The 55323-nt window shown below is 68.1% G+C and carries 53 protein-coding genes (2 of these 53 only partly in view); 18 read left to right on the top strand and 35 right to left on the bottom strand.

The window, feature by feature from the left end; all coding sequences use genetic code 11:
* The 6 genes in view from F624_RS0101310 to F624_RS0101285 are tightly spaced (at most 37 nt apart) and all read right to left on the bottom strand, a layout consistent with a single transcriptional unit that may run on beyond the window.
* Positions 1-930 carry the 5' portion of an ABC transporter permease gene (locus F624_RS0101310; RefSeq protein ID WP_019572446.1) on the bottom strand. Its footprint begins 300 nt before the window's first position, so the window shows 930 of its 1230 coding nt (coding positions 1-930); it begins with the start codon at positions 928-930; its stop codon lies off the left edge, out of view.
* Positions 931-1683: an ABC transporter ATP-binding protein gene (locus F624_RS0101305; RefSeq protein ID WP_019572445.1), complete on the bottom strand. Its 753-nt coding sequence runs from the start codon at positions 1681-1683 to the stop codon at positions 931-933.
* Entirely contained in the window at positions 1680-3044 is a 1365-nt protein-coding gene (locus F624_RS0101300; protein WP_019572444.1) for an efflux RND transporter periplasmic adaptor subunit, read from the bottom strand. The genes F624_RS0101305 and F624_RS0101300 overlap by 4 nt, the downstream gene beginning before the upstream one ends.
* Positions 3041-4540: an efflux transporter outer membrane subunit gene (locus tag F624_RS0101295; protein ID WP_051107266.1), complete on the bottom strand. Its 1500-nt coding sequence runs from the start codon at positions 4538-4540 to the stop codon at positions 3041-3043. The genes F624_RS0101300 and F624_RS0101295 overlap by 4 nt, the downstream gene beginning before the upstream one ends.
* A gap of 30 nt (positions 4541-4570) precedes the next feature.
* A complete protein-coding gene (locus F624_RS33145; RefSeq protein ID WP_019572442.1) occupies positions 4571-5371 on the bottom strand; it encodes a DUF1269 domain-containing protein in 801 nt (266 codons plus the stop codon).
* Positions 5372-5408: 37 nt separating this feature from the next.
* Entirely contained in the window at positions 5409-6104 is a 696-nt protein-coding gene (locus F624_RS0101285) for a sll1863 family stress response protein (protein ID WP_031253799.1), read from the bottom strand.
* A 217-nt stretch (positions 6105-6321) separates the two neighbouring features.
* Here F624_RS0101285 and F624_RS0101280 point away from each other — a divergent pair, with 217 nt between their 5' ends.
* Entirely contained in the window at positions 6322-7887 is a 1566-nt protein-coding gene (locus F624_RS0101280; protein ID WP_031253798.1) for an FAD-binding domain-containing protein, read from the top strand.
* 25 nt (positions 7888-7912) lie between these two features.
* Positions 7913-8077 (top strand): DUF2256 domain-containing protein, encoded by a 165-nt coding sequence (locus F624_RS33865; protein WP_019572439.1) that lies wholly within the window; start codon positions 7913-7915, stop codon positions 8075-8077.
* 59 nt (positions 8078-8136) lie between these two features.
* Here F624_RS33865 and F624_RS33140 read toward each other — a convergent pair whose 3' ends face one another.
* From F624_RS33140 to F624_RS0101245, 6 genes are all read right to left on the bottom strand, one after another.
* On the bottom strand, positions 8137-9636 hold the full coding sequence (locus F624_RS33140) for a fibronectin type III domain-containing protein (RefSeq protein ID WP_157443266.1): 1500 nt from the start codon (positions 9634-9636) through the stop codon (positions 8137-8139).
* A 12-nt stretch (positions 9637-9648) separates the two neighbouring features.
* Entirely contained in the window at positions 9649-11952 is a 2304-nt protein-coding gene (locus tag F624_RS0101265; RefSeq protein ID WP_157443265.1) for a TonB-dependent receptor, read from the bottom strand.
* Positions 11949-13220 carry a methanobactin export MATE transporter MbnM gene (locus tag F624_RS0101260; protein WP_019572436.1) on the bottom strand — a complete coding sequence of 424 codons (1272 nt, stop codon included), beginning with the start codon at positions 13218-13220 and terminating at the stop codon, positions 11949-11951. Before F624_RS0101260 ends, F624_RS0101265 begins: the two co-directional genes overlap by 4 nt.
* A 3-nt stretch (positions 13221-13223) precedes the next feature.
* Positions 13224-14174 carry an MbnP family copper-binding protein gene (locus F624_RS0101255; RefSeq protein ID WP_019572435.1) on the bottom strand — a complete coding sequence of 317 codons (951 nt, stop codon included), beginning with the start codon at positions 14172-14174 and terminating at the stop codon, positions 13224-13226.
* A 297-nt stretch (positions 14175-14471) separates the two neighbouring features.
* Positions 14472-14876, bottom strand: a complete 405-nt coding sequence (locus F624_RS0101250; protein ID WP_019572434.1) for a DUF2946 domain-containing protein — start codon at positions 14874-14876, stop codon at positions 14472-14474.
* A gap of 125 nt (positions 14877-15001) precedes the next feature.
* Positions 15002-15898, bottom strand: coding sequence for a LysR substrate-binding domain-containing protein (locus tag F624_RS0101245; protein WP_019572433.1), 897 nt, complete (start codon positions 15896-15898; stop codon positions 15002-15004).
* Between the two features lie 107 nt (positions 15899-16005).
* On the opposite strand from F624_RS0101245, the gene mdlC reads away from it, so the two are divergent.
* The 4 genes from mdlC to F624_RS0101225 all read left to right on the top strand — a co-directional run bounded on the left by mdlC (position 16006) and on the right by F624_RS0101225 (position 21184).
* Positions 16006-17610, top strand: a complete 1605-nt coding sequence (gene mdlC / locus F624_RS0101240; RefSeq protein ID WP_019572432.1) for a benzoylformate decarboxylase — start codon at positions 16006-16008, stop codon at positions 17608-17610.
* Between the two features lie 42 nt (positions 17611-17652).
* Positions 17653-19104, top strand: a complete 1452-nt coding sequence (locus tag F624_RS0101235) for an aldehyde dehydrogenase (protein ID WP_019572431.1) — start codon at positions 17653-17655, stop codon at positions 19102-19104.
* A 129-nt stretch (positions 19105-19233) separates the two neighbouring features.
* Positions 19234-20169, top strand: coding sequence for a ketopantoate reductase family protein (locus F624_RS0101230; RefSeq protein ID WP_019572430.1), 936 nt, complete (start codon positions 19234-19236; stop codon positions 20167-20169).
* A 40-nt stretch (positions 20170-20209) separates the two neighbouring features.
* Positions 20210-21184 (top strand): Bug family tripartite tricarboxylate transporter substrate binding protein, encoded by a 975-nt coding sequence (locus F624_RS0101225; RefSeq protein WP_019572429.1) that lies wholly within the window; start codon positions 20210-20212, stop codon positions 21182-21184.
* 36 nt (positions 21185-21220) lie between these two features.
* On the opposite strand, the gene F624_RS0101220 is transcribed toward F624_RS0101225, so the two are convergent.
* From F624_RS0101220 to F624_RS0101185, 8 genes are read right to left on the bottom strand one after another with little or no spacing between them, the layout of a single operon-like run.
* A complete protein-coding gene (locus F624_RS0101220) occupies positions 21221-22273 on the bottom strand; it encodes a phenylacetaldoxime dehydratase family protein (RefSeq protein WP_019572428.1) in 1053 nt (350 codons plus the stop codon).
* A gap of 26 nt (positions 22274-22299) precedes the next feature.
* Positions 22300-22461 carry a hypothetical protein gene (locus tag F624_RS35310; RefSeq protein WP_019572427.1) on the bottom strand — a complete coding sequence of 54 codons (162 nt, stop codon included), beginning with the start codon at positions 22459-22461 and terminating at the stop codon, positions 22300-22302.
* A gap of 43 nt (positions 22462-22504) precedes the next feature.
* Positions 22505-23518: a carbon-nitrogen hydrolase family protein gene (locus tag F624_RS0101210; protein ID WP_019572426.1), complete on the bottom strand. Its 1014-nt coding sequence runs from the start codon at positions 23516-23518 to the stop codon at positions 22505-22507.
* 57 nt (positions 23519-23575) lie between these two features.
* Entirely contained in the window at positions 23576-24562 is a 987-nt protein-coding gene (locus F624_RS0101205) for a branched-chain amino acid ABC transporter permease (protein ID WP_019572425.1), read from the bottom strand.
* A gap of 17 nt (positions 24563-24579) precedes the next feature.
* Entirely contained in the window at positions 24580-25452 is an 873-nt protein-coding gene (locus F624_RS0101200) for a branched-chain amino acid ABC transporter permease (RefSeq protein ID WP_031253792.1), read from the bottom strand.
* 5 nt (positions 25453-25457) lie between these two features.
* Positions 25458-26150: an ABC transporter ATP-binding protein gene (locus F624_RS0101195; protein ID WP_031253791.1), complete on the bottom strand. Its 693-nt coding sequence runs from the start codon at positions 26148-26150 to the stop codon at positions 25458-25460.
* On the bottom strand, positions 26137-26886 hold the full coding sequence (locus F624_RS0101190; RefSeq protein WP_245573531.1) for an ABC transporter ATP-binding protein: 750 nt from the start codon (positions 26884-26886) through the stop codon (positions 26137-26139). Before F624_RS0101190 ends, F624_RS0101195 begins: the two co-directional genes overlap by 14 nt.
* 14 nt (positions 26887-26900) lie before the next feature.
* On the bottom strand, positions 26901-28187 hold the full coding sequence (locus tag F624_RS0101185; protein WP_019572421.1) for an ABC transporter substrate-binding protein: 1287 nt from the start codon (positions 28185-28187) through the stop codon (positions 26901-26903).
* A 354-nt stretch (positions 28188-28541) separates the two neighbouring features.
* On the opposite strand from F624_RS0101185, the gene F624_RS0101180 reads away from it, so the two are divergent.
* Both F624_RS0101180 and F624_RS0101175 read left to right on the top strand, forming a co-directional pair.
* Positions 28542-29591: an AraC-like ligand-binding domain-containing protein gene (locus F624_RS0101180; RefSeq protein ID WP_084679365.1), complete on the top strand. Its 1050-nt coding sequence runs from the start codon at positions 28542-28544 to the stop codon at positions 29589-29591.
* A gap of 587 nt (positions 29592-30178) precedes the next feature.
* Complete coding sequence (locus tag F624_RS0101175; RefSeq protein ID WP_245573530.1) at positions 30179-31069, top strand: SphA family protein; 891 nt, start codon at positions 30179-30181, stop codon at positions 31067-31069.
* A 276-nt stretch (positions 31070-31345) separates the two neighbouring features.
* On the opposite strand, the gene F624_RS0101170 is transcribed toward F624_RS0101175, so the two are convergent.
* Both F624_RS0101170 and F624_RS0101165 read right to left on the bottom strand, forming a co-directional pair.
* Positions 31346-32638 carry an NAD(P)/FAD-dependent oxidoreductase gene (locus F624_RS0101170; RefSeq protein ID WP_031253785.1) on the bottom strand — a complete coding sequence of 431 codons (1293 nt, stop codon included), beginning with the start codon at positions 32636-32638 and terminating at the stop codon, positions 31346-31348.
* A gap of 255 nt (positions 32639-32893) precedes the next feature.
* Positions 32894-33964 (bottom strand): asparaginase, encoded by a 1071-nt coding sequence (locus tag F624_RS0101165; protein ID WP_420536223.1) that lies wholly within the window; start codon positions 33962-33964, stop codon positions 32894-32896.
* Positions 33965-34161: 197 nt separating this feature from the next.
* Here F624_RS0101165 and F624_RS0101160 point away from each other — a divergent pair, with 197 nt between their 5' ends.
* Together F624_RS0101160 and F624_RS0101155 are read left to right on the top strand one after the other, a co-directional pair.
* Complete coding sequence (locus F624_RS0101160; RefSeq protein ID WP_019572416.1) at positions 34162-35100, top strand: LysR family transcriptional regulator; 939 nt, start codon at positions 34162-34164, stop codon at positions 35098-35100.
* 69 nt (positions 35101-35169) lie between these two features.
* On the top strand, positions 35170-35631 hold the full coding sequence (locus tag F624_RS0101155; protein WP_019572415.1) for a cupin domain-containing protein: 462 nt from the start codon (positions 35170-35172) through the stop codon (positions 35629-35631).
* 18 nt (positions 35632-35649) lie between these two features.
* Here F624_RS0101155 and F624_RS0101150 read toward each other — a convergent pair whose 3' ends face one another.
* From F624_RS0101150 to F624_RS0101135, 4 genes are read right to left on the bottom strand one after another with little or no spacing between them, the layout of a single operon-like run.
* Positions 35650-36978 (bottom strand): NAD(P)/FAD-dependent oxidoreductase, encoded by a 1329-nt coding sequence (locus F624_RS0101150; protein ID WP_031253783.1) that lies wholly within the window; start codon positions 36976-36978, stop codon positions 35650-35652.
* On the bottom strand, positions 36975-37733 hold the full coding sequence (locus F624_RS0101145) for an amino acid ABC transporter ATP-binding protein (RefSeq protein WP_019572413.1): 759 nt from the start codon (positions 37731-37733) through the stop codon (positions 36975-36977). The genes F624_RS0101150 and F624_RS0101145 overlap by 4 nt, the downstream gene beginning before the upstream one ends.
* Complete coding sequence (ehuD, locus tag F624_RS0101140) at positions 37730-38401, bottom strand: ectoine/hydroxyectoine ABC transporter permease subunit EhuD (protein WP_019572412.1); 672 nt, start codon at positions 38399-38401, stop codon at positions 37730-37732. Before ehuD ends, F624_RS0101145 begins: the two co-directional genes overlap by 4 nt.
* 30 nt (positions 38402-38431) lie before the next feature.
* Positions 38432-39196 carry an ABC transporter substrate-binding protein gene (locus F624_RS0101135; protein WP_031253782.1) on the bottom strand — a complete coding sequence of 255 codons (765 nt, stop codon included), beginning with the start codon at positions 39194-39196 and terminating at the stop codon, positions 38432-38434.
* Positions 39197-39356: 160 nt separating this feature from the next.
* Between F624_RS0101135 and F624_RS0101130 the strand changes: the two genes are divergently transcribed.
* The 3 genes from F624_RS0101130 to F624_RS0101120 are packed head-to-tail and all read left to right on the top strand — an operon-like array spanning position 39357 to position 42156.
* Positions 39357-40181 (top strand): IclR family transcriptional regulator, encoded by an 825-nt coding sequence (locus tag F624_RS0101130; RefSeq protein ID WP_019572410.1) that lies wholly within the window; start codon positions 39357-39359, stop codon positions 40179-40181.
* 50 nt (positions 40182-40231) lie between these two features.
* The gene (locus F624_RS0101125; RefSeq protein ID WP_019572409.1) at positions 40232-41014 is read left to right on the top strand and encodes a hypothetical protein; all 783 of its coding nucleotides are present in this window, start codon (positions 40232-40234) and stop codon (positions 41012-41014) included.
* Between the two features lie 5 nt (positions 41015-41019).
* Complete coding sequence (locus F624_RS0101120; protein WP_019572408.1) at positions 41020-42156, top strand: acyltransferase family protein; 1137 nt, start codon at positions 41020-41022, stop codon at positions 42154-42156.
* 28 nt (positions 42157-42184) lie between these two features.
* On the opposite strand, the gene F624_RS36430 is transcribed toward F624_RS0101120, so the two are convergent.
* Positions 42185-42370, bottom strand: coding sequence for a type II toxin-antitoxin system RelE/ParE family toxin (locus tag F624_RS36430; protein WP_281170922.1), 186 nt, complete (start codon positions 42368-42370; stop codon positions 42185-42187).
* A gap of 97 nt (positions 42371-42467) precedes the next feature.
* Positions 42468-42737 (bottom strand): plasmid stabilization protein, encoded by a 270-nt coding sequence (locus F624_RS33855; protein WP_084679364.1) that lies wholly within the window; start codon positions 42735-42737, stop codon positions 42468-42470.
* A 353-nt stretch (positions 42738-43090) separates the two neighbouring features.
* Here F624_RS33855 and F624_RS0101110 point away from each other — a divergent pair, with 353 nt between their 5' ends.
* The 4 genes from F624_RS0101110 to F624_RS0101095 all read left to right on the top strand — a co-directional run bounded on the left by F624_RS0101110 (position 43091) and on the right by F624_RS0101095 (position 47107).
* On the top strand, positions 43091-44692 hold the full coding sequence (locus tag F624_RS0101110) for a tannase/feruloyl esterase family alpha/beta hydrolase (RefSeq protein WP_019572406.1): 1602 nt from the start codon (positions 43091-43093) through the stop codon (positions 44690-44692).
* A 40-nt stretch (positions 44693-44732) separates the two neighbouring features.
* Positions 44733-45332 carry a DUF3237 domain-containing protein gene (locus F624_RS0101105; RefSeq protein WP_019572405.1) on the top strand — a complete coding sequence of 200 codons (600 nt, stop codon included), beginning with the start codon at positions 44733-44735 and terminating at the stop codon, positions 45330-45332.
* Positions 45333-45467: 135 nt separating this feature from the next.
* Complete coding sequence (locus tag F624_RS0101100) at positions 45468-46241, top strand: TRAP transporter TatT component family protein (protein ID WP_019572404.1); 774 nt, start codon at positions 45468-45470, stop codon at positions 46239-46241.
* 101 nt (positions 46242-46342) lie between these two features.
* Positions 46343-47107 carry a siderophore-interacting protein gene (locus tag F624_RS0101095; protein ID WP_169426515.1) on the top strand — a complete coding sequence of 255 codons (765 nt, stop codon included), beginning with the start codon at positions 46343-46345 and terminating at the stop codon, positions 47105-47107.
* A 28-nt stretch (positions 47108-47135) separates the two neighbouring features.
* Here the strand turns inward: F624_RS0101095 and F624_RS0101090 are convergent, their stop codons facing one another.
* The 5 genes from F624_RS0101090 to F624_RS0101070 all read right to left on the bottom strand — a co-directional run bounded on the left by F624_RS0101090 (position 47136) and on the right by F624_RS0101070 (position 51847).
* Positions 47136-47570: a DUF4405 domain-containing protein gene (locus F624_RS0101090; RefSeq protein ID WP_019572402.1), complete on the bottom strand. Its 435-nt coding sequence runs from the start codon at positions 47568-47570 to the stop codon at positions 47136-47138.
* On the bottom strand, positions 47567-48913 hold the full coding sequence (locus tag F624_RS32015; RefSeq protein ID WP_019572401.1) for a sensor histidine kinase: 1347 nt from the start codon (positions 48911-48913) through the stop codon (positions 47567-47569). The genes F624_RS0101090 and F624_RS32015 overlap by 4 nt, the downstream gene beginning before the upstream one ends.
* A gap of 31 nt (positions 48914-48944) precedes the next feature.
* Positions 48945-49619: a response regulator transcription factor gene (locus F624_RS0101080; protein ID WP_019572400.1), complete on the bottom strand. Its 675-nt coding sequence runs from the start codon at positions 49617-49619 to the stop codon at positions 48945-48947.
* A gap of 14 nt (positions 49620-49633) precedes the next feature.
* Entirely contained in the window at positions 49634-50422 is a 789-nt protein-coding gene (locus tag F624_RS0101075) for a MipA/OmpV family protein (RefSeq protein ID WP_019572399.1), read from the bottom strand.
* 333 nt (positions 50423-50755) lie between these two features.
* A complete protein-coding gene (locus F624_RS0101070; RefSeq protein WP_157443262.1) occupies positions 50756-51847 on the bottom strand; it encodes a porin in 1092 nt (363 codons plus the stop codon).
* Positions 51848-52018: 171 nt separating this feature from the next.
* On the opposite strand from F624_RS0101070, the gene F624_RS0101065 reads away from it, so the two are divergent.
* Positions 52019-52918 (top strand): LysR family transcriptional regulator, encoded by a 900-nt coding sequence (locus F624_RS0101065; RefSeq protein WP_019572396.1) that lies wholly within the window; start codon positions 52019-52021, stop codon positions 52916-52918.
* A gap of 47 nt (positions 52919-52965) precedes the next feature.
* On the opposite strand, the gene F624_RS0101060 is transcribed toward F624_RS0101065, so the two are convergent.
* On the bottom strand, positions 52966-54702 hold the full coding sequence (locus tag F624_RS0101060; RefSeq protein ID WP_051107262.1) for a tannase/feruloyl esterase family alpha/beta hydrolase: 1737 nt from the start codon (positions 54700-54702) through the stop codon (positions 52966-52968).
* Between the two features lie 259 nt (positions 54703-54961).
* Positions 54962-55323 carry the 3' portion of a c-type cytochrome gene (locus F624_RS0101055; RefSeq protein WP_245573529.1) on the bottom strand. 16 nt of this gene lie beyond the right edge of the window, so only the last 362 of its 378 coding nucleotides appear in the window; its start codon lies off the right edge, out of view — the gene reads right to left on this strand; it ends in the stop codon at positions 54962-54964.

Genomic DNA, 55323 nt, shown 5'->3' with positions numbered 1-55323 from the left:
CACGCTCACCAGCATGATGTTCATGATGCCGATGCCGCCCACCAACAGGCTGACCGCGGCCACCGCGCCCAGCAGCTGGGTCAGCACGCCCATGGTGCTGGCCAGGGTCTGGGCCAGTTGCTGGGTATCGAAGATGTTGAAGTTGTCGTCCAGCCCGCCGGCACCGCTTTCGCCCAGGCGGCGGCGCTCGCGCATCAGCTGGCGCAGGCTGGCCTTGAGCCGGGTGGCATCGCTGCCGTCTTCCATCGACACCAGCAGGGTACTGACCTTGCGGCTGCCCGTGACGCGGCGCTGCAGCGTGTGCAGGGGCAGCAGCACGGTGTCGTCCTGATCGCCCATGCCGCCCTGCCCCTTGGCCGCCAGAATGCCCACCACCGTGCACGAGAACTGCTTCACCCGCAAGGCCTCGCCCAGGCCGGTGAGGCCGGGGCTGCCGCCATACAGCTCGCGGCGCACGGTCTCACCGATCACGCACACGGCGGCGCCGGCGCGCTGTTCGTCGTCCTCGAACACCCGCCCGCTGGCCAGTTGCCAGTTGCCGGTGCTGAACCACTCGTTGCTGCTGCCGCTGACGGTGGTGGCCCAGTTGCGGCCATTGGCCACCACGGTGACCGCCAACCGCCCCTGCGGCGCCACGGCCGCCACCCCACCGATCTGCGACTGGATGGACAGCGCATCTTCTTCGGTGAACTGGGGCACGCCGCCCGCCCCACCGCCGCCACCGGGCACGCGCTGGCCCGGGCTGACGATCAGCAGATTGGCCCCCAGGCTGGTGATCTGGGCGGCAATGGCCACGGTGGCGCCCCGGCCCAGGGTCACCATGGTGATCACCGCGCTCACGCCGATCACGATGCCCAGGATGGTCAGGCCCGAGCGCAGCATGTTGCGCATCACCGAGCGCAGGGCCAGCAGAAGCACGCTGAGCAGCATTCAGGTCACCTCGCTGCCCGGGGCCGTGGCCAGGCCGGCGGGCGCGGCCAGCGTGGGGTGCGGGTTGGGCGCATCCAGCGCCACCAGGCCGTCCACAAAATGCACCATGCGCCGCGCATAGGCCGCCATGTCGGGCTCGTGGGTGACCATCAGCACGGTGATGCCGTGGTCGCGGTTCAGCGCCAGCAGCAGGCCCATGATCTCGTGGCTGCGCTGGGTGTCGAGGTTGCCCGTGGGCTCGTCGGCCAGCACCACCGCAGGCTGGGTGGCGATGGCGCGGGCGATCGCCACGCGTTGCTGCTGCCCGCCCGACAGCTCGGAAGGCATGTGCTGCTCCCACCCGGCCAGGCCCACGGCCTGCAGGGCCTGGGCCGCGGCCTCGCGCCGGCGGGCCGGGCTGTCGCCCCGGTACAGCAGGGGCAGCTCCACGTTCTCTTGCGCCGAGGTGCGTGCCAACAGGTTGAAGCCCTGGAACACAAAGCCCAGGTAGCGCCGGCGCAGCCGCGCGCGCTGGTCGCGGGTGAGCGACTCGACATGCGCCCCGCGGAACAGGTATTGGCCTGCGCTGGGGGTGTCCAGGCAGCCCAGGATGTTCATGGCGGTGGATTTGCCCGAGCCGCTGGGCCCCATGATGGCCACGAACTCGCCGGCCTCGATGCTCAGCGAGATGCCCTTGAGGGCCATCAGCTCGGTGGCCCCCTGACCGTAGCGCTTGGTGACGCCCTGCAACCGGATCAGTGCGGGCTCGCTCATGGCTCGGCGGCCTTTTTCTGGTCGGTCACCACGCGCATGCCCTCGCGCAGCTCGCCCTGGGTGATCTCGGTGAAGTGGCCGTCGCTGATGCCGGGCGTCACCGCCACGGCCACCGGCGTGTCGGGGTGCTCCGGGCTCAGCACCCACACCTGGCGCGCCAGCGCGGTGCTGGCGCCCGAGGCTGCCGACTGCCGGGTGCGGCTGCTGGGCATGTGCGGGATCAGGCTGACGGCCGTGGCCGGCTTGGCGGGGCCACTGCCCGCGGACGCGTCAGGGGCGGCAGGCTCGAAACGCAGCGCGGTGTTGGGCACCAGCAGCACCTGGCTCAGGCGCCGGGCGACGATGCTGGCCGTGGCCGTCATGCCCGGGCGCAGGCTGAGGTCGGTGTTGTCCACATCGAGGTAGGTCAGGTAGGTGACCACGTTGTCGGTCAGCGTGGGCCCCTGCCCCACCCGGGTGATGCGGGCCGGGTAGTTGCGGCTGAGGTAGGCGCTGACGGTGAAGGTGGCGTTCTGCCCCAGCTTGACCGCGCCCACATCGGCCTCGTCCACATACACCCACAGGCGCAGGTGGGCCAGGTTCTCGCCCAGGGTGAGCAGGGTCACGGCCTGCAAGGACGCGGCCACGGCGTTGCCGGGCTCCACGGTGCGGCTCAGCACCACGCCATCGGTGGGCGCGGTGATCGAGGCCTTGGACAGGTTGATGCGGTCGGTGGACAGCGCGGCCTGCGCGTCCTGCACGCCGGCCTGGGCGCTGCCGTCATCGGCCACGGCCCGGGCCAGGGTGGCACGGCCCGCGTCCAGCTCGGCCTTGGAGGGCACCTCGCCGCCCGACGCGGCGGCCACCTGATCGAGGCGGGCCATGGCGGCACGCGCCTCCTGCACGGTGGCCGCCGTCTGCGCCACCTTGCCCAGCGCCGCCGTCAGGGTAGCCTGCGAGCGCAACACCTGGTCGCGCAGCTTGGCCGTGTCCAGCTCGATCAGCACCTGGCCTTTGCGCACAGTGTCGTTCACGTCCACGTTCACCTTGAGCACTGAGCCCGACAGCTCGCTGCCCACGTTGAACGAGCGCGTGGGCTGCAAGGTGCCGTTGGCCACCACGGTGAGCGTGAGCTCGCCGCGTCGGACCAGGGTGGTGCTGTACACCGGTGCGGCCGCCCGCAAGCTGCGCAGGTGCCAGGCGTAGCCGGCCCCCACGGCCGCCAGCAGGGCCAGCGCGGCCAAGCCCAGGCGCCAACGGTGCCACCAGCGCTCGGACTCGGCCGGGCCCAGCAGCGCGTCGATGTCGGCGGTGGGTGGCGTGGTGGGGGGTGTGGTGGCCGGAATGGAGGGGGCCACGGGTGGGCTGACTGGCGTGGTCATCCCCGGGCCCCCGTGCGGGTGGTGGGTGGGCTCAGATCGAGCATGGCGGGCTCCCAGCCGCCGCCCAGGGCCTTGTAGAGGCGCACGTGGTCGGTTTGCAGATCCACCAGGGCGCTGGCCTGGGCGTCTTGCGTGAGCAAGGCGCTGCGCTGGGTCTCCAGCACCACCTGAAAGTCGACCAGGCCGCTGGCAAAGCGCTGGCGGGCCAGCCGGGCCGCGTGGCTGGCGGCCTGCTCGGCCTCCTGCAGCGCCCGCAGCCGCTCGCGGTTGCTGCGCAGCGACACCAGACCGCCCTCCACTTCGGCCAGGGCCGCCAGCACCACGGCGTCGTACTGCACGGCGGCCTGTTGCAGGGCGGCCTGTTGGGCGCGCAACTGCGCGCGCGCGGCGCCGCCATCGAGCACCGGCACGCTCACGCTGGCCAGCAGGCCGAACACCCCGGCCGAGCTGCGGCCCAGCGCCGCCCAGCCCAGGGCGCTCAGGCCCAGGTTGCCGCTGAGCTGCAGATCGGGGTAGCGCGCCGCATCGGCCTGCACCGTGCGCTGGTAGGCCGCGCCCACGCGCAGCTCGGCGGCGCGCACGTCGGCGCGCTGGCGCAGGGTCTCGGCCGGGAAGGCCAGCACCAGCGCCTCGGGCGCGGCCAGCGTGGCGCCGGGCGGGCTCAGGCGCAGGTGCAAGGCCGCGGGAGCGCGGTGCGTGAGCACCGCCAGGCTGTGCTCCATCTGGGTGGCTGCGCTGGCCAGTGGCGGCAGCAAGGCCTGGGTCTGCAAGGCCGCCGTCTGGGCCTGTGCCAGCTCCAGGGCCGTGAGCAGGCCGGCCTGCTGCCGCCAGCGGGTGATCTGCAAGGTGTTCTGCTGGCTTTGCCCATTGGCCTGGGCGATGGCCCAGCGCGCCTGCAGGCTGCGCAGCTGCATGTAGTCGACCGCCACCTCGGCCGCCAGGGCCACCTGCAAGGCACCCAGATCGGCCTGGCTGGCCTGGGCGTCCAATACAGCGGCCGCAGCGGCGGCGTGCAGGCGCTGAAACAGGTCGGTCTCCCAGCTCGCGTCGAAGCCGGCACCGAGGGTGTTGAAGGTTCTGGCCCCAGCGCCAGCAGCACTGCCCGCCGTCCGGTTGCGCTGGGCCGAGGCCACCGCCTGCACACTGGGGCGCAGGCCCGCCGCGGCCACCTCGGCCAAGGCCCGGGCCTGGGCCCAGGCCTGGCGGCCCGACTCCACACTGGTGTTGGCCTGCAGGGCCTCTTCCACCAGGCTGGCCAGCAGCGGGTCGTGAAAGCGCTCCCACCAGGCGGCCAGCGCGCTGGCACCGACTCGCGGTGCTGCGGTATCGGCTCGCGGCGCCGTGGCATCGGCCCAGTCCTGCGGCACTTGCAGACCGGTGGGCGCCGGCCCCGGCGGTTGGGGCGCCGCACAGCCGGCCAGCAGACTGATGCTGAGCAGCAGCCTGGGGCTCAGCCTCCTAGAACGAGGCAGCGGCAAAGGGGGTGCTCGGGTCATGAGGGGCCAAAGAGGGCTGCGCTGCACGCCTCAGGGCGTGAGCGCTTCCTTGGCCAGGTTCCAGGCCTGCGCCAGTTGCAGGCCGCGGCTGTGGTAACCGCCCTTGACGCGGTGCATGCGCTCTTCGATGGTGCGCTGCACCTCGGCACTGGACTCGGTCCATTGCTGTTGCAGCGATTCGGCCTTGGCGTCGGCCTCTTCCTTGAGGTGGTCCACCTGCAGGCCGGCGGCGTGCACCAGGGTGTCAAGCTGCAGATTGAGCTGGGCCAGGTGGGCCTGCAGCCGGGTCTTGAGGTCGCCGCGGGCGGCGCCGGCCTCGGCCTTGAGCTCGCGGATCTCGGACTTCAGGCTGGCCATGTCGTGCTCGAACTGGGCCTGGGCCACCCCGCTGCGGCTGCGCCGGCTCACCCGGCCGCCCAGGCCTTCCAGGGCGGCATCGATGGGGGCCACGCGCTCTTCCTCCAGCTCAGCCACCAGGGCCACTTTGCCGGGCTGCAGGTTGTGCTCAGCGTCTTCGATGAAATCCAGCCCCACGCCCGAGGCCCAGAAGTCACGCACCGCCCCCAGCACGGTGCCGGTGACAGCGCCCAGGGCCACGCCCACCGGCCCGCCCAGCAGGCCGATCAGGCTGCCCACCGCCAGACCGGTGGCCGTGCCGACCAGCTCCGACTCATGCGGCGCGCGCACGCTGACCCGGCCGGTGGCGTCCTTGACCACCACCCCCGTGCCGTACAGCGTGATGTCGCCTGCGGCATGCAGGTGGCGCAGGGCCTGCAGCCCCGCATCGGCGGCCGCCTCGTTGTCAAAGATCGCGACCAGCAGTTTGTTCATGAGAACCTCGGTTCGGCTTGGGGTGGGCGGGCAGGTTTCAGCTCAGGGCCTTGTCGACCGACTTGCGCAGGCGCTGGGTGGCAGCGGTGACATTGGTCTCAAAATCGCGCCAATGCACGGCCGAGGCCTGCTTGAGCTCGGCCAGCTTGGCCTCAGCCGACTGGATGTCTTCCTTCAGGGCGGCGACCTGCAGATCCATCTTGGCCTTGGCTTCGGCGCTGGCATTGCTAGCCTTCTTTTCGAGATCGCTCAGCGTGACCTTGGCCTTGGCGATGTCACGGTCGGCTGCCGCCACAAACTGGTCGCGCTTGCTGGTGTCGGTGGCGTAAGTGAACTCGGGCAGGGCCTTGATGCTGTCCTTGGTGGCGCCGGGCAGCACCAGCTTGCCGGCCTTGTCCTGCACCTGCGAGACGGCAATCGCCACGTCATGGCGGCCAATGCCCACAAAGCCACCGGCACCGACGATGAGGTAGGACACATTGCGGTCCGGCGCGATGATCAGGTCTTCGACCTTGCCGACCTTGACGCCCGCATCGTTGTAGATCGTCTTGCCCATGAGGGTCTTCTTGACGCTCCAGCCCATGGCCACCTGGGTTGTCTCAGAGACATGGGTGTCCATCGTGGTCGTGCTGCCGGCCACCTGGGCCAGCGCCAGGCCAGGCTGCGAGAGGGTGAAGGCGCCCACGCAAAGCAAGGCGGCGACGGAAATTTTCGAAAGCGAGGTAGGGAACATGATGAGGTCCTGAGGTTGGAAGCAGGGCCCACCGCGCAGGCTTGCGAGGTGGGGACTGAGGCCATTTGGCGGGCCAGGGGCCTGCGGCGTCTGTACGACGGCGCACGTGGCTTGCTGCAGTGACAAGCAGGCCCGCTGGCGGTCATGCACGAGCCCGCCCTGGGGGCATTGCGCGGTGCGCCACAAGCACGCGCCTGGAGCCGCTAGAGTGCGGCCCATGCCTGCGCCGCCCCCGCCTTCATCCCGTGCCCTGGTGTGGTTCAAACGCGACCTGCGCCTGGCCGACCACGCGCCCTTGGTGGCAGCCCTGGCCCATGGCGATGCGGTGGGGCTGTTCATCATCGAGCCCGAGTGGCTGCACAGCCCGGAGTGCTCGCCCAGCCATGTGGCCTTCACGCTGGGCTGCCTGGCCGAGCTGCGCGCTGGCCTGGCCCGGCATGGGCTACCCCTGCTGGTGCGGGTGGGCTCGGCCACCGAGGTGCTGGCCACCCTGCACCAGGCGCTGCGCTTCAGCCACCTGCTGAGCCACGAGGAAACCGGCCCCGGCTGGTCGTACACCCGCGATCTGGCCGTGGCGCGCTGGTGCCGGGGCCAGGGCGTGAGCTGGCAGGAGCACCCCCAGACCGGCGTGGTGCGCGGGCTGCGCCAGCGCGCCGGCTGGGCCCAGCGCTGGCAGGCGCGCATGGACGCGCCCCGGCTCAGGCTGACAGGCCGATTTCACGCCGCCACCCCACTCGACCAACCCGATTTGCCCACGCTGGCCGAGCTCGGCCTGCCAGCCCCGGCGCAAACCCTGCAGCCCGCCGGCGAGCAGGCGGCCCTGCTCACGCTGCGCAGCTTTCTGGCCGAGCGTGGTCACGACTACCGGCGCACCATCTCCAGCCCGCTGAGCGCTGAGCACGGCTGCAGCCGGCTGAGCCCGCACCTGGCCTTTGGCACGGTGTCGATGCGCACCGTGCACCAGGCCACCGAGCAGGCCATTCTGAGCGCCCCCGACGCACGGGCCGCGGCGGCCCTGCGGGCCTTTGGCGGGCGCCTGCGCTGGCACTGCCACTTCATGCAGAAGCTGGAGAGCGAGCCCGAGATCGAGTGGCGCAACATGGCCCGGGTGTGCGACGGCCTGCGCGAAAGTGACTGGAACCCGACGCTTTTCGAGGCCTGGTGCGAAGGCCTCACCGGCTACCCCATGGTGGATGCCTGCATGCGCTCGCTCAAAGCCACGGGCTGGCTCAACTTTCGCATGCGCGCCATGCTGGTGAGCTTTGCCAGCTACCACCTGTGGCTGCACTGGCGCGAGACCGGGCTGTTCCTGGCACGCCAGTTCCTCGACTTTGAACCTGGCATCCACTGGTGCCAGCTGCAGATGCAAAGCGGCACCACCGGCATCAACACCTTGCGCATCTACTCGCCCATCAAGCAGGCGCAAGACCAGGACCCCGAAGGCCTGTTCATCCGCCGCTGGGTGCCCGAGCTGGCCCGGGTACCCCTGCCCTACCTGGCCCAGCCCTGGGCCATGCCGCCCAGCGTGCAGCAGCTGGCCCACTGCCACATCGGCCACGACTACCCAGCGCCGGTGGTGGACGACAAGGCGGCCGTGAAAGCCGCCAAAGACCGCCTCTACGCCCTGCGCCAGACCGAGGCCGCCCGGGCCGAGGCCGACGCCGTGCAGGCGCGCCACGGCTCACGCCGCAGCGGCCTGCCCCCCACGGGCAAGCAGCCCACCCGCCAGCGCCGCGCCCCACCCCGCCCCTCAGCCAACCCGGCCCAGGGCAGCCTGTTTTGAAAAGAAACAAAGGGAGACAACGCCCATGAGCCGCCAGGACTTCAAAGGCAACAAAAGCCACCTGCCCAGCAAACCCTGCACGGTGTGCGGCCGCCCGATGAGCTGGCGCAAGGCCTGGGCCAAGAACTGGGAGCAGGTGCTGTATTGCAGCGAGGCCTGTCGGCGCAACAAGAAGCAGCCCGGCCAGTGAATGCACTTCAGGGGCCTGACCACCGGCCGGGCGTCTCGATGCCCCTGCGGCCCCAAGCCTCAGGGCTTGCGCACCACCACCTGCGACAGAGGGTAAGCCCCCATGGTGCCCACGGTGCCGTACACCGCGGCGGCCGTGCCCGTCATGCAGCTGGCGCCCATCATGCCCAGGGCCGTGCAGTCGGCATAAGCCGTCTGCTGCAGCTGGGCGCTGCTCAGGGCGACGCTGGGGTCGTCGGTGTTGACAAAGACCAGGGCATAGGCGTTGCCCACCCCACCGGCTGACGGGTTGGCGGCGGCCGGGTAGCCGTGGTAGCGGGCATCGCTGGCCACGCCGGGGCGCCAGCCTTCGTTGCCATGGGCCACCACAAAGGTGTTGTTGGTGGCCAGGTAGAAGGCCCCCACCAGCACGCCGGTGCCGGTGCTGTCGGCATAGTGCACGCCCTGGCGGCTCAAGGGCACGGTGGTCATGGGGGTGTCGGTCATGGACTCTGTCAGCAGCCCGCTCAGGCCCGAGACGCTGCGCGTGGTGGAGTTGAAGCTGAAGCTGCCCGTGAAGATGCTGTTGTTGGGCTGGGTCTGCGGCTCGTAGAACGTGGCGGTGACCTGGTAGTCGGTGATCACCTGGACCGGCTCCGAGGCCGGGCCGGTGCCCTGCGCATTGACCGCATTCACCACCCAGGCATAGCCAGCGCAAGACGTGCCGCAGGCCACCTGGATCGGCGACGCGCTGGCACTGACGCTGGCGCTCAGCCCCGCCGGCACCGAGCTGACCTGGTAGCCCGTGATCGGCGAGCCCCCGCTGGCGGTAGCACCGATGCTGATCACGACCGTGCTCGCATCCGCGCCCAGCCGGGCCTTGAGCCCCGTGGGGGCTTCGGGCAGCCCCACCGAGGTGGCAGAGCTCACGCTCAGGGTCTGGGCCACCTGGGCGGCGGCGGCGTACAGGTTGTTGCCTGCCTGGTCGGCCGTGACGGTGCAGGTGCCCAGGGCCAGGCCTTGCACCAGCCCACTGGTGGCGTCGACGCGGCAGACCTGGGGCGTGAGGCTGCCGTAGCGCACGGCCAGGCCCGAACTGGCCTGCGCCGTGACCGTGGCGCTGCCCCCCAGCGTGAGTGCAGGGGCGCTGCCGAAGCGGATGCTTTGCGCGGCCAGACCCTGGGTCTGCACCACCAGGGTTTGGGTGAGCTGCGGTGCCGGCTGGTAGTCGGCGTTGCCAGCCTGGTTGGCCGCCACCACGCAGCTGCCCGTGCTCAGGGCGGTGACCCGCCCGGTGTCCAGCACCTGGCAGACGGCCAGGGTCAGGCTGCTGAAGCTGACACTCAGGCCCGAGCTGGCGGTGGCGCTCACCTGGGCGCTTTGCCCCAGGATGAGGGTGGGCGCCGGGCCGAACTGCAGGGTCTGGCTCTTGGCCAGGGTGGCGGGGGCGAGGCCGCCGCCGCAGGCGCTCAACAGGCCGGCCAGCCCAGTGCCTAAAACAAGGGCCAGCGCCCGGTGCGTGGCCTGCGGCCAAGACCGGGGCCTTGCCGGCCCCAGGATGCGGGAGATGAATGTGTGCATGAAAGAGGTTCCTCAGAAGTCAAGACGCAGCGCCAACTGGATCGAACGGCCCTTGCCGGGCACGGGCACGCCCCAGGCGATGCCATTGATGGCCATGGACGAGCCCTGGCCCAGATAGGCCCCGCCCAGGGGCGCGCTGTAGAAGCGGTTGAAGAGGTTGTCGATGCCGAAGTCGAAGCGGGCCTTCTGGAACTGGTAACTGGCGCGCCAGTTCAGCAAGGCATAGCCGGCGGTGGGCATCTCGTTGCGCACCTGCGAGACCCGGGTCTTGGCGCTGACGGCCAGCCACTCCAGGCTCTGGCTCCAGGCCCCCTGCTGCTGCTCGACCGACCAGCGCAGGTTCAGCGGCATCAGGTTGTACAGGCCATCGCCGGTGACACGGTTCGTGCCCTGCACCCAGTTGAGCACGGCTCGGGTCTGCAGCGTGCCCAGGCTGGCGTGGCGGCCCAACAGCGCCCGCCCGGACAGGTCCAGCCCCTGCATGCGGGCCTGCTGATTCAGGTATTGCAAGAGTACGAAGCTTTGCGTGTCGGTCTGGTTGGCGGCAGCGCACTGGCCGATGGCGCAGCGCTGGGCGTCGATGTAGTTCTCGATCTGCGTCAGATAGACCGTGCCGCGGACCTGCCAGCCGGGCTCGGTGCCTGGACTTGCATCGGGGGCCGGCACGGCCTGCCAGTCGGCCGTGGCGCTCAGGGTGTGGGCCACCTCGGGGCGCAGGTTCTGGTTGCCGATGTAGCCATTGCCGTCACCGGCAAAGTTGTTCATCAAGGCGGCCATGGCCTGGGTGGACCAGGGGTAGCGCTGGTACAGGCTGGGCGCGCGCGACTTGCGCGCATAGCCCAGCTCGTAGGACTGGCCGGCGGCGGGGGTGTGGCGCACCAGGGCCGTCAAATCCCAGTTCAGGTCGGAGCGGCGATGCCCCTGGGCATTGAAGCTGGCGGCATCGTTGCCCCACAGGGTGGCCAGGTTGTTGTTGTAGCCCTGGGCCGGCGCCGCGTCCGTGGTGACCGAGCTCAGGCGCAGGCCGATCAGGCTGCTCCACTGCGGCTGCCATTGGGCCTCCCACTCGGCAAAGGCGTCGTGGCGTTGGCGCCGCCCGTAGTTCAGGTTCCAGAACGCATTCGGGCCCATGGTGCCACCCACCGGAGGCCACCAGTCGTTCAGGCTGTGGTGCTGGGCCTCCAGGCCCAGGCGCAGCAGGTCGCGCTGGGTCCAGTTGATGTGGGCCTTGAGCGAGGCGCCCAGGGTGCGGGCCTGGGTGTTCATGGGCATGCCGGTGCCGTAGCTGTCGCGGTCGACCCCCATGTCCATGCGGTGGCTGGTGCGCTGGCTGTAGGCCTGGGCCAGCAGCTCGCCCCACTCATACTGCCCTTGGTAACGGGCATTGAGCTGGGTGTTGCGGTTGCCCGTCATGTCCATGCGCTGGTTGGGGTAGCCCTCGAAAGGGATGTCCTGCTGACTGGCACTGAGCTGCAGCCAATGCGTGTCGTGCCGCAGGGCCAGGCCCAGGCTCTGGTTGCGGGCCCGGTAGGCGGAAGAGCCCACCTCGTCGCCCGCCAGCGCGCCGCCCGAGGTGGCCGCAGCCGCCTTGAATGGCGCCGCAGCGTGGTAGTTGTCCGACTGGGCGCTGGAGCCGGTATAGCTCAGGCTCAGGCCCTCATTGGCCACCACCAGGGCGGCATCGGCGCCACGGCCGCGGCCATTGCTTCGGTAGAAGCTGCCCAGGTGGCCCTGGGTCAGCAAACCCTCGCCGGCGGCGGCGAACTGGGGCGCCGCCGACTCGACCTGCACGGTGCCGCCCAGGCTGTCGCCCCCCACGCTCACCGGCGTGATGCCGGCAAACACCCGCACCCGGGCCACGTTCGAAGCATCGATGTAGGACAGCGGTGAGTTCATGTGGTTGGGGCAGGCCGCCATCAGGTCCATGCCGTCGACCTGCACGCGCAGGCGCTCGTCGGCCAGCCCGTGGATGACCGGCAGCGACGACACGCCGCCCGCGCCGTACAGGCTGAGCCCGGGCAGCCCGTCCAGCAGCTCGGCGGCATCGCTGCTGCCCAGGCGCCGCGGGGTGAGGGCCGCGCCTTCGAGGCGCAGGCGCCCCGGCAGGCTGCGGCTCTCGTTGCCGGGTGCGATGTCGGTGACCGTGACAGTGGAGAGCGTCGCCGTGGGGTGCGTCGCCATGGAGTGCGTTGCAGCCGCTGCGGGCGTGTCCTTCGCGGCGCCCTCGGGCGCAGCGGTCTGGGCCAGCAGCAGGCCGCTGGCCGAACCGGCCAACAAGGCCATCAGACCGCGGGTGCGGGCTGGGTGTCGTTTCATGGGGTTCTCCTTGTGCCAGGGGGCGGGCTCTGGAACGGATCGGCGTGGCGCGGGTCGCGCAGGAAGGTGGGGTCCGTCAGGGTCTTGAGGAAGGCAAGCAGGTCGGCCTGGTCCTGGCGGCTCAGGGCCCGTGGGTGCACCAGCGCGCTCTTGAGCGGGCCGGCACGCCCATCCCCCGCGTCGGGCCCCTGGGTGATGCGGCGCCCGCCGTCGGCGTACAGGGCAATGGCTTCTTGCAGCGTGGCCACCGAGCCGTCGTGCATGTAGGGCGCGGTGACCTCGATGTTGCGCAGGGTGGGTGCGCGGAAATGGCCCATGTCGGCCGCCTTGCCGGTGATCTCGATCAGGCCGGGGCTGGCCGCCGGGTAGGCCCCGCGCCCATCCAGGTTGTACAGGCCCTTGTTGTAGAAGCTCACGTCGACATCGCGCGTGGCCATGGTCAGGAACTGGTTGCTGAAATTGGGCTCCTGATGGCACTTGACGCACTCGGCCTGGCGGAACAGCTTCAGGCCGCGGGCTTCAGGTGCGCTGAAGCGGGCCTTGCCTTGCTTCACCCGGTCGTACTTGCTGTTGAAGCTGAGCAGCGAGCGCTCAAAGGCCGAGACCGCCTTGATCACGTGGTCCCAGCTGATGGCGCCCTGCGGGTCTTCGGGGAAGGCCGCGGCAAAGCGCCGGGGGTAGCCGGGCTCGGCCTGCAGGCGCTGCAGCACCTGCTGCACGTTGGCGTCGTTCACGCCCATTTCGACCGGGGTCTCGCCAAAGACCGGGTTGGTCATCTGGCGCTCCAAGGTGATCAGCGCGGGGTTGGCCCAGGTGTAGGTGGCATTGAACGCCACATTGGCCAGCGACATCGGGCTGCGCGGATGCGCCTCGCCGGTCGAGCCCAGGCCGTGGGCACGGCCATCGGTGAAGGCCAGGCGCTGAAAGTGGCACGAGCCGCAAGACTGGGTGCCATTGCCCGACAGGCGCTTGTCGTAGAACAGAAAGCGGCCCAGCTCGACCTTGGCCGATGACATCGGGTTGTCGGCCGGCACGCGCGGTGGCGCCACATCGGCAGGCAGTTGCCAGACCCAGTCTGCGGGCCCTGCACCGGCCCTCTTGAGCGAGGCCGCAGAGACGGCCGGCGTGGTAGTGGGCGCGATGTGCCCGGGGCGCTCACTGGAGGCGAAAGCCGACTGACCAGGGCACAGAGCCCCCGCCATCAGGCTCACACCCAGCCAGGCCCCTGGCCACCGGGCACCCCAGGCATCAAGCATGGTGGTGCCCATGGATCACAATCCCACCGCCTTGAAGGCGCTCTGGGTCTGGCCCGACATCGGCTGCCCCGTGCCCGTGCCGTCGCTGTTGAAGGTCAAGGCCAACACACCGAAAGGCCCGACGCATTTGGCATCGGTGGGGCTGGACATGCAGCTGTTGGCCACGCTGAAATCGGCGCTGACAAACAGGGCTTTCACGTCCAGCGCAATCGCCTGGGTGTTGGGGTTGAAGCTCGAGAAGGTCAAAGGCACGCGGTTCGGCGCGGTGCAGCTGCTGATCGCCACCCCGTTGGCCGGATCGCCCACGCAGCCGGTGGAGCCGAGATGCAGCAGGGTCATGGGGCTGCCCGTGTCGGTGCTTTGCAACTCCACCTTGGTGAACTTGCGGCCACCGCGCCAGTTCCAGGACATGCCGGGGTTCACATCAGAGCGCAATACCGCCGGGGTGGCCGGGTCGGTCGAGTTGAGGTGGTTGAGCGAGAACGGCACGCCCAGCGTCATGGTGACGCCCACGTACTGCCCGGCCGGCACGGTGCCCTGGATCAGCTTGTTCAGCGAGGCGGCCGCCGTGCAACTGCCCACGCCCGTCTGCGACAGGGTGATCAGGCTCACGCTGTCCGCGCCCTGGTAGTTGTTGTTGTCGGTGCCCGACAGGGTCAGCGCCACCGAGCTGCCATCGGCTTTCAGCAGCTTCACATTCGAGATGTAGAAGCGCAGGTCCTGGATCTGGGCGCCGCTGCTTTTGCTGCCCAGCCCCGCCACGGCCGTGCCGCACTGGATCGGGGTGCTGCCGGCATAGGCGGCAAACTGCAGCTTGACGGCGCCGCTCGCATCAACCGACCAGCCGTTGCCGCTACCGCCGTCGCCACCGCCGCCACAGGCACTCAACAGGGCCGACAGCGCCAGGGCGGCGCTGGCCGCGCCAAGAAGGGATTTGGAATACCGGGACGTAGAAAAGCAAGCCATGAATAGCTCCTGCATCAAATCGCTGAAATAAGAAGGGTGCGATCGAGCACCAGCACCCCACGCCGAGAAGGTGGGTCTGGTGTTCCGATCAGAAAGTGAAGTGAAGCGGCACGGCGCAGCCAGCCCTCAGGGGGTGGCGACGGGCGTGCGCACTCCGGGTGCGCGGTGCCCGCAGGGCAGCCGCCACCAGATGGCGCAAGAAGGGGTTGAAGGGGGTCGGGCCAGGGCTGTGCCGCTGCACGCCAGCTCAATCACTCAAGCAAGCACGAAGCGCCAACAACAGGTCTGGCGAGGCCCTCAGGCCAGAGGCGGGGCGCGTGGATGCGCCAGACGCAGGTCCGGGCGCAGATCGGGAACGGTGGGGGCCGGCAGCAGCCAGCGGGGCCGCTCAGGCGCCAGCACCGGCAGCACCAGGCTGGGCGCCGGGCCCAGGCGATCGAGCATGAGCACGCAGTAGGCGCAGTCATCGATGCTGACGGCCGGGGTGTCCGAAAGATCGGCCAAGGCCATGCCGGCCAAAGCCTTGCCCGAGGGTTGGGTCGCCGAGCACACATCGGCCCAGATCAGGGCCGAGGGTTGCTGCGCCGCCAGGGCCCGCGAAACCGTGGGCATGAGCGAGGCCAGCACCATGGCCGCGACCATCCACCAGCTGGCAAGCCGGCGGCCGGGGGCACTGCGGAAGGGGTGGCTCAGGTGGCGCATGGACAGCCAACCATTATGCAGCCATGGGTTCACAAAAGGCTTACATCACGTCAATGAATCTTCACGGCACCACGGGCCTCTGAGAGCAGGCGCACGGGGTCGTGGGTGCGCCTTGTCCTCAAGCCTCAGGCCTTGCGAAATAGGCGCACCACGAGCCCACGCGCCCATCGAACCAGGGGCGAGTGCTCGTGGCGTCGGCTCCAGTGCACAGCGACATTGAAGGCATTGGACGGTAGCTCGGTGTCGAGCAGCAAGAAAGGCCCGTCCTGCACGAATTCGCGCGCAATCGCCAACGGCATGAGGACCGCCAGGTCAGAGTGGCGCACGATGCCCGGCAGCGCCAGAAAGGTCGACGTCGTGAGCTTGATCTGCCGGTCCAGACTGGCGGCGCGCAGCATCTGGAGCGTTTGCGCATGCGAGCGCACGGCCACCAACTCCAGGGAGTGCATCTTTCGCAGGCTCAGGACGGGCCGCTTGAGCGACTCCGTGATCGGATGTCCTTTGCGCAGCAGCACCACATAGCGGTCCGACAGCAACTGTTCGCTGGCCGAGCCGGTCAGCTCGGGCAGAAACCCGATGGCGAGATGGATGTCCCCGTTGTCCAGCGCCAGCCCGATCTCAGACTGGGGCAACGCCCTCGCCTGCACCTGGATACCTGGGGCCAGCCGCCTCAACTCGGACATCAGTTCCGGCAGAAACCGCGCCTCGCCGATGTCGGTGAGGTGAATGCGCAACTCGGTGCTGGAGCTGCGCGGGTCGAAGGTGTTGTCGGAGGCCAGGCCGGCCTCCAGATGGGCCAGGCCGGTCTGCACCGAGCGCGCCAGGTCGTCGGCCCGGGGCGTGGGTCGGACGCCGCCGCGCGTCCGCTCGAACAGGGGGTCGCCGAGCGCCAGCCTCAGCCGTGTCAGGGCCTGGCTGGTGGAAGGCTGGGACAGGCCCAGCTGTTCGGCGGCACGGCTCACGTTGCGGGTTCGATAGATCACATCGAAGACCCTCAGCAGGTTCAGATCGAGCTGTTCCATTTATTGGATTTTCCAATGGCACTTAGTAGGCTCATATTGTTGCCCGACTTAGTGCTTGTGCCCAAACTCGCGTCATCAAACAAGTTGTTGAACCAGACGGAGACGCCATGCCCATCGAATCGCCCCCCCGACCCACCGTGCGCGAAGCCTTTGTGCGCTTGATGCGAGACCTGGGCATCGACACGGTTTTCGGCAACCCAGGCTCGACCGAATTGCCCATGTTCCGCAACTACCCGAAGGATTTCCAGTACATCCTGGGCTTGCAGGAGTCGGTGGTCGTCGGCATGGCCGACGGGTATGCGCAGGCCACGCGCAACGCGGCCATGGTCAACCTGCACTCGGCAGCAGGCGTGGGCCACGCCATGGGCAACATCTTCACGGCGTTCCGCAACCAGACGCCCCTGATCATCACGGCCGGCCAACAGGCCCGTTCCATCCTTCCGTTCGACCCGTTTTTGTCGGCAACCCAGGCCACCGAACTGCCGCGGCCCTATGTGAAATGGGCCATCGAGCCCGCCCGCGCCGAGGACGTGCCGCTGGCCCTGTTGCGGGCCTACCAGGTGGCCATGCAGGCGCCCCAAGGCCCCGTCTTCATCTCGATCCCGGCGGACGACTGGGAGAAGACCTGCGATTGGGTAACGCCACGGCAGGTCAGCCATGCGAGCGCCCCTGATCCCGCCCTGTTGGCGCAGGTGGCCAAGGCCCTGGCGGGCAGCCGCTCCCCCGTCATCGTCGTCGGTGCAGGGGTGGACCGTGATGCGGCCGTGGAGGCCGTGGTCAAGCTGGCCGAGCGCCACCAGGCGCCGGTCTACACCGCCCCCATGAGCGCGCGCTGCGGCTTTCCCGAGCAGCACCCACTGTTCTCGGGCTTTCTGCCGCCGATGCGCGAACGCATCGTCGCCACCCTGGCAGGCCACGACCTGATCCTGGTGCTGGGCGCACCGGCCTTCAGCTACCACATCGAGGGCCAGGGCCCCCATATCCCCGAGGGCAGCACGCTGTGGCAGATCGTCGATGATGCGCACACTGCGGCCTGGACACCTGCGGGCCACAGCGTGGTCTGCAGCGTCCGGCTGGCGGTGCAAAGCCTGCTGGCAGCGCCCTCGGGCGAGGCCCTGCGCAGCGGACCAGCGGCTCGGCCCGCCGCCGAGCGGGCTGAGCCGACCGGCCCGATGTCGGTGACCTTCGCGCTGCAGACGCTCGACGAGCTGCGCCAGCCCCATGACGTGGTGGTGGAAGAGGCGCCCGGATCCCGCGGCGTGATGCAGCGCCACCTGCCCATGCCTGGGGCGGACTCGTTCTACACCATGGCCAGTGGCGGCCTCGGACACGGCATGCCGGCGGCGGTCGGCGTTGCGCTGGGGCGTCGCCAACTCGGCCTGCCGGGTCGCGTGATTGCATTGATCGGCGACGGCTCCAGCATGTACTCGATCCAAGCCCTGTTCAGTGCGGCCCGCCTCAAGCTGCCCCTGACCTTCGTCATCCTGAACAACCGGCGCTACGCCGCGCTTCAAGACTTTGCGCCGGTCTTCGGCTATGCCCCTGGTGAGACACCCGAGGGGACTGACCTGGATGGACTCGACTTCCCTGCACTGGCCGCAGGCCACGGCCTGCCCGGCCGTCGCGTTGAAGAACCCGACGCCTTGCGAGAGGCCCTGGCCGAGGCCCTGACCCACGACGGCCCCTGCCTGATCGAACTCGTCGTGGCCTGAGCCCGGCATCCGATACCCCAAGCAAACCACCAGGAGACAACCATGCAACAGATCCAGCTTCTCATTCACGGCGAGCCCTGCGACGCCGCCTCCGGGCGCACCTTTGAACGCCGCAACCCGCTCGATGGCAAGGTGGCGACACGCGCCCCTGCCGCAACCCCGGCCGACGCCGTGCGCGCCGTGGAGGCGGCGCAAAAGGCCTTCCCGGCCTGGGCCGCCCTGGGCCCGGGGGCTCGCCGCGCCTTGTTGCTGAAGGCTGCGACCGCGCTGGAAGCAAAGTCCGCCGCCTTCGCGGCCACGATGGCAGCGGAGACCGGCAGCTCGGCCATCTGGGCCGGCTTCAACGTGCACGTCGCCGCGGGCATGCTGCAAGAGGCCGCGTCCCTGACCACCCAGGTGGGTGGGGAGCTGATTCCCTCCGATGTGCCAGGCAGCCTGGCCATGGCCGTGCGCCAGCCGGCGGGTGTGGTGCTCGGCATGGCCCCCTGGAACGCCCCGGTCATCCTGGGCGTGCGCGCCGTGGCAACCCCCCTGGCCTGTGGCAACACGGTGGTCCTCAAGGGGTCCGAGCTGTCGCCCGCCACGCACGGGCTGATCATCGAGGCCTTGCAGGAGGCGGGTTTGCCCGCCGGGGTCGTGAACTTCATCACCAACGCACCGGAGGACGCCGGCGCCGTGGTGGAAGCCATGGTGGCCCACCCTGCCGTGCGCCGGGTCAACTTCACCGGGTCCACCCGGGTGGGCCGGATCATCGCGAACCTGTGTGCCCGACACCTGAAGCCCGCCGTCCTTGAGCTGGGTGGCAAGGCGCCTTTGCTGGTTTTGGAGGACGCAGACCTGGATGCCGCGGTACAAGGTGCCGCCTTCGGCGCCTTCGCCAATTCAGGACAGATCTGCATGTCGACCGAACGCATCATCGTGGACCAGGCGATTGCCGACGACTTCGTCGCCCGGCTGACGGCCAAGGCCAAGTCCCTGCCTTTGGGCGATCCACGCCAGGGCCCGGTGGTTCTGGGCTCGGTGGTGGACATGAGCACGGTGAAGCGTTGCAACGCCTTGATCGATGACGCCCTGGCCAAGGGGGCGACCCTGCTGTGCGGCGGCAAGGCCGACTCCACCCTGATGCCTGCCACCTTGCTGGACCACGTGACACCCGACATGCTGATCTACCAGGAGGAGAGCTTCGGCCCGGTCAAGCCCATCGTGCGGGTGGAGGGTGTGGATGCCGCCGTGGCCTGCGCCAACGACAACGCCTTCGGCCTGTCGGCTGCCGTCTTCAGCCGCGACATCGCCAAGGCCTGGAACGTGGCGCGCCGCATCGAGTCCGGCATCTGCCACATCAACGCCCCCACGGTGCATGACGAGCCCCAGATGCCCTTCGGCGGCGTGAAGGATTCGGGCTATGGTCACTTCGGTGGGCGTGCCGGCATCGAATCCTTCACGGATCTGCGCTGGGTGACCCTGCAGACGACCGAACGCCACTACCCCTTCTGAGGCCTGCGCCGCACGCCCCTAACACCCCAGCCCCCTGAGCTCACAGAACCCATTGAAGGCCCCCATGCCCCTGCCTCTTTGCACCCGAAATCCCCTTGCCCTGCCCTGCGCCGGCGCTGGAGCCGCACCATGAAAATCGCTGTTGTCGGTGCCGGCGCCATGGGCTCCCTTTTCGGTGGTCTGCTGGCCGAGCGGGGGCATGAGGTCGCGCTGATCGATGTCCATGCCGCGCACCTGGAGGCCATCCAGTCCAAGGGGTTGCGGCTGCACACCGACCAGGGTGATCGCCACATCCACAACCTGACGGCCTGTCTGCCCGCCCAGGCGCAAGAGCAGCCGGATCTGGTGCTGGTGTTCACCAAGACTTTGCACACCGGTGCTGCGCTGACTGGCGTGGCCCACCTGTTCGGCCCCGAGACCCATGTGCTGTCGCTTCAGAACGGCCTGGGCAACGTGGAGGTCATCCAGACCCATGTGGCCGCTGAACGCATCCTGATCGGCGTCACCACCTGGCCAGCCGATCTGGTGGGCCCCGGCCATGTGCACTCGCACGGCCAAGGGATGATCCGCTTGATGTCGGCCGACGGCCAGACCAGCCCCATGGTGGCCCGGACGGTGCAGGCCCTGGACGATGCCGGCCTGGCCTGCGCAGCGGATGCCGAAGTGTGGGCCGCCATCTGGGAGAAGGTCGCGTTCAACGCGGCGCTGAACAGCATCTGTGCGGTCAGCCAGTGCACGGTCGATCAGTTGGGCCAGGGCGACGGCCAGGCGCTGGCCTTTGCCGTGGTCGACGAAGCCCTGGCGGTGGCCCAGGCCGAGGGCATCCATGCGGATGTCGAGGCCTGCAAAGCCAAGGTGGCCTCGGCCATCGCTCACCACCGGGGCCACAAGCCCTCGATGCTGCAGGACGTGCTGGCCGGCCGGCCCACCGAGATCGAGGCCATCAACGGCGCCATCGTTGCCCACGCACAAGACCACAGCATCCCGGTGCCGTGCACCCGCACCCTGCTGCAGCTCGTTCGGCTGGTGCAGGCCCGTGGCGCAGCCAGCCCCCCGGCTGCTTGAACCGGGCCCCGACCTCTAAAACCATTCCAAGGAGACAAGCATGCACACCCGACGTTCCATTCTGCTGAGCACCGCCCTGATGGCCTGTGGCAGCCACGGCACCGCTTCGGCGGACACCTATCCCTCCAAACCCATCCGCTGGGTGGTTGCCTATGCCGCCGGCGGAGGCTCGGACGCCTTGGCCCGCACCGTGGGCACACAGCTGGCGGCCCAGTTGGGCCAATCGGTGCTGATCGACAACAAGCCGGGGGGCGCGACCGTGATCGGCGCCGAGAACGTGGCCAAGTCGCCGGGCGACGGCTACACGATCTTCACCGCCGACAACGGCACCCTGGTCTTCAACACCGCCCTGTTCAAGAAGCTCTCCTACGACCCGCAGAAGGACTTCGCCCCGGTGGGGATGATGGCGCGCTTTCCGCTGCTGCTGGCCGTGAACCCGAACGCGGGCTACGCCGACGTGAAGGCCCTGCTGGAGGCTGCACGGGCCAACCCCGGCAAGATCAACTTCGCCACCCCGGGCGTTGGCAGCCCGCACCACCTGGCCATGGAGATGCTGAAGGCCCGCAACAAACTCGATCTGGCCCACATCGCCTACCGCGGAGCCGCCCCGGCCATCCAGGACGTGGTGAGTGGCCAACTGCCCCTGATGGTGGTCGACTCGGCCGCCGGGATGCAGATGATCAAGGCCGGCAAGCTCAAGCCGCTGGCCACGTTCTCCAGGTCGCGCCTGGCCGCCCTGCCCGATGTGCCGTCGCTGATGGATCTGGGGTACACCGACATCGAGGCCGTCGCCTGGCAAGGCCTGGTGGTGCCGATGGCCACACCCAAGGAGACGGTGGCCCGCCTCAGCGCGGAGCTGCAGAGGGCACTGCAGACAGAGGCGGTTCGCAGCCAGTTCGCGGTCATGGGCATCGAACCCACCCCCACCGATGCAGCCAGCATGCAGAAGCACTGGGCGCAGGAAAGCCAGTACTGGCCCCGGCTGATCCGCGAACGCAACATCTCGCTGGACTGACAGGGCGCCGCGCGCCCTGCGGGCCTGCTGCGCCGATCACGAGCGCAGCAGGCCGGTGCGTTCGTGGCAATTGATGTACTCGAAGCGCTGCTCGCTGGAGCGCAACACCGAGACTTCGTGCGACAGCCGCAGGGCCAGTTCCAGGTTCATCTCCTGCACCAGGCGCATGAAGCTTCCGAAGATGGCGCTGTGGGTGGCATGGTCACGGGCCCAGCGCTCCATGTCGGCGAGGCTGGCCCACCAGCTGAGTCCATAGCTTTTCTCGGCCGGGCGCAGATCCTTGTCCACAATGCGCAGGTAGCGGTTGGACAGACAGCCGATGGCCAGGCCAGCCTCGCTGTCGAGAAAGTCCATGCCTGCCCGCAGCACAGGCTCCACATCACGCACATAGCGCTCCCGCTCCAGGCCTGCAGTTCGAGACCAGTCCTGCCCCGAGCGGATCAGGGCAAGGTGATCAGCCGCAGAAAACGCCACGCGGGCACGCCGGTTGGGCCTGGGCACCCGGCTGGCAGGCGTGGCGGTAAGTACCTCGGTCAGTGCCTCGGTCTGTGAGGCGGGCAGGCGATCCCGCATGCTGCCCCAGTAGCCATGCTCGCGGATCTCTGCGCTCATGTGGCTGGCGAGTCGGCCGAAGCCCTCAAAACCATCCGGGCTGGAGTACAGCGTTTCAAGCCGTTGCGGGGCGGGGCTGGCCACTTCCATGAACCAGCCACAAGCTTCGTCCAATCGATGCTCGCTGTTCCACCAAGCCCCAAAGGCAAGCCCTTGGCGCCATTGTTCGAACCGGGCGGCATCGCGCCAATAGCCCGTCCAGACCAGCGTGCTGAAGCCCGCCTCATCGGTCCCCTGGGCGATGTCGTGGTGATCGGGGGCGTGCTCTGCCAGATCGCACCAAAGGCCGACGGCCGCCCGGGCCAGTGCCTCGCCCTCGGGGCTGCGAAACTGGGCCCCTAGAAAAACAACGGTCAGCGGCTGCAGCGCGTCGCCGAAGCGGGCCGTGAAGCCCGGGTTGGGAGGGCTGTAGTCATCCCCGCGGGTGGGTGGCCGGGAGCGCGGGCAACGCAGCGGCAAGGGAATGGCAGATTCCATGGAGAGCTCCTGTCAACAAGGGTGAGTCAGGGGTGCCCGAGCCGAAGTCCATCCGGCTCCTGCACCTCGAAGTTCAGCATCAGGGTCACGCCACCGAGGGTCTGATCCGCGTTGGCGGCCAGCTGCGTGAGGTCGCGGGCGGCCCGCGCCGACTGCTGTGACAGCCGGCGCACCTCACTGGCCACCACGGCGAAGCCACATCCAGGCTCGGCACGGCCCGTTGCTCCGCATTCAATCAGCCGGGGTGGCTTCGGGCTGCAGGTCTGCAGCGGCCAGGGGCAGCGCGAGATGCTCGACACGTGCAGCCTTCTTGCGGTTGAGCAGCAGGCGGTGCACATCGGGCCGCGAATAATGGCCGACCGGGTCCATGGCATTCTTCGCGACCCCGATCTGGCCGAGATCGATCTCGGCAATCAACAGACCTTCGGCGTCCTCCGGCAACTTGTCCACCAAGGGCGCACCGTCGGGCCCGTAGATCACCGTGTGCCCGCCACCGACATGGGTCAGGGCATGCTTGTCCGGGGTGTCGCACAACTCATCGACCATGGCCTGGGAAATGATGGCGCAGGGCGAGATCACAAAGCAGCCGCCCTCCACCGCGTAGACCTTGCCGACCGCGTTGTTGACCTCCCAGCCCAGGGCGTGGGCAAACGGCTCATAGGTGGAAAAGCTGGGCCAGGCCGCGATGTGGACCTGCTCATGCTGGGAGAACATGGCGTAGCGATTGAGCGACAGGAGGTTTTCCCAGCAGGACAGTTCGCCCAGCCGGCCCAGCGGGGTGTCGTGCACCTTCAGGTCGCTGCCATCGCCCTCGCCGAACACGGTGCGCTCGGAATGGGTCGGCCTGAGCTTGCGCCGCTGCGAGATGGTTTCGCCATCGGGGCCGATCAGCCACTGGGCAATGTAGAGGCTGCCCCCACTGCGCTCGGACAGCCCCAGCGAGGCGGTGATGCCGGCGGCCTTCACCGCCTGGCGCAAGCGCTCGGCCTGCGGGCTGTCATAGGACAGCGAATTGTCGAAATAGCGCTGTACGAAGCCCCGGCCGATGGCCCAGGCCGGCGCACCCAGCCAGATGTGCCATGGGTAACCCGGGACGAAGGTCTCCGGAAATGCAATCAGGCTGCAGCCCTTGTCGGCGGCCTCCTGGATCAGACGGATGCACTTGTCCACCGTGGCATCCAGGTCCAGCCAGACCGGTGCAGCCTGGACTGCGGCAACTTTGTACTTGGGATGGGAAATGCCCATGGTGTTTACTCCTGAGTGAATTGAAAAGGCAGGGGGGTTGGAAAGAAGTGGCAGACCTCAGGGCATCCAGCGCCGGGTCCGCAAGGGGTCGAAATCGGGCCAGCGGCGGCGCACCAGGCCGCAGCCACCTTGTGGCGACAGCACCATCGTGACGATGGCGATCAGGCCCAACGCCACGAAATACCAGACGCCGTAATCGGCGCTGGACTCGCGCAGCGCAAAGAAGATGACCGTGCCGATGACCGTCCCTTCGATGTGGCCGATGCCGCCCAGCACGGAGATGAAGATGGCCATCGCCGTCCAGGACAGACCGAAGCTCGCATCGGGACTGACCTGCAAGGTGTTCATGTAGGCGATGGCACCGGCCAGGCCCGACAGGCAGGCGCACATCAGCCACAGCAGCAGCCTGGCACGCGTCACCGCAACGCCGCTGGCGCGTGCCGCTGGCTCGCTGTCGCGGATGCCGGCCAGGGCCAGGCCGAGCGAGCTCTTCAGCAACCCCCGGGCCCAGAACAGGGCCAGAACAGCCACCGCCAGTGCGGCCCAATAGGTGCCCAGGTTGCGATCGGACCGGCTGAACCCGGCCAGCGTGATCAGGGGCATGCCACCGCCGGCGCCGAGCGCATCGCTGTTGAGCACCAGAATGCGCATCAGCTCGGCCAGCACCCAGGTCCCCACCGCGAAATGGGCACCGTTGAGTCGAAACATCGGCAGCGCCGTCAAGGCGGCGAACAGACCGGTGACCCCCATGGCCAGCGGCAAGGTGGCCCAGGGGTTCCAGCCCAGCTGGTTGGACAGGAAGAACAGGGCGTAGGCCCCCACACCGACGAACACATGCAGCCCCACCACCACCAGGCCGCCGAAGCCCGCCAACAGGTTCCAGGCCATCGCGATCGCGAACACCGTGAAAACCTCCACCAGCAGACGCTGGGTGGCGAAGCCCGAAAACCAAGGCAACGCAGCCAGGGCGCCAACCAGTGCAAGGCTGGCCAGAAGGCCGCGCCAGGACCGGAGCGCGGATCGAAACACAGAGGGCATGGCCATGTTTTCTTTTCTTTCTATCAATGCTTGTGCGTGAAGGGACGGAACAGCCCTTGCGGGCGGACCAGCAACACCACGAGGAAGGTGAGGTGCCCGAAAAACGCCCCCAAGCCAGGGTTGACCTGGGCCCCCAGGACATGGGCCAGCCCGATCAGCAAGCCGCCGAAGAAGCTGCCCCACAGGTGGCCCAGACCGCCCATCACAACGGCCTCGAAGGCGAACAGCAGTCGCTCCGGGCCAGCCATGGGGGCAAACGGCGTGCGCATGCCGTAAAGCACGGCGGCCAGTGCGGTGACCACCATGACCAGCCCGGCCATCAGTGCAAAGAAGCGCTTGTCATCCACCCCCACCAGCCGCGCCGTCGGCGCATCGTCGGAGACGGCGCGGGCCTGCCGCCCGCCATGGGTGTGGGCCACCAGCAAATGCATGACGGCATACATCAGCACGCTGACCGCGCCGATGAGCAGTGGAAACACGCCGACCGAAACGCCGCCAAGGTCCAGCCCCCGCAGCGTCAGATCACCCGAGGGCAGGTTGCGCGTGTCAGCACTGAACACCTCCAGCAGCAGGTTCTGGATGACCACCGACAGGCCGAATGTCACCAGCAGGGGGGAGAGTTCATGTGCCCCGACCACCCGGTTGAGCAGCACCGCCTGCAGCAGCCACCCGATGCAGAACATGAGGGGCAGCACCACGGCCAGGCAGACCAGGGCTGGCCACCCGGTCGCCTCCATGACCGTCCACGCCACATACGCCCCCAGCACGATCAAATCGCCGTGGGCCAGGTTGATCATCTTCATGACCCCCAGGCTCAGACTCAGACCCAGCGCAAACAGGGCATAGAGCGACCCCAGCAACAGCCCGTTGATCAACAGTTCGATCCAATTGTTCATGCCCATCACACTCCGAAGTAAGCCGTGGCCACGTCGTGGCGGTCTGCCTGCGCGGACAGGCCTTGCAGCACCACACGCCCCTTTTGCAGGCAGACAAAATGATCCGACTCGCGCAAGGCGCGCTGCACGTTCTGCTCCACCAGCAGCAAGGCCATGCCCGAGGCCCGCGCCTGTCGCAACAGTCGGTAGACCTCGTCCACCGCCAGGGGTGAGAGCCCGAGCGACACCTCGTCACACAGCAGATAGCGCGGGTTGCACAAGAGCGCACGGGCGATGGCCACCAATTGCTGCTGCCCCCCGGACATGGCCGTGGCGGGCCGGCTCAGCAAGCCCCGCAGGACCGGCATCTCATCGAGCACGCGCTCGCTCGTCCACGGCCCCGGGCGGCCGTTGCGCTCGGCCAGTTGCAAGTGCTCGCGCACCGTGAGGCTGGGAAACAGGCGCCGACCTTCCGGCACCAGTGCAATGCCTTGGTGCAGGCGCTGCAGCTCATGCCCCTTGCTGATGCACACCCCATCCAGACGAATGCTGTCGGGCCGTGCGCGCAGCGCACCCGCCAGCGTGCGCAGCAGCGTGGTCTTGCCGGCGCCGTTGGAGCCGATCAGGGCCAGCGTCTGCGCGGGTGCCAGTTGCAGACTGACATCGAACAAGGCCTGGAACAGCCCATAGTAGGCATCCATGCGATCAATCTGCAGCATGCTCGACCTCCGCTTGCATCTCCAGTTCCGAGCCCAGGTAGGTCTCGCGCACCAGGCGACTGGCAATGACATCGCCGGGCAGGCCGTCGGCCAGCAAGGCGCCTTCCGACAGCACGACCAGGCGCCGTGCCACCTTCACCAGCGCATGGACCAGGTGTTCGATCCAGAGCACGGTCACGCCCTGCGAATGGATCTCGGCCACCAATTCGAGCAATTGATGGACTTCGGCGTCCGTGAGCCCGCCACCCACCTCATCGAGCAGGAGCAGCTTGGGCCCGGTGGCCAGGGCTCGGGCCACTTCCAGGCGCTTGCGCTGCAGCAGCGTCAGCCCCCCGGCCATCTGGTTGCCGACCACCGCCAGCCCGCAGCGGCGCAAGGCGTCGTGCGCCGCTGCGGCCGCCTGAGCGCTGTGCAGCCCGGCCCCATAGACCGCAGCCAACAGGGTGTTCTCGTAGACGGTCAGACCACTGAAGGGCTGCGGAATCTGGAACGTCCTGCCGATGCCTGCCCGGCAGCGCTGGTCCGCCCCCTGGGTCGTGACGTTCTCACCGTCGAGCCAGACCTCGCCGCTGTCGCAGCGCAAGTGCCCGGCGATCAAGCCGAAGGCCGTGGTCTTGCCCGCCCCATTCGGGCCGATCACCCCCACGAACTCGCCCTGAGCGACCCGCAGGTCCAGGCCCTTGATGACCCGGGTGGCCCCGTAGGACTTGGTGACTTTTTTCAGTTCCAGCAACACGTCAGCCCTCTCCATCAGGCCGGGAGCAGTTCGAACTTGCGCTGAACCGGGATCTCAGGCGCTGTGCCGTTGTGCGTGACGACGATGTCGAGGCGCCCCTTGTCGTCGATCACCCATTGCCCGCCCACAACCCGCATCTTCGACACGTTCTTGATGCCGCTGCCGGCAAAGTCCAGTCGGCCGATCACCGTGTCCTGACGCAGGCTGCGGATGGCATCGGCCACCTTCTGCGGGTTCTTGGGATCGCCGCTGGCCTTGAGCGCCGCCACACCGGCTTCAATCAGGGCATGCATCACGCCGATGGGCTGGGTCCACTCCTTGCGGGTGGCCGTGGTGTAGGCGTCGGCGAGTTGGCGGGCGGTCTGACCGGTCAGGCTGCTGCGGAACGGGTAGGCCGGAGACCACCAGATCTCGGTGGACATGCCGTGTGCACTCTTGCCCAGCGCCTTCACGCCACCGGGGAAGAGCAAGGCCTTGGCGATCGTGGCGACCTTGGGATGAAAGCCCATCTGCGCGCTCTGCTTGACGAAGCCCGACCACTCCGGCGGGGCAAACAGGCCGGTGACGATCTCCACGCCCTCGTTCTTGAAGGCCTGTATCTGCGCCGAGAAGTCGCTGCTACCCGGCGCGAACTTGCCGATGTCCACGATCTTGTAGCCGGCCTTGGCAAACATCGCCGGCATGCCCATCTTCAGATCGCCCATGGCATTGCCAGGCAGCGTGTTCTCGAAAGCCGCACCGATGACCTCGGGCAGCTTCAGGTCCTTCCAGATGTCCAGGTAGACGTTGGCAATGTCGTCGATGCCCCAGAAGAAGTGGAAGACGCTCTTGAAGCCCTTGGCCGGGTCGCCCTTCATGGGAAACATCCAGGCCTGCCAGGGTGTCATGGTGGTGATGCAAGGCACCCCATTGATCTCGCACTGCTGGGCGATGCCGGGGCCGATGGTGGCCTGGCCCAGCATCAGGTCCACACCGTCCTTGTTGATGAGCTCTGCAGCGAGGTTGGACTGACGGTCCGGGTTGCTCTGGTCGTCCTTGGCGATGAACTCGACGCGGTAGGTTTTGCCACCGATGTTCAGCCCATTGGCAAGCGCCTTCGAGGCGTTCTCCAGAATGAAGGGATCGGCCTCGGCAAACGGTGCAAACGGCCCGGTGCGATGGGTGAGGTAGCCAATCTTGATGACATCGTCGGCAGCAAATGCCTGCGGTGCCGCGATGCTCGCTGCAGCAAGCGCCGAGCCTTTGACCAGGAACTTTCGCCGGGTCTCGCTGCCGGCGGGGGTGAGCAGATCGTCTTGCATGTGTGCCTCGTGGAGGTGGGTGAAATCGAGGCTTGAGCTTAGGTGGCAGGGCCTGTTGCAGCTTGGCTGGATGCTGCGCCACGCTTGGCTCGTTCCGACATCGCGGCGTCTGCGCGAGCCCGGTGTCAGAGCACTTGCTCCGATCCGACCCGCAAGTTGACCGCATGCGGCACAGGCGTCCCGCCAGCCCGATTTCGGCACCGCACCCAGGGTTGAACCTGATGCCTTGAATTGACGTCCGCCTTAACTTCAGCCAGCAGGCGCGCGTCTTGCTTGGAGCGTCGGGGGGACCGTGCACCCGCAGGCAAAGCCCCACATCGTTCCTCAAACGCCTCAGATCTTCGGAATTGCCCCATGAACAACTCTCTTCACGCAGATCCAGCGACGCTCTCCCTGGACACAGCGGCCGCGGGACGGGCACGCCACCGACTGGACACCCTGCAGGTGCCCGAAAATCAGCGCTTCGAGTACTGGCTGGACATGATCTGCTCCATCTATGTGCAGCTCGAATGCGACAAGCCGACGGCAAGAGATCTGTTCGGAGAGATCGAGTTCTCCCGCATCGGCGGACTGGACCTGACCGAACTGCGGGCCAATGTGCAGCGTGTGCGGCGCACCTCGCTGCACACCTCACGGGCCGGTGAAGACTTCTGTCTGGTGCAGCTGCAGCAGGCAGGCACCGGCGTGGTGTGCCAGGACGGGCGCATCGCCGTCGTGAAGCCAGGCGACTTCGTGGTGTACGACTGCACCCGCCCCTACGAGTTGCTGTTCGAGGAGGAAGAGCACCATGTTCTCGTGCTCAGGCTGCCGCGCACCGACCTGGAGCGGCATGTCAGTGGCCTGGAAGAGCTGACTGCGACCACCGTGGCCGGCGATGGTGCGGCCGGGCACCTGCTGCTGTCGATGGTGAGCACCCTGCGCCATGAATCCGAACGCCTGCACCCCGCCTCGGTTCAGGGTGTCTCGGACGCCATCACCCAGATGATCGCCGCGGGGCTGCGCAGCCTGCCCCATGCCAACACCCGTCGCCCGTCCAACCTGCAGGCCTACCATGTCGCGCGCATCAAGGCCTTCGTGAAAGAGCGGCTGAAAGACCCGGCCCTCTCCGTTGCCAGCGTGGCCCAGGCCGCCCGGCTGTCCCCCGACCATCTGGCGCGCCTGTTCCGCAACGAACCGGTATCGCTGTCGCGCCTGATCTGGCAGTGGCGCCTCGAAGGCTGCCAGCGTGACCTGAGCGCCCCCATGCTGGCCAACCGCACCGTGAGCGATATCGCCTTCTCGTGGGGCTTCAACGATGCCGCCCACTTCAGCCGCTCGTTCAAGGAGCAGTACGGCATGTCGCCCCGCGAGTTCCGCCAGCAGGCCCTCGCCATGCGGCCGGTTGGAGACATGGCCACAGAGTGAGGCCTCGGCCTGCTGCGCGGGCCGCCGCCCGGGGCCGCTGCAGTGCGGGCAGGCCCGCCGCCTGACCTGGCACCCGCCGCCACAACGCCCTGGCTCATCACTGGCCAGGGCTGGCTTTCCTTTCCCCAGCGCCGACGCTGGCAGCCAGGCCACAGACCAATCCATCTTTCCCGACCTGGCGCCCAGGGGTGCTCGCCGGTCTGCCACGCCTCAGGGCAAATCGCCGCGCACCGCCCCACCCCATCGCACCGCTGACGAAGCCGGGTTTCGACCGCAGTCGATTCCAGAACAGCCGGATACGGGATCGAGGCAAGTCCGACATTTCCGGAACATTCGCAGGTCGGAGCAAGACAAGCCGGAAAGCGCCGTCGATTCCACAATTTTCAACAGCTGCCAGCCCCCGCTGGCAGCCCCTGACCAGGCCTTCGTGGCGGCCCCATCACGGTGAGCCCGGCCCATTGACCGGGCCAGGCCACCAGCACTGCAGACAGGCAGGCGCTGGCAGGGACACACCAGCCGCAGCGCAGACGCCTCACAGCTCGCGACGGCTGGGTGTTTGACACAACCGAGAACCCACAGGAGTTGACTTGAAAAACAGATTGTTCCCTTTCGCCGCCGCGGCCCTGGTGGGCTGGTCCGGCCACGCCCTGGCCACCGAGGGCGGTGGCTCCACCTACCCTTCCGGGGTGGAAAACTTCATGGTGGGCGCCGTGCCACCACCGGGCCTGTATGTGTTGAATTACGACAACCTCTACGTGGCCGACAAACTGAAGGATGGCCTGGGCCAACAGGTGCCGGTGCCGGGCTTCAAGGTCAATGCGGCAGTGGTCGCCACCCGGGTCATCTGGTCCACACCGCAGCCGGTGTGGGGCGGCAATCTGGTGTTTCACACCATCATCCCCGTGGTGGACCTGAAGGTATCGGCCGCCGGTGCCAGCCAGCACAAGACGGGGGTGGGAGACATCACGGTCGGCGTCGGCATCGCGCACCACCATTCCGAGGCCCTTCACACGGCCAGCGGCCTGGATCTGGTACTGCCAACAGGCGGCTACGACAAGACAGACCTGGCCAACATCGGGCGCAACTATGCCTCGCTGCAACCCCTGTTCGGGCTGACCTACCTGCAGTCCAGGGGCTTCAATGGCGACTTCAAGATCACCTTCAACCTGAACCAGAAAAACAAGGACACCCAGTACCGCTCAGGTGACGAGGTCTTCGTGGATTTCGCGACAGGCTACGGCCTGGGCAACGGCTGGACCCTGGGCGTTGGCGGCTACCTGCGCCGCCAATTGAGCAGCGACACCCAGGCCGGCGCGGTGGTGGCCAACAGCCGCAGCAGTGGCTTTGCATTGGGCCCCTCGCTGCGCTACGACAACGGCAAGGGTTGGTTCATCACGGCCAAGTTCCAGGCCGAGAGCGCCGTGCGCCATGGCACCGAGGGCAAGGCCTTCTGGATCAAGACGGCCATCCCGTTCTGATCGCTCGCCCGCGCACACCCCAACACCCCAACACCCCAACACCCCGACACCCCGGCCACCAGCCCGCCGGCAGCTGTGTTTCTCCGAGGAATCCATCCTCCTTGCCCATCACGCTGCGAGGTGTGACGGGCGTCTTTTTTTCGAGACACCGCAGTTTGCGCGCCCTGGTGCCAGCGCTGTGGCCCAGCGCGCCGAATCACAGATGCCTGCCAGCTCAGGCGCGGGCTCTGCCTGCATCCTTACCGCCCGCCATCACCGGGTCGCGGCTGCGCCAGTTCAGCGCCGCTGAAAACGCAAAGGGCTGAAAGCCGCCAGATCCTGCTGCACGGGCAGCCCGGCTGCCAGCCGGGCTGCCCACTGGCCGGTGCGGGCCGAGCCCCCCAGGCCGACATGGCCATGGCCAAAGGCCAGCACCACATCGGGTGAGGCGGCCGAGGGGCCGATGCAGGGCAGGCCGTCGGGGGTGCTGGGGCGGTGGCCGAGCCAGCGTTGCACGGCATCGGGCTCAGGGCTGGGGGCCAGGCCCTCGAACATGCTGCGCAGGTGCCGGTACAGGATGTCGGCGCGGCGCCAATCGGCCGCCGCGTGCAGCCCCGCGATTTCGACCTGGCCGGCGGCTCGCAGGCCGCCCTCCATCCAGTGGACGATGAGCTTGCCGTCGGCAGCCATCATGGGCAGGCGTGGGCCGCGGGTGGGCTGCGGCACCTGCACGTGGTAGCCACGCTCGGACTCCAGCGGCACCGGCGTGCCGGCCGCCGCGGCCAGGGCGGCCGAGCGTGCACCGGCACAGATGACCGCCGCGTCGCACGGCAGCTCGCCCCGCTCCGTCAGGACCGCGCGCAGGCGCCCGCCCTCCAGACGAAAGCCAGTGGCCCGCGCCGGCCACAGCTCGGCCCCCTGCGATTGGGCATGGCGCGCCAGGGCCGCCACATAGCGGCCCGGATCGCGGCATTGGCCCGCCTCGGGCACATGGATGGCAAAGCGGTAACGCGGGTCCAGATCAGGCTCGCGCTCGCGCAATGTGGCTTCGTCCCACTCGACCCACTGCACGCCGGTGCGGGCCCGCACCCGCCAGGCCAGTGCCTCGCCCTCAAACTCTTCGTGCGAGCGAAACACATGCAGCAGGCCACGCTGCTCGATCAGCTGCGGCACACCGGCTTCGCCCGCCAGGCGCTGGTGCAGCGCGGGCGCGTCGACCAGCAGGGCCCGCAGCGCATGGGCCGTGCGCTGCACCCGCGCCTCGGTCCAGCCAGATGCCAGGTAACGCAGCAGCCAGGGCAGCGCCTTGGGCAGGTAGGGCCAGCGCACCGCCAGGGGCCCCAGCGGGTCGGCCAGCCAACCGGGCACCCGGCGCCAGGCGCCCGGCAAGGCCGGCGGAATCACCGAATGCGAGGACAGCCAGCCTGCGTTGCCGTAGCTGGTGGCGTGGCTGCCACCAGCTGCCTCGGGCTCTACCAGGGTCACGCGCAGCCCCAGGCGCAGCGCCTCGATGGCGGTGGCGCAGCCCACGGCACCGGTGCCGATGACGGCCACATGGCGAGGCGGCTCGGAGGGATCGGGGGTATTCATGTGCGGGGCGCCGGTTTCGTGCGACGGTTGCACCGGGGTGGTGCGGATGGGGGTGGTCACAGTGCTTCCCTTGGTGGAGCGGTCGTTGAAATGGTAGCGATGATCGAAAACGATCGGCTCGGGTGTGCCTGTCCTGAAGCAAAAAACCCGCCCAGGCTTGTGGCCGGGGCGGGTGTCGGTTCACTTCAGGGCCCGGTGGGGGTGTCCCACCCTGGGCGCCTCAGGTGATCAGCAGATCGCTCGTCGGGCGAAGGATCAGTATTCCCAGAAGATGCGTTGCAGTTCCTTGCTGTCGCTGGTCTTGGTCAGGGCGACCATGGCCAGGATGCGGGCCTTTTGCGGGCGCAGGTCGTGCGCCACCACCCAGTCGTACTTGTCGTCGGGCTGCTCGGCATTGCGCAGCACGAAGCCGTCGGGCACGCGGGCCGAGCGGATGATCTGCACGCCCTGGGCACGCAGGCCTTGCAGGGCAGGCACGGCCTGGGCCGCCACCGAGCCGTTGCCGGTGCCGGCATGGATCAGGGCCTTCACGCCGGCCTTGCCGTAGGCATCGATGCCGGTGGTGTTCATGTTGCCGTAGCCGTACACGATGTCCACGGCGGGCAGGGTCTTGATGTCGTCGATGTTGAACTCGGACGCATTGGTGTGGCGCTTGACCGGCGCGCGGAACCAGTAGTTGCGGCCTTCCACCACCATGCCCAGGGGGCCCCATTGGCTCTTGAAGGCTTCGGTCTTGATGTTGATGGTCTTGCTGACGTCGCGACCGCTCTGGATCTCGTCGTTCATGGTGACCAGCACGCCCTTGCCGCCGGCATCCTTGCTGGCGGCCACGCTGACGGCGTCGTAGAGGTTCAGGGTGCCGTCGGCCGACAGCGCGGTGCCGGGGCGCATCGAACCCACCACCACGATGGGCTTGGCGGTGTGCACCACCAGGTTCAGGAAGTAGGCGGTCTCTTCGAGCGTGTCGGTGCCGTGGGTGATGACGATGCCGTCCACGTCAGCCTGCTTGCTCAGGGCCGAGACGCGGCGCGCCAGGGTCAGCAGGTGCTCGTTGGTGAAGCTCTCGGAGGCGATCTGGAAGACCTGCTCACCCGTGACCTGGGCCACGTTGCCCAGTTCGGGCAGGCCGGCCAGCAGCTTTTCGACCGGCACCTTGGCAGCGGCGTAGGTGGCGCTGTTGGCAGCCGAGGCGCCAGCACCGGCGATGGTGCCGCCCGTGGCCAGCACCACCACATGGGGCTTGGCGGCCTGGGCCAGAGCAGCTGCCGACAGTGCGCTGAGCGCCATGGCGGCCAGCCAGCGTTTCATTCCTTGACGGGTGGTCATCAACATGAGGGGAAACTCCTGAGTTCGGGTCTTGAGGGGGAGCACGCAGCCCTCGGGTGGGGCGCTGCACTCATCCCGCAGGGTGCCGCGGGATGGCCGATGCTAGGGGCGACACCACGCCGCCGATGCGGAATAATCGACCGCAGGGTGTGAATTCCACTCATATCCGCATTAACCCTGATTCACCCCGGGCCCCCATGAACCTGAGGCAACTCGAAGTTTTCCAGGCCGTGCTGCAGACCGGCAGCATGAGCGCCGCCGCACGCCTGCTGTGTGTCACGCCCTCGGCGGTCAGCAAGGCCGTGGCCCACACCGAGCTGCAACTGGGCTATGCGCTGTTCACGCGCAGCCCGGCCGGCCTGACCCCCACCCCCGAGGCCCAGGTGCTGGCCGCCGAATCGGCCGGCATCCACCGCCAACTGGAGGGCTTGCGCCAGACGGCGCGCAACCTGGCCCGCGGCGAAGGCGGGCAGATCCGGCTGGCGGCCATTCCCTCGATCAGCCACAACTTTCTGCCCAGCCTGCTGCAGGCCCATGCCGGCCGCCACCCCCAGGTGGGCATCGAGGTGCGCACTCTGAACCAGGACCAGATGGCCCCGGCCCTGCTCACGCACAGCGTGGATTTCTGCCTGGGCTTCTACCCGCATCCGCACCCGCAACTGCACAGCGAGCTGCTGGTGAGCGGGCGCCTGTTCCTGGCCGTCACGCGCGAGCTGTGGACCTGGTCGCTGCGCGGCAGCCCGCCGCTGGCCTATGGCCGGCTGGCCCAGGTTCCCGTGATCCGCCTGGTGGGCAACGACCCGATGCGTCAGGCCATCGACGAGCTGGCGCAACGCCTGGGCGTGGTGGACAGTGGCGGCATCCAGGTGCAGACCTCGCAGTTGGCGCTGGAGCTGGTGCGCCGGGGCATGGGCTGGACAGTGGTTGATTTTCTGACGGCCCAGCACCTGGACCCGCGCACCATGGTGGCGCTGGAGCTGCACGAGCTGCCCCCCATGTCGCTGTACAGCTACCACAGCCCCAACCACCCGCCCGGCCAGGCGGTGCAGCGCATGCTGGGCATGCTGCCGGCACTGCTGCAACAGACGCTGTCGACCCCGGCCCATCCGGCGCCCCAACCAAACGCCCCGGCTTGAGGCACACTGCATCCACACCGCTGGTCAGTGCGGCCAGCCCCTTCATCCAATACTGCGGAGACTGAACTGATGCGACTCAAGACCACTGCCCCCATCGCCCTGGCCTTTGCCGCCGGCCTGCTGGCCGGCCCCTGGGCCACCGAGCTGCTGCGCGACGCACACGCCCAGACCGTGCCCCTGGCCCCGGCCGCCATCGACATCGCAGCCCTCACCGACGCCGACCTGCCCGCCACACCCAACCCCGACTTGCGCAGCAAGACCTTGGTGGTGACCGACCAGGCCACGCTGGCCGTGCAAAGCGGCAACGTGGGCAAGCACTACCACGCCAAGTCGGACGAGATCCAGTACATCGTCGAGGGCACAGGCACCGCCTGGCTGGGTGACCGCCTGGTGGACATCAAGCCCGGCATGCTGCTGGTCATCCCCAAGGGCACGGCCCATGCCGGCACCGTGGCCAGCAGCGGCCGCTTCAAGGCGATTGCCATCAAGGTGCCGCCGCAGGCCAGTGGCGACACCGTGTTCCTGAACTGAGTCGGCGCAGGGGCCTGATCAGCCTCCAGCGAGGCGGCTCTTGCTGGCCTCCAGCTGATCCAGCAGCGAGTACCAGGCCACGCCCGCCGCGATGTAGAAGCGCTGCAGCCCGTGCAAGGGGATGCGCCGCATGCGGGTGACGGGGTAAGGAAACGGTGCCCCTCCCGCCAGATCGCCCGCCGTCAGACGCCGGGCGATCTGCTGGCCCAGGCTGGTGCACAGGGCAATGCCGCGCCCATTGCAGCCCAGCGCCAGGGTCACGCCGGGTACGGGCTCGTGCACATGGGGCATGAAGTCGCGCGTGATGGCGATGCGACCGGCCCAGCGGTACTCGTACTGCAAGGGCCCCAGGCCCGGAAACAACAAGGCCAGCGAACGTTCGAGGTGGGCAAAATCGGGCGCACCGACCGGGTCGCTGAAATGGCCGCGCCCGCCCATCAGCAACCGCCCCTGGGCGTCTTTGCGGAAGTACAACAGCAAGCGCTGCGAGGTGGAGGCCGTCTCGCCCCCCGGCAGGATGGCAGCGGCCGCGTCACCCTGCAGCGGGCGCGTGGCCACCATGAAGCTGTTGGCCGCCAGCACGGTCTGGCGCAGGCCCGGCCAGAGGCCGTCGGTGTAGCCATTGGTGGCGATCACCACGCGGTCGGCGCGCACCGTGCTGCCCCCCGGGCCGGTGGCCACCCAATGCCCACCCACCCACTGCAAGGCGCTCACCGGGCTGTGCCCGTGCACCTGCACGCCCAGCAACTGGGCGGCCTGCAAAAGGCCTCGTGCATAGGCCAGCGGCTGCACCCCACCGGCGCGGCCATCGAGCCAGCCACCGGCAAAGGCCTCGGTGCCCACGCGGCGCGCCACCGCGGCCCGGTCCAGCCACTCGACCGGCACACCCCGCGCGGCCCATTGGCGCGAACGGGCCTGCAGGCCAGCCAACAGCTTCTCGTCGTAAGAAAGCTGCAGCCAGCCGGCACGCACCGGATCACAGGCAATGCCATGTTTGCGGATCAGCTCGAACACCAGATCGGCCGAGCCGGACACCACCTCGATCAGCGCCTCGGCCCGCTCGGGCCCCAGCAAGGCCCTGAGTTCGTCCGGGTCGTGCTTGAGGGTGGGGTTGACCTGCCCGCCATTGCGCCCGGAGGCGCCCCAGCCCGGCTCGCGGGCCTCCAGCACCACCACCCGCGTGCCCGCCTGGGCCAGGTGCAAGGCGGTGGACAGGCCCGTGTAGCCGGCGCCGATCACCAGCACGTCGGTGCTGATCGACTCGGCCAGCGCCGGCGTGGCGGTGGCCGGTGGGGCCGTGGCCGCCCACAGCGAGGGCGGCATGGCTTCGGAATACCGTGGGTTCATGGGGTGGGCTCCAACGTGGCCTGGGCAGGCTGGTGCAGCACCCGGCGCAGAAAATCCTGGGTGCGCGCGTGGCGCGGTGCGCCCAGCACCTGGGCCGAGCTGCCCTCTTCGACGATGGTGCCGCTGTGCAGAAAGCACACGCGGTCGGCCACCTCGCGGGCAAAGCCCATTTCGTGGGTGACCACGATCATGGTCATGCCTTCACGGGCCAGGGCGCGCATCACCTCCAGCACATCGCCCACCAGCTCGGGGTCGAGGGCCGAGGTGGGCTCGTCGAACAACATGGCTTCGGGCTTCATGGCCAGCGCGCGGGCAATCGCCACCCGCTGCTGCTGCCCGCCAGAGAGCTGGGCCGGGTAGGCCTGGGCCTTGTCCACCAGGCCCACCTTGTCGAGCAGATCCAGGGCCAGCGCGCGGGCCGGGCCGCGGGCCTGGCCCAGCACATGCACGGGGCCTTCCATCACGTTGTCCAGCACACTGCGGTGGGCAAACAGGTTGAAGCGCTGGAACACCATGCCCATGCGGCAGCGCAACTGGCGGATGGCCGGGCTGCGCACATCCACCGGCTGGCCAAAGGCGCGGATCTCGCCGCCCTCGTAGGTCTCCAGCCCGTTGATGCAACGCAGCACGGTGGATTTGCCCGAGCCCGAAGGCCCAATCAGGCACACCACCTGGCCGGCCTCCACGTTCAGGCTGACGCCCTTGAGCACCTCGTGGGCGCCGTAGCGCTTGTGCAAATCGCGGATCTCGATCATGGCCTGCGGGCTCCCTTGCGAAGGTGGCTTTCCAGTTTCTTCAGGCCGGCCACCAGGGGCAGGCTCAGCACCAGGTACAACAGAGCCACCAGGGTGTAGACCGTCATGTTCTGGAAGGTGGACGAGGCAATCAGCTGCCCGGCCCGGGTCATTTCGGCCACGGTGATGGTGGACACCAGCGACGAATCCTTGAGCATCATCACCAGCGTGTTGCCGTAGGGCGGCAGCGCAATGCGAAAGGCCTGCGGCAAGATCACCCGGCGCATGATCAGCGCCGGCCCCATGCCCATGGCCAGGGCGGCCTCGCGCTGGCCGGGGTCGACCGCCTCGATGCCGGCCCGGAAGTTCTCCGCCTGGTAGGGCGAATAGGCGATGCCCAGGCCGATCACGCCGGCCTGGAAGGCCGTGAGCTGGATGCCGATGTCGGGCAGCACAAAGTAGATGTAGAACAGCTGCACGATGATGGGCAGGCCGCGGATCAGGTTGATCACCGCTCCCCCGCCCCAGGCCAGGGCGCGGATCGGTGACAACCGGGTCAGCGCCAGCACCAGGCCCAGCACGGTGCTGAAGACAAAGGACAACAGCGTGACCTCGACCGTGACCACCGCCCCCTGCAACAGGATGGGCAGGAACTCACGCGCATGTTCGATGAACTGGGATGCACTCATGAAGCGCTTTCAGATCGGGGCGCGCAGGCCTCAGATGCCCCACTTCTGCACGATCTTGGCCAGGGTGCCATCGGCCTTGATGGCGGCAATGGCCTTGTTGAGCCGGGCCAGGGTCTCGGTATCGCCCTTGCGCACCACCAGGCAGACATCGCCCACATTGACGGGCTTGTAGCTGTCGACCAGGCGCACCCCCTGGAAGGTGTTCTGCCGGATCTGGTAGGCCATGATGGGCTGGTCGGCCAGCGCCGCCTTGATGCGGCCCAAGGCCAGGTCGCGCGCCAGGTCGGCCACCGAGTCGTAGCTGCGCACCTCCTTGAAGATGCCCTTCTTGTTGAGCATGTCCAGGAACACCGTGCCCACCTGGGCCCCCACGATCTCGCCCTTGAGTTCATCGAGTGAGGTGTAGGGCTTGGCGTCGTCGGCCTTGACCAGCAGACCCTCGCCATAGGAATAGACCGGGTCGCTGAAGTCGACCACCTGCTGGCGTGCCGCCGTCTTGAGCATGGCGGCCGAGATGATGTCGATCTTGTTCGAAGTGAGCGAAGGGATCAGGGCCGAAAACACGGTCTGCTGCACGTTGACGGTGAAGCCACCGGCCTTGCCCACCGCCGTCACGGTGTCCACCATCATGCCCTGGATGGAGTTGCTCTTGACGTCCAGAAAGGTGAACGGAATGCCGGTGGCCGTGGCCCCCACGTTGTAGCTGGATGCACCGCCCTGGGCCCATGCACCCGAAGTGACACAGGCAGCGCACAAGATCAGGGCAGCACGGCGAAGAGGTGAGGCAAGTGACATGGAAAGCTCCTAGACGGGCAAGGCCCGGGGGTGGATGAAGGGGTGAAGATGCACCGTTGGATGCAACGACCATGCCAATCATCGATTCACTCAACTCTTATTTCAATTAATACAAACCACTATTCGACGTTATAGAATCGAATATCGATTTTTAAGTGCCATGAACCCCATACAAGACCCCCAAACGCCTGGCCCCGACGAGGCGCCCGCCGCCAGCAACAGCCTGCTGTTCAATCAGTCACTTGAAAAAGGTCTGGGGGTGCTGCGGGCTTTCAATGGCCAGCGTCGCACCATGACGATCGCCGAGGTGGGCGAAGCGGTGGGCATCAACAAGAGCTCGGCCCAGCGCATGGTCTACACCCTGGAGCAACTGGGCTACCTGCGCAAACACCCGCAGACACGGCGCTACCAGCTCGCCCCCCGGGTGATGGAGATCGGCTTCAACTACCTGTCGGCCAATCCGATGATCGAGATCGCCAACCCCTTTCTGTCGGAGCTGTCGAACGTCACCACCGAAACCTCTTGCCTGACCGAAGGCGATGGCGAAGACATGGTCTATGTGGCCCGCTTCGTGAGCGCCCAGTTCGTGCCGGTGCACATGCCCATCGGCAGCCGCATCCCCATGTACTGCACCGGCTCGGGCCGGGCCTACCTGAGTGCGCTGCCCGAAGCCGAAGCACAGGCCTTGATCGAAGGTGCGCACCGGGTGGCCCACACCCAGCACACGCTGACGGCGGTGGCCGACATCCTGGACACCCTGCGCCAGGCACGCCAGCGCGGCTACGCCATCAACCGCGAAGAACTCTTTCTGGGCGACATGACGCTGGCAGCCCCCGTGCTGGGCGCCAGCGGCCGCCCGCTGGGCGCCATCCATGTGGTGGCGCCCACCAGCCGCTGGACGCTGGAAGAAGCCGAACGCAGGCTGGCCCCGCCGCTGCTGCAGTGTGCGCGGGCTGTCAGCAGCTCGGTGCGCACCATGGGCTGAATGCGCCCGGCCTGGGTTAGAGTTCGGCCACCTGTCTGCCCTACCCCACCATGAACCGATTGCAAACCGAGCTGTGCCGCCTGTACCTGCCCTCTGGCGCCGCGCCGCCCCAGGGCGACGCGAGCGATCTGGCGCTGAATGGCCCCGACGGTGAACTGCGGGCGGCCGTGCTGGAGCTGGCCCGCCCGGCCGATTGGCCGGCGCTGTCGGCGGTGTGGCAGGGCGTGCAGGCCGATCTGGGCTTGCCGGCCCCGGCCATTGCCATCAATGGGCTGGACGGCTACCAACTGTGGTTCTCGTGGACGCAGCCACTGCCGCAGGAGCAGGCCCAGGCCTTTTTGCGGGCCTTGTGCGAGCGCTACCTGCCCGGCGTGCCCGAGCGCCGCCTGCGCCTGCTGCCCCAGCCTGGGCAGGGCGTGCCCCAGGTGCCGGCGCTGCGCCCTGACACCGGTCTGTGGTCGGCCTTTGTCGCGCCCGACCTGGCTGCCGTGTTTGGCGACGAGCCCGCCATCGACCTGCCGCCTGGCCCCGACGCCCAGGCCGACCTGCTGTCGCGGCTGAGCAGCATGCGCCCCGGCGACATGCTGCAAGCCTGGGAACGGCTGCAGCCGGCGCCAGCCCCCAAAGCACCCGCACCGGCCGAGCCCCAGAACGCCCCCAATACCCACGCCTATACCGGCCCCGATACCGCCCCCCATACCGCCACCGGGCCCGGCCCCGGGCTGAGCCCCCAGGCCTTCTTGCGCGCCGTGATGGACGACCCCAGCGTGCCCCTGGCCCTGCGCATCGACGCTGCCAAGGCCCTGCTGGCAGCAGGGCCCACCCCAGGCTGAACACCATGCGGCGCACAGCTGGCCCGGCCCACCCGCAGCAACCGGGGCTGGACATGCTGCGCGGTCTCTGCACCCTGCTGGTGGTGCTGCACCATGCGGCCATCACCTATGGCGCCATCGGCGGCTGGTATTACCGCGAGGTGGCCACCAGCCCGCGCCTGGACGTGCAGTTGCTGGTCTTCTTCTGCACCGTCAACCAGGCCTGGTTCATGGGCCTGTTCTTTCTGCTGGCGGGCTACTTCACGCCGCCGGCCCTGGCCCGCAAGGGTCTGTTCGATTTTGTGCGTGGGCGCCTGCTGCGGCTGGGCCTGCCCCTGCTGGTGTATGGCACGCTGATCGGGCCGGCCACCATCGCGCTGGCCGCCACCGCGCGGGGCAAGCCCTGGGGGGAGACCTTTCTAACGCTGCTGCAGCACAACACCTTCGAGAACGGGCCACTGTGGTTTGCCCAGGCACTGCTGCTGATGACCGGCGCGGCGCTGGCCTGGTGGTGGGGCCGAGGGCGACTGCCCGGGCCGGCGGCTGGCCCTTGGCAGCCAGATGCCCGCCCCTGGCCACGCCGCCGCACGCTGCTGCTGGCGGCCCTGGCCACCGGTGCCACAGCCTGGCTGCTGCGCCAGGCCTGGCCCGTCGGCGTCAATGTGTGGGGCCTGCAACTGGGCTATTTCGCCAGCTACGCGCTGCTGTTCGGGGTGGGCTGCCGCGCGGCACGGTCGGCCTGGCTGGAGCGCCTGCCCGGCACCGAGCTGCGGTTCTGGTGGCGGCTGGCCCTGTGCTGTCTGCCCGTGCTGCCGGTGCTCTATGGGCTGGGCGCGCGTTGGCCTGAACTGCGCTCGGCCATCCTGCCGGTGGCCTATGCCTTCTGGGAGCCCCTGGTGGCCTGGGGCATTTTGCTGCGTCTGCTGCAGGCCTTCGGGCCGGCATGGCGCCCCACCCACCGCTGGCAGACCGACCTGTCTCGCCGGGCCTTTGCCATCTATGTGATCCACCCGCCCGTGCTGGTGGCCGTGGCCCTGGCCGGCGCGGGTGTGGGCGCGGCACCGCTGCTGAAATGGGCCGTCACCGGCAGCCTGTCGTGCCTGCTGTGCTTTGTGCTGGCGGGGTGGCTGCTGCGGGTGCGGGGTTTGGGGCGGGTGTTGTGAAGTGGAAGCGATCTCCGCAGCACCGAGATCACCGAACCGCTCGTGGGTTTTGCCGCTGTCCGACCACGGCCAGTATCTTGACGGCTTTTGACCCATCGTCAATCTCGTACAACACGTTCTGCCCATTCAAACTGATACGGCGAACGCCCTCACCGTATTCTGGTGCCGCCTCGTACAACCTGGGGAACTCTGCCAGCCGTTCGGTACTGAGCAGCAGATCCCGACAAAGCCGGTTGGCATCCTACAGGGAGCTGTGCTCTGCCAGATAGTCAAACAGCGCCTCGATGTCCTCCAACGCCGAGACGCTCCATTCAACGCGGTACACCACTCATCCTGTCGTAACGCCGAGTCAAGCGGGCGGCCACCTCGTCTGTGCTCAATGTAGGCCGGTCGTCAGCACGGGCGGACGAAACTTTGGCCCGAACCCATTCCTCATGCTGAGCTTGGGCCAACTCAGCATCGGCCAGCCGCTGCAACAACTCTGCCTGGGCAGGCTTGTGCGCCAGCGGACGAATCACAGGCAGGCTTTCCGCCAATTCGCGCAGAAAGTTGGCGTTTTCATAATGGGCTTCAGGGTTCATGGAATACCTCTCGATGCGACTAATTTATCAGGCATCGGCGATATGACCAGGGAAAGGCCATGGCCCTGACGCCCATGCACTGACAGTCCCTGGCGCCTGGTCGCTGCCGTTTGCTGCGCGTGGGCTGGCGCAGAACGCACACAGGTCAGTGGCGCAGGGTTTGCACCGATATTTTTACTTACTAAATGTAATCAAATAAGACAACTCATCCGCCTCGCACACCTGTTCTGATGCCGTCTTTGAACTTCCCCGCTTGTCTTCTTCTTGCATCACTGGCTGCTGGATGCACAGCCCCTCGCCCTACTGCTTTGACACCAGCACAATCAGGAGCAGCCACCCTGGGCTGCGCCCAATTGGCTCAAGACCTGAACTATCCTGGCCTGAAGATCACCGGGGCGCAACAGGTGCCCGACGGCAGTTTGACGGTGCCCGGCATCGCCAGCGCCATGCCTGAGCACTGCGTGATCAGCGGCCAGCTTCATGAACGCATCAGCCCGGTGGATGGCAAGCGCTATGCCATCGGCTTTGAGATGCGCCTGCCCACCGCCTGGAACGGGCGTTTCTTCTACCAGGCCAATGGCGGGCTGGACGGCTTTGTGACCCCGGCCTACGGCAACATCCTCGGCGGTGGGCCGGCCAGCAATGGCCTGCTGAAGGGCTTTGCGGTGCTCAGCAGCAATGGCGGCCATGCGTTTGAACGAGACGTGCCGGTGGTGGGTGGGGCCACGTTCGGGCGCGACCCGCAGGCCCGTCTGGACTATGGCTACGACACCCTGAATCAGACGGTGCCGATGGCTCGGGCCTTGATCACCCGCCACTACGGGCGGCCACCCGACCGGGCCTACCTGGTGGGCAGCTCCAACGGTGGGCGCCTGGGCCTGGTGGCCGCGGCACGCGACCTGGGTGGCTTCGATGGCATTGCCGTGACCACGCCGGGCTACCGACTGCCGCTGGCGGCCATGACCCAGGTGTGGGATGCGCAGCAGCTGGCCCGGGTGGCACGCCAGGCCCGGCCCGATGGCCTGCCGGATCTCGAGAGCAGCTTCAGCCCGGCCGAGTTGGGCCTGCTGGCCCATTCCATATTGAAGCGTTGCGATGCGCTGGACGGCCTGGCTGATGGCCTGGTGCAGGACGCGCAGGCCTGCCTGGCGCAGTTTCAGCTGCGCCGGGACGTGCCCATCTGCACCGCAGCGCAAGGCAGCCCGCCGGGCAGCGACGCCGCCTGCCTGAGCCCGGCCCAGATCGATGCCCTGGACGCCGTCTTCAAGGGCCCGGACCTGTACCCCGGCCTGCCCTTTGACCCGGGCATCCAGGGCAGGAACTGGCGCGAATGGAAGTTCACCAACAGCCTGGGGCCAAGAGACGCGATTGCGCTGGCCTTTGTGTTCACCACCCCGCCCGATGGGGTGGCAGCCGACGCGCGCAGCGTGGCGCACTACGCGCTGAACTTTGATGTGCGGGTCGATGGCGCCAAGCTGTTGGCCCGCGACGCGGTCTACACCCAGAGCGCGATGGACTTCATGACGCCGCCCGACGCCATGGGCCTGGCATCGTTCGTGAAGCGGGGCGGCAAGCTGCTGGTAGCCCATGGCACGGCCGACCCCGTGTTCTCGGCGCTGGACAGCATCCGTTGGTACGAGGGCTTTGTGGCCCGCCACGGTGAACGGGCCCGCGACAGTGCCCGCCTCTACCTGGTACCGGGCATGAACCATTCGCTGGGTGGGCCGGCCACCGACCAGTTCGATCTGGTCGAGGCCCTGGTCGCCTGGACGGAGCGGGGCCAGGCGCCGCAAGCCATCGAGGCCTCGGCCCGTGGCCCAGGCAGCCTGCTGCCCAACCCCGAGGTGCCGGCCGACTGGTCGCCCCGACGCAGCCGTCCCCTGTGCCCCTGGCCCAAGGTGGCCCGGTACGTGGCAGGCGATCCGGAACAGGCCTCGAGCTTCAGTTGCCGCTGAGCCGCCCAGCGCCAGCCGACCTTCTCATCGGAGACAAACCATGATTCAAAGCGGCCTCTCATCCCCACAAGCCCGTCCACGGCCACGCCGCGCCCTGCTGGGCGCGGGCCTGCTGGCCGGCGCCAGCGCCCTGAGCCTGGCCACCCGCCTCGCCCAGGCCGCCCAAGCTACCAATCTGCCGGCCACCGCCACCACCGACCGGGTGCCCATGGCCTTGCCACGCACCGAGTTCGTCTACGAGGCGGTCTGCGACCTGGAGCCGACCCTGGACCTGGGCACCTCACCCTGGGGCGAGCGGCGCATGGTGCCGATCGCGGGTGGCACCTTTGAAGGCCCCGGCCTGAAGGGCAAGGTGCTGCCCGGTGGTGCCGACCGCCAGCTGATACGCCGCGACGGCGCGCGCTCGCTGGACGCGGTGTACGAGTTGCAGACGCATGACGGCGTGATCATCTCGGTGCGTAACCGCGTGCTGGTGCGCCCGCCCAAGGACGGCAGCGGCCGCTACGCGTTTTCAACGCTGGAGATCGTGGCCCCCGAGGGCCGCTACGGCTGGCTGAACGACCATGTGCACGTGGGCACACTCGACAGCCTGCGACCCCAACGCGACGCGGTGGTGATCCGGGTGTTCCGCCTGGTCTGATCCCTGACACCGGTGCAGAACCGGGTAACTCTGCAGTAAGTCGAGCCGGCGGACCATGCGTCATCGCCAGGCCTGTGCCCTTCCTCAAGCCTTTTTGAGGAGCGGGTCTGGACCTGATGAACGGAGGTTCAGACCATGAAGGCTCGACACCCCACCGCGTCCTGGGCGGCCAGCGGAGCGAGCCACTGTGCCCTCGCCACGCGCGCCAACGTGGGCCGTGCACAGCATGAAGAGGCCAGCCCGCGGCACAGCGCCCCCCAGCGCCGCAGAACCCTGTTGCTCACACTCCTGGCCGCGGGCCTCAGCCCATGGGCCCTGGCCTCGCCCGTCCCCCCTGTGGAATCCGCCGTGGGCCAGCTGCAGCGCGAGTGGGAAACCATCCGCTACCAGAAGGCCGCCAGCGACCGTGAAAAATGGTTCGAAGGCCTGGCCACCAAGGCTCACATGGTCAGCGAGACCTACGAAGGCCGGGCCGAGCCCCTGATCTGGGAGGGCATCGTGCTCGGTTCGCTGGCCGAGCAAAAGGGCGGCCTGGGTGCCCTGCCGCTGCTCAAGCAGGCGCGCAGCCGCTTCGAGCAAGCACTGCACATCAACGACCAGGCACTGGAGGGTTCGGCCTACACCGGCCTGGGCGTGCTGTATTACAAGGCGCCGGGCTGGCCCCTGAGTTTTGGCGACAAGGCCCAGGCACGCGCCCTGCTGACCAAGGCGCTGAGCCTGCAGCCCCGGGGCCTGGACGCGAACTACTTCTACGCCGAGTACCTGGTCGAGTCGCGCCAGCAGGCCCAGGCCCTGCCCTACCTGCGGAAGGCCCTGACCGCGCCGGATGACCCGGGCCGGCCACTGACCAACGCCGCCCGCCGCCAAGAAGCCAGAGCCTTGCTGGACAGGATCAGGCAGGCGCGTTGAGCCTGCAGCACTTGCGCACCCAACGGCACCGCGCCCCACCCCCATCGCCGGCGCTCCACCAACCCATCTTCACCGCCCCCAGCCCAAAGATGAACAAGCCCATGCACGAAAACCTGATAGCGCTACCCCGTACCCACCCGGAAGCGCCCCGCGCCGATTCGCCCCCTGCGGCGGCCCCCGACAGCGCCCTGCCCCGGCTGCTCACGCGGCTGTTCTTTCACTCGGCGGTGGTCACCGGCCACCAGGCCCTGGCACCGGGCCTGTACCTGATCGCGGTGCAAGGGCCGGCACTGCGCGGGCGGGTCTGGTCGCCAGGCGACAAGCTGCAGATCAAGGTGGGCCCCGGCATGACGAACCGCAGCTACACCCCCATCGACTGGAACCCGCAGACCGGTGAGACCCGCTTTGTGGCCCATGCCCTGGCCCTGGGCCCGGGCAGCGAATGGGTGCGCCACGCCCGGGTGGGGCAGGCCGTGGCCTTGATGGGGCCACGCCGGTCGCTGGACCTGGCGGCCTGGCCCGCCGCCACCGGCGTGCTGGTGGGGGACGAGACCAGCATCAGCCTGGCGGCCGCGTGGCGCCCGGCACGCATCGTCCTGGAGGTGGACCAGCCCGAGCACATCCACGCCCTGCTGCAGACCCGGCACCTGCAGGCCGAACTGGTGGCCCGGCAAAGCGATGACGCCCACCTGCCCGCCCTGTCGGCGCTGGTGCTGGCGGGCGCCGAGGCATCATCGCGCTACGTTCTGACCGGGCGGGCACGCACCATCCAAGGCCTGCTGCCCGGACTGCGAGCACATGGCGTGCCCCGACAGCGGCTGCTGAGCAAGGCCTATTGGGCACCCGGCAAGACCGGCCTGGACTGAGGCAGGACCAGCCACCGGTCGGTCGCGGCTAGCGCCCACCACCCTGCGCATCGCACGACTTCTGTTCGAGGCCCGGCCCTGGTGCCTGACCCGTTGGCGACGTGACCTTGGGAGCCTCCCAGGCCTCACCCGCCTCGATGCGGCGCGCCATGTCGTCGAGCTGCTGCGCCTGCTCAGACTCCACGGGGTTCATCCAGGCCAGGGCATAGCAGATCACCAACAGCGTCAACACCAAGCCGGCCACACTGCGGGCGGCGGGTGCCTTCAGGTGGCGCCGCAGGGTGGCGGCCTGGGTGAACAGATGCACGCCCACGGCGGCCACCAGCAGGATGCCGAACACTTTGTGCACCGGGTGCAGGCGCAGCGTGAATGAGGGTTGGTCCACGACCAGCATCATCAGACCTGAACTGGCCATGCCCAAAAAGGCCACCAGCAGCACGGGGGTTGTCAGGCGGCGGATCATGACGGCCCTCCTGGCAAGGCGGCGGGCTGCAGACTCAGCCTGAACTCGGCTCCGGGCTCGGCATTGCGCGCACTCAGGCACCAGCCGTGGGCCTGGGCCACCTCCAGACAGATCGCCAGCCCCAGGCCGGCCCCCACATCACGCCGGCCTGGGCCACGCCAAAACCGGTCGTACAGGCGCGCAAAGTCGGCCTGTGCAATGCCCGGGCCGACGTCGCGCACCACGACCGCCTGGGCCTGCAGCCGCAGGGTGACGTTGGACCCCTCGGGCGCGAAGCCGATGGCGTTCTCCACCAGGTTCTTGAGCAGCACGAACAATGCCGAGCGATCGCCCTGAGCGCCCTGGGGAACCGATTCGATGTCGGGCACCAGGCCGACACCGGCGCGCTGGGCCAGGGGCGCCAGAAAGTGGCACACCTCCCAGACGATGGCCTCCCAATCCAGCTCCGCATGGCGGTAGCTGCGGGGCTCGGTCACCTCGGCCAGCACCAGCAACTGCTGCACCTGGCGAGAGAGCTGGTCCACGTCCTGGATCAAGGCCTGGGTGTCGGTGTCGCCCAGCTCCATCTGCCCCTTGAGCAGCGCCAACGGGGTCTTCAACTCGTGGGCCGCATCGGCCAGGAACTTCAGCTGCCGGGCAAATGCATCCTCCAGCCGCTGCAGGCTCTCGTTGAACGACAGCACCAGGGGCTTGAGCTCGCGAAACACCCCTTCGGTGCCCAGGCGCAGCCCCGGGCGACTGAGCTGGATGCGGCCCGCCTCTTCGGACAGCCGGCTCACGGGCGCCAGCAAACGCCGGAACAGAAAGAACTGCACCGCCCCGAGCAGCAGCACCGAAAGCACCGCCATGAGCAGCATCAGGCCGCCCAACCGGGCCCCATTGCCGGCATGGAACAGCACCACCAGCCGCTCGCTGAGGCCGACCTGCAGCCACAGCCTGCGCGGCCCACCATCCGGGCTGGGCACGGAGACCGTGCGCACCCGCATGGGCAGGCCCTCCACCCACACCCGGGCATGGGCTTCTTGCGGGGTGGGCGCCGGCGCGGCCCCTGGCCAGACCTGTCGGGCCCGCGCAGAAGACCACAGCAGTTCCTGGCCCTGGTCGTCGAAGATGCGATAGACCAGGTCCAGCGGCGCCAGCTCGGACAACCAGCGCACCTCGTCCGGAATGGCGATCTGCGTGGGCTGGCCCTGGGCATCGAAATGCACGCGGTCAGCCAGTTCGGTGGCCACGGCCAGGGTGGAGTGGTCCACCCAGTGCAGCGGATCGCCGCGCAGAAACCAGAAAATGCCCAGGGCGATCAGCGACAGCGTGAGCAGCCAGGCCACGAGATAGGTCCACATCAGCCGGGCGCTGAGGCTGAGGTCGGCCCACTTACAAGGCTTCAAGCGCATAGCCAACCCCCCTCAGGTTCTGGATTTTCACGGTCGAGCCCAGGGCCTGGATCTTCTTGCGCAGGCGGTGCAGGGCCACGTCGAGGGCATTGGGGGTGACGGCCTCCTGCAGCCCCCAGGCGGCGGCCTCGAGGGCGCTGCGCCGTATCGGGTCACCCGCCCCCTTGATCAGGGTGAGCATGATCTGCAGCTCGGTGCGGGGCAGCAGCACCGATTGCTGCTGGCACACCAGCAGGGCCTTGTGGGGCTGCACCTGCAGGTCGGCAAAGCAGGGTTCCAGCGAGGTCTGCTCTGGCGCGCGGCGCAACAGGGCGCGCGTGCGGGCCACCAGCTCTTCCACCGAAAACGGCTTGGTCAGGTAATCATCGGCCCCGCCCTCCAGCCCGGCAATGCGGTCGTGCAAGGCATCGCAGGCGGTCAGGATCAGGCAAGGCAGCTGCTGGCCGCTGTCGCGCCAGCGCCGGATCAGCGACAGGCCGTCACCATCGGGCAGCCCCCGGTCGACCAGCGCCGCCGAATAGGCCTGGCTTTGCAGCGCCGCCCAGCCCTGGTCGATGCGCTCGAGCACATCGCATTCGACACCGGCCTGCGCCAGGGCTCTTTTGATCAGGCTGGCCAGCCTGGGGTGATCCTCGATCAACAGGACGCGTTGCACAAGCCGACTCCCTCTCAGAACCGATACAGGTAGCCTACACGCAGCATGGGCAGCGTCGAGCGGTCCACCAGCGGGCTGTTCTTGATTGACGAGCCCAGGCGGGTCACGCCCAGATCCACGAAGGTGGTTTGATTGGGCGCCAGCCGGTAGTCCAGGCGCACGGCCAGCTCGGTGTTCAGAGCCCCGCTGGCCTGGTAGGCCGCGCGGCCGGCTCGGGCCTCGGCCTGCTCCACGCCGTAGTAGTACTGCACATACTTCTGGTCCTGCCAGCTCAGTTGGGCCCGCGGTGCGACGCCGAAGCCGCCCAGGTCAAAGCGGCGCTCCACCCCGACCTTGATCTTTTGCCCCTGGCTGTAGCCCGAGGCGTCGCCCGCCAGCTCGGCCGACAGGTTGGCCAGCTCGGTGCGCCAGGCCACCCGCGTGCCCACCCAGAAACTGGATTTGCGATCGGCCATGCCAGCCAGGGTGGGCGAATCCTTGGCCTGGTAACCCTCATCGGCCCCGTAGGCCAGCGTGAGCCCGAAGGCCACCGGCCCGGCCTGCCCCAGCTTGAACTCCAGGCCCGGGCCGAGCACCCGGACCCAGGCGTTCTCATAGGTCACCATGGGGAAGACCTCGGTCTTGTGCCTGAAGTCCTTGTAGGCCCGGACCCGGGGAAACACCACGCCACCGACACCCCAGCCATAGCCAGGATCGGCGTCGCCTGGTGCAGCGTCGGCCCAGGCGGTCTGGGCACAGGCCACGCACAAGGCCAGGGCCGCCAAAGGCACAGCGCGCGCCATCTGCGGGTTGAATGCGTTCATGGGATTCCTTCGAAACATGGAAGACATCCCATGTTCACCCGGATCGACTTACCGCATCGTTACTGGGGGCACCTCTGGCCAAGACTGGCCCCAGCCACCCGGCGCAGCCGTTGAACGCGGCAGCACGCCAGCGAGATGACCGCGGTCAGCCTGGCCGCGGCCCACCGTGCCGAATGAAATCCACTCGCTTTCCAGGTCTTCTGCGATCCGGCTGAAGGCCTGGCTGGCCTCAACGGTGCCCATCGACTCATGGCGAATCATGCGCACCAGAGAGACCGGGCTGCCGACGCAGCAAGCGCCAGCAGGCGCACCACTTGCAGCCCCGGACGGCACTCAGAAGCTGTGCTTGATCCCCAGCGAGACGCCGGTGCTGGTGGCACTCAGACCGGCGCCCTGGTAGTCGCGTTTCCAGCGCGTGTTGTCGGCCTCCAGGTAGACCAGGGAGCGCGTCGACAGCTTGTATTCGAGGAAGGCGATGGTGCGGTTGTAGCCATCGTCCACAGCCGCGGTCCGCGAGCGGTTGACGCGGTAGTGCCCCACCAGCAGATCGAGCTGCGGCGTGAGCGGCCAGGTGCCGCCCAGGCCCAACACCTGGTTGCGTGTCTTGGCCGTGGCCGAGGTGTCGGCGCTGTGCCCGCTGTAGGTCAGGTTCAGCCGGCCTGGCCCGACAGGAACCGCCACGCCACTGACATAGCCGTTCAGGGTCAGGCCCGTGACGGTCTTGAATTGGGTGTAGGCCAGAATCCCCTGCCAGCTGGCGCTTTTGTACTCGACGCTGGCACCGTTGGAGGACAGCTTGCTGTTGCTGTCAGCCTGGTTGCCGAAAGCGTGCATCACGCGGGCCGTGGTGTTGCCCACGCTGTAGGCGTACTTCAGCGAGTTGTCCAGGCGGTAGCTGCCTGTGTTGGAGCCCGAGGCCCCGTACTCGATGCCTAGCTGATGGGCGCTGAGCGCCGAGATCGCCACGTTGGAGTTCAAGCTGGCAAAGCGGGTGGCCAGTGGATCGACCGGCAGCACCGCATCGGCCAGCAAGGTGTTCTGGCGGCCCAGGGTGAGCGTGCCCAGATCGCCCCTCAAACCGGTGTACGCGCCCCGGTCAAAGAACTTGGTGCTGCTGGCGGTGGCGCCGGTGTTGATGTTCAGCCCGGACTCCAGGAAGAACAGGGCCTGCAGCCCGCCCCCCAGGTCTTCGGTGCCCCGGTAGCCCAGACGGCTGGTGGTGTTGATGCCGCTGTTGATCATGCTGGCGCTGCCGACCGAACGGGCATTGGCCGGGTCCATGCCCGAGGTGCTGCGCACCCCCGCGTCCATGATGCCGTAGACCACGGCGCTGCTCTGGGCCAGCACCTGGCCCGACGCCAGCAGGCCCAGCAACAGCGTGGGCACGGCATAGCCCGCCCGATGGGGCGCGTATTTGTTCTTCATGCAGGTCTCCTCGTTTCCCGAGATTTCGTTTTGGTGAATGTGCTTGGCCACCCCGGCGTCCCAGCCCACCACCTGGGCGGGCGTGGCCTGGGCTCCCAGGGCGAAAGCGGCGTGATGATGCGGGGAGACCGGCATTTGTTCAATTGCATTAATTTGATTTATAAATGCCCCATGCGCATCAATATCGAATTGGGAGAACTGCAGGCCTTTCTGGCCGTGGCCGAGAAATCGAGCTTCAAGGCCGCAGCCGAGAGCCTGTTCATCTCGCAACCGGCGCTCAGCCGCCGCATCGAGAAGCTGGAGCTGGAGCTCAAATGCCAGCTGTTTCAACGCACCACGCGGCGCGTGGCCCTGACGGACGAAGGCCGTCAGTTGCAGGCCCACGCCCAGATCGTGATGGAGGAGTTGCGCCTGGCCTACCAGGGGCTGGAAGCGCGGGCGTTGGCCCGTACCGGCAAGGTCACCGTGGCCTGTGTGCCCTCGGTGGCGCATCACATCCTGCCGGCAACGCTGGGCCGTTACCGCAGCGTGCACGAAGGCGTGCGCGTGAAGATCATCGATGAGAGTGCCCAGACGGTGCTGGACAGTGTGTTGCACGGCCACGCGGATTTCGGCGTCAACTTTCTGGGCAGCCAGGAGGCGGATCTGGACTTTCTGCCCATCCGCACCGAGGACTATGTCGTGGTGGTGCCCGAGGACCACGACCTGGCGCCGCGGCGCAGCGTGTCGTGGAAATCGCTGCTCAAGCAGCCTTTGATTGCTGTGTCCAGCAGCAGTGGCAACCGCCTGTTGATCGACAGCGCCATCGCCCGCACCGGCATGCGCCCCAGCATCGGCTACGAGGTCAACCACGTGACCGGGGCCCTGAGCCTGGTGGCGGCGGGCCTGGGCGCCGCGGTGTTGCCGGCCCTGGCCGTGCAGGGCCCGCTGCAAGCCGGCTTGAAAGGCGTGCCCCTGACCGACCCCACGGTGTCACGCACCCTGGGCCTGATTGTTCACAAGGGCGCCCGCCTGCACCCCGAAGCGCAAAGCCTGGCGGACCTGCTGGTGCAGGCCATCCAGGCGGTGTGACGGAGAAAGGCCGGGTCGCTCTTGAAGGGGTGCCCCGGCCGCCTGCTTCAAAGCTGGCAGCTGAAGTTGGCCGCCGACTCGATGTCGCCCGAGCCCTTGTAGCGCGCCACCTTGGGGTAGACGCACAAAGGCCGGGTGCGTGTGGCCGACCAGGTGCTGGGCACATCGGCGTTCACGCCGCCGGCGTTGCCGGTGCCGCGTGCCGTGGCCACCACCTGATCGGGCGCCTGGCCTTGCTCGACCCAGGCCACCAGCGGGGTGACCATGTCGAACTGGTCGGTGGCCGGCCCGCCCGAACAGTGGTTCATGCCCGGCACGCGGAACAAGCGGGCGAAGTTGGTGGCATCGCCCCCGTTGGCGGCGTTCAGGCCGTCGATCAAGGCCACGGTGTCATTGACCGAGAAGATCGGGTCGCTCACGCCGTGGTAGACCATCACCTTGGCGCCCCGGTTCTTCACCGCCGACAGGTCGGTGGGTTTGGGCGGCGTCATGAAGCTCATGCCCGACTCGGTGTAGGTGCTGTTGGTGGCGTTGATCTGGGCCACCAGGGTGTCGATGTTGGCCCCCAATGTGAAGGCCGGCCCGTTGAAGGTGGCTGCGGCCTCGGGCGGGGTCTTGAAGATCAGGCCCACGGCGCCCGAATCCAGCACCAATGGCGCCGTGAACTCCCAGAAGGCCACCCCGGCACCACCGTGCCCGCTGTCGAACGGAAAGCTGTTGTACACCGCAGCGCCGGCACTGGTGCTGGGTCCTTTGAAGATGTTGGCCACGGCCGTCTTTTGCGCTGCGCTCAGGCAGGTGCCGTCGCGGCTGCCTGAGCAGGTGGGCACATCGGTGGCGATGTTGAAGGCGCTTTGGCAGGCCTTGGTGTCCTGGATCAGGCCGTCGGTGGCGCCGTCGAGTGCATCGCACTTGGCCAGCACCGCCTTGGACACCAGGCTGCGCTCGGCCGTGGTGTAGGCCGTGCCCAGGCCGGCCGGTGTGCTGGGGTCACTGCCGGCCGTGACCAGGCTGGCGTACTGCTGGCCGCGGTAGATGCTGCGCACCGCCGCCTTGGGCAGGTTGTAGCCGGGGGCACCGGCCAGAAAGCCGTCGTACTGGTCACTGTACCGGGCGGCCCCGACAAGGGTGTGTCGACCGCCGTTGGAGCAGCCCCCCAGGTAGGACCGATCGGGGCCCTTGCCATAGGCCAGCTGGATCACGTTCTTGGCCATGGGGGTGAGTTTTCCTACCGCCTGGTAGCCATAGTCGAGACGGGCCTGGGGGTCGATGCCGAACGTGGGGTTCTGGGCTGCGGTGTGGCCGGCGTCCGAACTCAACACCGCAAAGCCTTGCAACAGAGCATGGGTCTGCGGGCCGCCGCCGAAGCCACCGGTGGCGGTCAACACATTGCCGTCGGTGCCGCCGTTGGCCTGGTAGAAAAAGCGCCCGTTCCAGTTGACCGGCAGGCGCATCTCGAAGCCGATGGCATAGGTCTGCCCGTCGACGGCACTCACGCGCTGATTCATCTTGCCGGTGACCAGGCAGTGCGCCGGCACGGCCTGGCCCGCCACCGTGAGCGTGCCGGCGGCCACCGTGCTGGTGCCCGTGATGGCTGTGTTCTGCAGGGCGCCCAACTTGCTGGCCAAGGCCTCGCAGGTGCCGGACAGGCTGGCACCGGTGGCGGCACTCAGCTGGGGAATCACCACCCCACCGCCGCCGCCACCGCAAGCCGACAGCAGTGCCGCCGCCAGGCTGACTGGCAGCAAGTACCATCCGCTTGAATGGTTTGAATTTTTAAGCATATTGAAGTCTCCTCGTGGGCCTTATTGCAATTTTTCCGCCTGATTGACCTTTTCAGGCCACTCAACTAATTACTGTATGTAATTAGTTTTGGAAGCATGACTAGGGAATACACGAGGAAAATGGCTGTTGGCAAGGGGCTGAGTTCACGCACGGCGTCGCCAGCGCGCAGACCGCGCGATCAGCGCTCAAATAACGAAGCTGTGGCCCGTCCGGACTCCCCTGCGCGAGCGCCGGCAGCCAGTCAACATGCCAAGGGGTTCAGCGGGGCTCCGGCTCGCCCTGGGACAGCACCCAGGCCGCCAGTTGGCGGGCCTCGGCCTCGGTGACCCCGGGCTGGCGCGGCATGATCACACGGCCCCAACGCCCCACCGAGCCAGCGCGGATGATCGCCGCCAGCCGCTCGGGCGCCTCCGGGTCGCCCCGGTAGCGTTGAGCCACCTGCGCATACCCGGGTCCCACCTGCTTGTGCACCAGACCATGGCAAGACAGACAGCCATGGCCGCGCGCCAAGGCCAGCCCCGGGTCGGGCACATCGCGGCTGGCATCGCCAAAGGCCACCCACAACAGGCCGGCCAAGCCCAGTGCCAGCAAGCTGCCCAGTGCCACAGGCCAGAAATGAC

It is taken from the genome of Curvibacter lanceolatus ATCC 14669, from assembly GCF_000381265.1.
Lineage (GTDB): Bacteria > Pseudomonadota > Gammaproteobacteria > Burkholderiales > Burkholderiaceae_C > Curvibacter > Curvibacter lanceolatus.
This window is presented reverse-complemented; position numbering and strand designations above follow the sequence as displayed.

What these genes read in the sequence shown, in the direction of transcription:
- F624_RS0101280 (WP_031253798.1), top strand. Translation starts at nt 6,322, where the DNA reads ATGCCTGCGCCGCCCCCGCCTTCATCCCGTGCCCTGGTGTGGTTCAAA.
- F624_RS0101285 (WP_031253799.1), bottom strand. Translation starts at nt 6,104, where the DNA reads ATGTTCCCTACCTCGCTTTCGAAAATTTCCGTCGCCGCCTTGCTTTGC.
- ehuD (WP_019572412.1), bottom strand. Translation starts at nt 38,401, where the DNA reads ATGAGTGCATCCCAGTTCATCGAACATGCGCGTGAGTTCCTGCCCATC.
- F624_RS0101105 (WP_019572405.1), top strand. Translation starts at nt 44,733, where the DNA reads ATGATTCAAAGCGGCCTCTCATCCCCACAAGCCCGTCCACGGCCACGC.
- F624_RS0101130 (WP_019572410.1), top strand. Translation starts at nt 39,357, where the DNA reads ATGAACCCCATACAAGACCCCCAAACGCCTGGCCCCGACGAGGCGCCC.
- F624_RS0101210 (WP_019572426.1), bottom strand. Translation starts at nt 23,518, where the DNA reads ATGGGCATTTCCCATCCCAAGTACAAAGTTGCCGCAGTCCAGGCTGCA.
- F624_RS0101100 (WP_019572404.1), top strand. Translation starts at nt 45,468, where the DNA reads ATGAAGGCTCGACACCCCACCGCGTCCTGGGCGGCCAGCGGAGCGAGC.
- F624_RS0101185 (WP_019572421.1), bottom strand. Translation starts at nt 28,187, where the DNA reads ATGCAAGACGATCTGCTCACCCCCGCCGGCAGCGAGACCCGGCGAAAG.
- F624_RS0101205 (WP_019572425.1), bottom strand. Translation starts at nt 24,562, where the DNA reads ATGGCCATGCCCTCTGTGTTTCGATCCGCGCTCCGGTCCTGGCGCGGC.
- F624_RS0101125 (WP_019572409.1), top strand. Translation starts at nt 40,232, where the DNA reads ATGAACCGATTGCAAACCGAGCTGTGCCGCCTGTACCTGCCCTCTGGC.
- F624_RS0101145 (WP_019572413.1), bottom strand. Translation starts at nt 37,733, where the DNA reads ATGATCGAGATCCGCGATTTGCACAAGCGCTACGGCGCCCACGAGGTG.
- F624_RS33145 (WP_019572442.1), bottom strand. Translation starts at nt 5,371, where the DNA reads ATGAACAAACTGCTGGTCGCGATCTTTGACAACGAGGCGGCCGCCGAT.
- F624_RS0101135 (WP_031253782.1), bottom strand. Translation starts at nt 39,196, where the DNA reads ATGTCACTTGCCTCACCTCTTCGCCGTGCTGCCCTGATCTTGTGCGCT.
- F624_RS0101225 (WP_019572429.1), top strand. Translation starts at nt 20,210, where the DNA reads ATGCACACCCGACGTTCCATTCTGCTGAGCACCGCCCTGATGGCCTGT.
- F624_RS0101160 (WP_019572416.1), top strand. Translation starts at nt 34,162, where the DNA reads ATGAACCTGAGGCAACTCGAAGTTTTCCAGGCCGTGCTGCAGACCGGC.
- F624_RS0101150 (WP_031253783.1), bottom strand. Translation starts at nt 36,978, where the DNA reads ATGAACCCACGGTATTCCGAAGCCATGCCGCCCTCGCTGTGGGCGGCC.
- F624_RS33865 (WP_019572439.1), top strand. Translation starts at nt 7,913, where the DNA reads ATGAGCCGCCAGGACTTCAAAGGCAACAAAAGCCACCTGCCCAGCAAA.
- F624_RS0101095 (WP_169426515.1), top strand. Translation starts at nt 46,343, where the DNA reads ATGCACGAAAACCTGATAGCGCTACCCCGTACCCACCCGGAAGCGCCC.
- F624_RS0101180 (WP_084679365.1), top strand. Translation starts at nt 28,542, where the DNA reads ATGAACAACTCTCTTCACGCAGATCCAGCGACGCTCTCCCTGGACACA.
- F624_RS0101265 (WP_157443265.1), bottom strand. Translation starts at nt 11,952, where the DNA reads ATGAAACGACACCCAGCCCGCACCCGCGGTCTGATGGCCTTGTTGGCC.
- F624_RS0101065 (WP_019572396.1), top strand. Translation starts at nt 52,019, where the DNA reads ATGCGCATCAATATCGAATTGGGAGAACTGCAGGCCTTTCTGGCCGTG.
- F624_RS0101155 (WP_019572415.1), top strand. Translation starts at nt 35,170, where the DNA reads ATGCGACTCAAGACCACTGCCCCCATCGCCCTGGCCTTTGCCGCCGGC.
- F624_RS0101245 (WP_019572433.1), bottom strand. Translation starts at nt 15,898, where the DNA reads ATGGAACAGCTCGATCTGAACCTGCTGAGGGTCTTCGATGTGATCTAT.
- F624_RS0101235 (WP_019572431.1), top strand. Translation starts at nt 17,653, where the DNA reads ATGCAACAGATCCAGCTTCTCATTCACGGCGAGCCCTGCGACGCCGCC.
- F624_RS0101255 (WP_019572435.1), bottom strand. Translation starts at nt 14,174, where the DNA reads ATGGCTTGCTTTTCTACGTCCCGGTATTCCAAATCCCTTCTTGGCGCG.
- F624_RS0101070 (WP_157443262.1), bottom strand. Translation starts at nt 51,847, where the DNA reads ATGAAGAACAAATACGCGCCCCATCGGGCGGGCTATGCCGTGCCCACG.
- F624_RS0101260 (WP_019572436.1), bottom strand. Translation starts at nt 13,220, where the DNA reads ATGGGCACCACCATGCTTGATGCCTGGGGTGCCCGGTGGCCAGGGGCC.
- mdlC (WP_019572432.1), top strand. Translation starts at nt 16,006, where the DNA reads ATGCCCATCGAATCGCCCCCCCGACCCACCGTGCGCGAAGCCTTTGTG.
- F624_RS0101075 (WP_019572399.1), bottom strand. Translation starts at nt 50,422, where the DNA reads ATGAACGCATTCAACCCGCAGATGGCGCGCGCTGTGCCTTTGGCGGCC.
- F624_RS33855 (WP_084679364.1), bottom strand. Translation starts at nt 42,737, where the DNA reads ATGAACCCTGAAGCCCATTATGAAAACGCCAACTTTCTGCGCGAATTG.
- F624_RS0101165 (WP_420536223.1), bottom strand. Translation starts at nt 33,964, where the DNA reads ATGACCACCCGTCAAGGAATGAAACGCTGGCTGGCCGCCATGGCGCTC.
- F624_RS0101295 (WP_051107266.1), bottom strand. Translation starts at nt 4,540, where the DNA reads ATGACCCGAGCACCCCCTTTGCCGCTGCCTCGTTCTAGGAGGCTGAGC.
- F624_RS0101195 (WP_031253791.1), bottom strand. Translation starts at nt 26,150, where the DNA reads ATGCTGCAGATTGATCGCATGGATGCCTACTATGGGCTGTTCCAGGCC.
- F624_RS0101170 (WP_031253785.1), bottom strand. Translation starts at nt 32,638, where the DNA reads ATGAATACCCCCGATCCCTCCGAGCCGCCTCGCCATGTGGCCGTCATC.
- F624_RS33140 (WP_157443266.1), bottom strand. Translation starts at nt 9,636, where the DNA reads ATGCACACATTCATCTCCCGCATCCTGGGGCCGGCAAGGCCCCGGTCT.
- F624_RS0101230 (WP_019572430.1), top strand. Translation starts at nt 19,234, where the DNA reads ATGAAAATCGCTGTTGTCGGTGCCGGCGCCATGGGCTCCCTTTTCGGT.
- F624_RS0101250 (WP_019572434.1), bottom strand. Translation starts at nt 14,876, where the DNA reads ATGCGCCACCTGAGCCACCCCTTCCGCAGTGCCCCCGGCCGCCGGCTT.
- F624_RS0101200 (WP_031253792.1), bottom strand. Translation starts at nt 25,452, where the DNA reads ATGAACAATTGGATCGAACTGTTGATCAACGGGCTGTTGCTGGGGTCG.
- F624_RS0101120 (WP_019572408.1), top strand. Translation starts at nt 41,020, where the DNA reads ATGCGGCGCACAGCTGGCCCGGCCCACCCGCAGCAACCGGGGCTGGAC.
- F624_RS0101220 (WP_019572428.1), bottom strand. Translation starts at nt 22,273, where the DNA reads ATGGAATCTGCCATTCCCTTGCCGCTGCGTTGCCCGCGCTCCCGGCCA.
- F624_RS0101090 (WP_019572402.1), bottom strand. Translation starts at nt 47,570, where the DNA reads ATGATCCGCCGCCTGACAACCCCCGTGCTGCTGGTGGCCTTTTTGGGC.
- F624_RS0101300 (WP_019572444.1), bottom strand. Translation starts at nt 3,044, where the DNA reads ATGACCACGCCAGTCAGCCCACCCGTGGCCCCCTCCATTCCGGCCACC.
- F624_RS0101305 (WP_019572445.1), bottom strand. Translation starts at nt 1,683, where the DNA reads ATGAGCGAGCCCGCACTGATCCGGTTGCAGGGCGTCACCAAGCGCTAC.
- F624_RS0101060 (WP_051107262.1), bottom strand. Translation starts at nt 54,702, where the DNA reads ATGCTTAAAAATTCAAACCATTCAAGCGGATGGTACTTGCTGCCAGTC.
- F624_RS32015 (WP_019572401.1), bottom strand. Translation starts at nt 48,913, where the DNA reads ATGTGGACCTATCTCGTGGCCTGGCTGCTCACGCTGTCGCTGATCGCC.